52 protein-coding genes, 1 other RNA gene and 1 riboswitch (2 of these 54 running past the window's edge) are annotated in these 57,671 nt (G+C 30.9%); of the genes, 47 read left to right on the forward strand and 6 right to left on the reverse strand.

Annotated elements, in window-relative coordinates; genetic code table 11:
* A protein-coding gene (locus ACSYT2_RS00615; protein WP_438382784.1) for a histidinol phosphate phosphatase crosses the window boundary here: on the reverse strand, window positions 1–232 show its 5' end (the start). Its footprint begins 539 nt before the window's first position; 232 of the gene's 771 nt are visible here — the first part of the coding sequence; it begins with the start codon at window positions 230–232; its stop codon lies beyond the left edge, outside the window.
* A 212-nt stretch (window positions 233–444) separates the two neighbouring features.
* On the opposite strand from ACSYT2_RS00615, the gene ACSYT2_RS00620 reads away from it, so the two are divergent.
* The 14 genes from ACSYT2_RS00620 to ACSYT2_RS00685 all read left to right on the forward strand — a co-directional run bounded on the left by ACSYT2_RS00620 (window position 445) and on the right by ACSYT2_RS00685 (window position 15,353).
* Window positions 445–786 (forward strand): hypothetical protein, encoded by a 342-nt coding sequence (locus ACSYT2_RS00620; protein WP_438382786.1) that lies wholly within the window; start codon window positions 445–447, stop codon window positions 784–786.
* A gap of 107 nt (window positions 787–893) precedes the next feature.
* Window positions 894–2,159: a TcaA 3rd/4th domain-containing protein gene (locus tag ACSYT2_RS00625; protein ID WP_438382788.1), complete on the forward strand. Its 1,266-nt coding sequence runs from the start codon at window positions 894–896 to the stop codon at window positions 2,157–2,159.
* 54 nt (window positions 2,160–2,213) lie between these two features.
* Window positions 2,214–3,491, forward strand: coding sequence for a murein hydrolase activator EnvC family protein (locus ACSYT2_RS00630; protein ID WP_430857474.1), 1,278 nt, complete (start codon window positions 2,214–2,216; stop codon window positions 3,489–3,491).
* A 429-nt stretch (window positions 3,492–3,920) separates the two neighbouring features.
* Window positions 3,921–4,154: a hypothetical protein gene (locus tag ACSYT2_RS00635; RefSeq protein ID WP_430857473.1), complete on the forward strand. Its 234-nt coding sequence runs from the start codon at window positions 3,921–3,923 to the stop codon at window positions 4,152–4,154.
* A 162-nt stretch (window positions 4,155–4,316) separates the two neighbouring features.
* Entirely contained in the window at window positions 4,317–5,102 is a 786-nt protein-coding gene (locus ACSYT2_RS00640) for a hypothetical protein (protein WP_430857472.1), read from the forward strand.
* A 123-nt stretch (window positions 5,103–5,225) separates the two neighbouring features.
* The gene (gene tig / locus ACSYT2_RS00645) at window positions 5,226–6,515 is read left to right on the forward strand and encodes a trigger factor (RefSeq protein WP_430857471.1); all 1,290 of its coding nucleotides are present in this window, start codon (window positions 5,226–5,228) and stop codon (window positions 6,513–6,515) included.
* Between the two features lie 167 nt (window positions 6,516–6,682).
* On the forward strand, window positions 6,683–7,285 hold the full coding sequence (clpP, locus tag ACSYT2_RS00650) for an ATP-dependent Clp endopeptidase proteolytic subunit ClpP (RefSeq protein ID WP_430857470.1): 603 nt from the start codon (window positions 6,683–6,685) through the stop codon (window positions 7,283–7,285).
* 25 nt (window positions 7,286–7,310) lie between these two features.
* Window positions 7,311–8,606 carry an ATP-dependent Clp protease ATP-binding subunit ClpX gene (gene clpX, locus ACSYT2_RS00655; RefSeq protein WP_430857469.1) on the forward strand — a complete coding sequence of 432 codons (1,296 nt, stop codon included), beginning with the start codon at window positions 7,311–7,313 and terminating at the stop codon, window positions 8,604–8,606.
* A 165-nt stretch (window positions 8,607–8,771) separates the two neighbouring features.
* Window positions 8,772–10,442 carry an ATP-dependent protease LonB gene (lonB, locus tag ACSYT2_RS00660; RefSeq protein WP_438382792.1) on the forward strand — a complete coding sequence of 557 codons (1,671 nt, stop codon included), beginning with the start codon at window positions 8,772–8,774 and terminating at the stop codon, window positions 10,440–10,442.
* A gap of 116 nt (window positions 10,443–10,558) precedes the next feature.
* Window positions 10,559–12,886 carry an endopeptidase La gene (gene lon, locus ACSYT2_RS00665; RefSeq protein WP_430857467.1) on the forward strand — a complete coding sequence of 776 codons (2,328 nt, stop codon included), beginning with the start codon at window positions 10,559–10,561 and terminating at the stop codon, window positions 12,884–12,886.
* Window positions 12,876–13,469 carry a ribosome biogenesis GTP-binding protein YihA/YsxC gene (gene yihA / locus ACSYT2_RS00670; RefSeq protein WP_430857466.1) on the forward strand — a complete coding sequence of 198 codons (594 nt, stop codon included), beginning with the start codon at window positions 12,876–12,878 and terminating at the stop codon, window positions 13,467–13,469. Before lon ends, yihA begins: the two co-directional genes overlap by 11 nt.
* A 295-nt stretch (window positions 13,470–13,764) precedes the next feature.
* On the forward strand, window positions 13,765–14,253 hold the full coding sequence (locus ACSYT2_RS00675; protein ID WP_430857465.1) for a hypothetical protein: 489 nt from the start codon (window positions 13,765–13,767) through the stop codon (window positions 14,251–14,253).
* Window positions 14,254–14,292: 39 nt separating this feature from the next.
* Window positions 14,293–14,577: a hypothetical protein gene (locus ACSYT2_RS00680; protein ID WP_438382793.1), complete on the forward strand. Its 285-nt coding sequence runs from the start codon at window positions 14,293–14,295 to the stop codon at window positions 14,575–14,577.
* Window positions 14,578–14,690: 113 nt separating this feature from the next.
* Window positions 14,691–15,353 carry a hypothetical protein gene (locus ACSYT2_RS00685; RefSeq protein WP_438382794.1) on the forward strand — a complete coding sequence of 221 codons (663 nt, stop codon included), beginning with the start codon at window positions 14,691–14,693 and terminating at the stop codon, window positions 15,351–15,353.
* A gap of 147 nt (window positions 15,354–15,500) precedes the next feature.
* Here ACSYT2_RS00685 and ACSYT2_RS00690 read toward each other — a convergent pair whose 3' ends face one another.
* A complete protein-coding gene (locus ACSYT2_RS00690) occupies window positions 15,501–16,424 on the reverse strand; it encodes a hypothetical protein (protein ID WP_430857462.1) in 924 nt (307 codons plus the stop codon).
* 90 nt (window positions 16,425–16,514) lie between these two features.
* A complete protein-coding gene (gene perR, locus ACSYT2_RS00695; protein ID WP_430857461.1) occupies window positions 16,515–16,925 on the reverse strand; it encodes a transcriptional regulator PerR in 411 nt (136 codons plus the stop codon).
* 453 nt (window positions 16,926–17,378) lie between these two features.
* Between perR and ACSYT2_RS00700 the strand changes: the two genes are divergently transcribed.
* The 3 genes from ACSYT2_RS00700 (at window position 17,379) to ACSYT2_RS00710 (ending at window position 19,387) form a co-directional block, all read left to right on the forward strand.
* Complete coding sequence (locus ACSYT2_RS00700; RefSeq protein ID WP_430857460.1) at window positions 17,379–17,708, forward strand: hypothetical protein; 330 nt, start codon at window positions 17,379–17,381, stop codon at window positions 17,706–17,708.
* Between the two features lie 142 nt (window positions 17,709–17,850).
* Window positions 17,851–19,068, forward strand: a complete 1,218-nt coding sequence (locus ACSYT2_RS00705) for an EAL and HDOD domain-containing protein (protein WP_430857459.1) — start codon at window positions 17,851–17,853, stop codon at window positions 19,066–19,068.
* A gap of 100 nt (window positions 19,069–19,168) precedes the next feature.
* On the forward strand, window positions 19,169–19,387 hold the full coding sequence (locus ACSYT2_RS00710) for a hypothetical protein (RefSeq protein ID WP_430857458.1): 219 nt from the start codon (window positions 19,169–19,171) through the stop codon (window positions 19,385–19,387).
* 40 nt (window positions 19,388–19,427) lie between these two features.
* Here ACSYT2_RS00710 and ACSYT2_RS00715 read toward each other — a convergent pair whose 3' ends face one another.
* A complete protein-coding gene (locus ACSYT2_RS00715) occupies window positions 19,428–20,903 on the reverse strand; it encodes a nicotinate phosphoribosyltransferase (RefSeq protein WP_438382797.1) in 1,476 nt (491 codons plus the stop codon).
* A 121-nt stretch (window positions 20,904–21,024) separates the two neighbouring features.
* On the opposite strand from ACSYT2_RS00715, the gene ACSYT2_RS00720 reads away from it, so the two are divergent.
* From ACSYT2_RS00720 to ACSYT2_RS00740, 5 genes are all read left to right on the forward strand, one after another.
* Window positions 21,025–23,031, forward strand: coding sequence for an ATP-dependent helicase (locus tag ACSYT2_RS00720; protein WP_438382799.1), 2,007 nt, complete (start codon window positions 21,025–21,027; stop codon window positions 23,029–23,031).
* A 667-nt stretch (window positions 23,032–23,698) separates the two neighbouring features.
* A complete protein-coding gene (locus tag ACSYT2_RS00725; protein ID WP_438382801.1) occupies window positions 23,699–25,672 on the forward strand; it encodes a cell division protein FtsA in 1,974 nt (657 codons plus the stop codon).
* Window positions 25,673–25,696: 24 nt separating this feature from the next.
* A complete protein-coding gene (locus tag ACSYT2_RS00730; RefSeq protein ID WP_438382803.1) occupies window positions 25,697–26,884 on the forward strand; it encodes a M20 metallopeptidase family protein in 1,188 nt (395 codons plus the stop codon).
* Between the two features lie 67 nt (window positions 26,885–26,951).
* Window positions 26,952–27,917 carry an RluA family pseudouridine synthase gene (locus ACSYT2_RS00735; RefSeq protein WP_430857454.1) on the forward strand — a complete coding sequence of 322 codons (966 nt, stop codon included), beginning with the start codon at window positions 26,952–26,954 and terminating at the stop codon, window positions 27,915–27,917.
* A gap of 14 nt (window positions 27,918–27,931) precedes the next feature.
* Window positions 27,932–29,542, forward strand: coding sequence for a putative polysaccharide biosynthesis protein (locus ACSYT2_RS00740; protein WP_430857453.1), 1,611 nt, complete (start codon window positions 27,932–27,934; stop codon window positions 29,540–29,542).
* Between the two features lie 65 nt (window positions 29,543–29,607).
* Here the strand turns inward: ACSYT2_RS00740 and spoVB are convergent, their stop codons facing one another.
* Window positions 29,608–31,107 carry a stage V sporulation protein B gene (gene spoVB / locus ACSYT2_RS00745; protein ID WP_430857452.1) on the reverse strand — a complete coding sequence of 500 codons (1,500 nt, stop codon included), beginning with the start codon at window positions 31,105–31,107 and terminating at the stop codon, window positions 29,608–29,610.
* 348 nt (window positions 31,108–31,455) lie between these two features.
* Window positions 31,456–32,571 carry an aminopeptidase gene (locus ACSYT2_RS00750; RefSeq protein ID WP_438382804.1) on the reverse strand — a complete coding sequence of 372 codons (1,116 nt, stop codon included), beginning with the start codon at window positions 32,569–32,571 and terminating at the stop codon, window positions 31,456–31,458.
* A gap of 123 nt (window positions 32,572–32,694) precedes the next feature.
* Here ACSYT2_RS00750 and ACSYT2_RS00755 point away from each other — a divergent pair, with 123 nt between their 5' ends.
* The 25 genes from ACSYT2_RS00755 to ACSYT2_RS00875 all read left to right on the forward strand — a co-directional run.
* Complete coding sequence (locus tag ACSYT2_RS00755) at window positions 32,695–33,975, forward strand: PQQ-dependent sugar dehydrogenase family protein (protein ID WP_438382805.1); 1,281 nt, start codon at window positions 32,695–32,697, stop codon at window positions 33,973–33,975.
* 123 nt (window positions 33,976–34,098) lie between these two features.
* Entirely contained in the window at window positions 34,099–34,599 is a 501-nt protein-coding gene (locus ACSYT2_RS00760; RefSeq protein ID WP_430857449.1) for a hypothetical protein, read from the forward strand.
* A 29-nt stretch (window positions 34,600–34,628) separates the two neighbouring features.
* Window positions 34,629–36,293, forward strand: a complete 1,665-nt coding sequence (locus tag ACSYT2_RS00765; protein WP_430857448.1) for a B12-binding domain-containing radical SAM protein — start codon at window positions 34,629–34,631, stop codon at window positions 36,291–36,293.
* Window positions 36,294–36,523: 230 nt separating this feature from the next.
* A complete protein-coding gene (locus tag ACSYT2_RS00770; RefSeq protein ID WP_430857447.1) occupies window positions 36,524–36,835 on the forward strand; it encodes an ATPase in 312 nt (103 codons plus the stop codon).
* Complete coding sequence (locus tag ACSYT2_RS00775; RefSeq protein WP_430857446.1) at window positions 36,836–38,785, forward strand: V-type ATP synthase subunit I; 1,950 nt, start codon at window positions 36,836–36,838, stop codon at window positions 38,783–38,785. It abuts the gene before it with no gap.
* Window positions 38,786–38,797: 12 nt separating this feature from the next.
* A complete protein-coding gene (locus ACSYT2_RS00780; RefSeq protein ID WP_430857445.1) occupies window positions 38,798–39,283 on the forward strand; it encodes a V-type ATP synthase subunit K in 486 nt (161 codons plus the stop codon).
* An 18-nt stretch (window positions 39,284–39,301) separates the two neighbouring features.
* Window positions 39,302–39,901, forward strand: a complete 600-nt coding sequence (locus ACSYT2_RS00785; RefSeq protein WP_430857444.1) for a V-type ATP synthase subunit E — start codon at window positions 39,302–39,304, stop codon at window positions 39,899–39,901.
* A 12-nt stretch (window positions 39,902–39,913) separates the two neighbouring features.
* Window positions 39,914–40,915 (forward strand): V-type ATP synthase subunit C, encoded by a 1,002-nt coding sequence (locus tag ACSYT2_RS00790; protein WP_430857443.1) that lies wholly within the window; start codon window positions 39,914–39,916, stop codon window positions 40,913–40,915.
* Complete coding sequence (locus ACSYT2_RS00795) at window positions 40,908–41,219, forward strand: V-type ATP synthase subunit F (RefSeq protein WP_430857442.1); 312 nt, start codon at window positions 40,908–40,910, stop codon at window positions 41,217–41,219. The genes ACSYT2_RS00790 and ACSYT2_RS00795 overlap by 8 nt, the downstream gene beginning before the upstream one ends.
* 17 nt (window positions 41,220–41,236) lie before the next feature.
* Window positions 41,237–43,015, forward strand: coding sequence for a V-type ATP synthase subunit A (locus tag ACSYT2_RS00800; protein ID WP_430857441.1), 1,779 nt, complete (start codon window positions 41,237–41,239; stop codon window positions 43,013–43,015).
* Window positions 43,008–44,387 carry a V-type ATP synthase subunit B gene (locus tag ACSYT2_RS00805; protein ID WP_430857440.1) on the forward strand — a complete coding sequence of 460 codons (1,380 nt, stop codon included), beginning with the start codon at window positions 43,008–43,010 and terminating at the stop codon, window positions 44,385–44,387. Before ACSYT2_RS00800 ends, ACSYT2_RS00805 begins: the two co-directional genes overlap by 8 nt.
* A 3-nt stretch (window positions 44,388–44,390) precedes the next feature.
* Window positions 44,391–45,032 (forward strand): V-type ATP synthase subunit D, encoded by a 642-nt coding sequence (locus ACSYT2_RS00810; protein WP_430857439.1) that lies wholly within the window; start codon window positions 44,391–44,393, stop codon window positions 45,030–45,032.
* Between the two features lie 210 nt (window positions 45,033–45,242).
* On the forward strand, window positions 45,243–46,199 hold the full coding sequence (locus ACSYT2_RS00815) for an MraY family glycosyltransferase (protein WP_430857438.1): 957 nt from the start codon (window positions 45,243–45,245) through the stop codon (window positions 46,197–46,199).
* Window positions 46,200–46,286: 87 nt separating this feature from the next.
* Window positions 46,287–46,393, forward strand: a riboswitch (SAM riboswitch).
* Between the two features lie 82 nt (window positions 46,394–46,475).
* Window positions 46,476–47,363, forward strand: a complete 888-nt coding sequence (metF, locus tag ACSYT2_RS00820) for a methylenetetrahydrofolate reductase [NAD(P)H] (RefSeq protein WP_438382810.1) — start codon at window positions 46,476–46,478, stop codon at window positions 47,361–47,363.
* Window positions 47,364–47,374: 11 nt separating this feature from the next.
* Window positions 47,375–47,830: an S-ribosylhomocysteine lyase gene (locus tag ACSYT2_RS00825; RefSeq protein ID WP_430857596.1), complete on the forward strand. Its 456-nt coding sequence runs from the start codon at window positions 47,375–47,377 to the stop codon at window positions 47,828–47,830.
* 3 nt (window positions 47,831–47,833) lie between these two features.
* On the forward strand, window positions 47,834–48,712 hold the full coding sequence (locus ACSYT2_RS00830; RefSeq protein ID WP_430857436.1) for a homocysteine S-methyltransferase family protein: 879 nt from the start codon (window positions 47,834–47,836) through the stop codon (window positions 48,710–48,712).
* Window positions 48,713–48,859: 147 nt separating this feature from the next.
* Window positions 48,860–49,387, forward strand: a complete 528-nt coding sequence (locus ACSYT2_RS00835) for an ECF transporter S component (protein ID WP_430857435.1) — start codon at window positions 48,860–48,862, stop codon at window positions 49,385–49,387.
* A 180-nt stretch (window positions 49,388–49,567) separates the two neighbouring features.
* Window positions 49,568–51,856 (forward strand): RNA polymerase recycling motor HelD, encoded by a 2,289-nt coding sequence (gene helD, locus ACSYT2_RS00840; protein ID WP_430857434.1) that lies wholly within the window; start codon window positions 49,568–49,570, stop codon window positions 51,854–51,856.
* A 119-nt stretch (window positions 51,857–51,975) separates the two neighbouring features.
* Window positions 51,976–53,154: an FprA family A-type flavoprotein gene (locus tag ACSYT2_RS00845; protein ID WP_430857433.1), complete on the forward strand. Its 1,179-nt coding sequence runs from the start codon at window positions 51,976–51,978 to the stop codon at window positions 53,152–53,154.
* 249 nt (window positions 53,155–53,403) lie between these two features.
* On the forward strand, window positions 53,404–53,649 hold the full coding sequence (locus tag ACSYT2_RS00850; RefSeq protein WP_430857432.1) for a DUF1292 domain-containing protein: 246 nt from the start codon (window positions 53,404–53,406) through the stop codon (window positions 53,647–53,649).
* 12 nt (window positions 53,650–53,661) lie between these two features.
* The gene (locus ACSYT2_RS00855) at window positions 53,662–54,057 is read left to right on the forward strand and encodes a hypothetical protein (protein WP_430857431.1); all 396 of its coding nucleotides are present in this window, start codon (window positions 53,662–53,664) and stop codon (window positions 54,055–54,057) included.
* 50 nt (window positions 54,058–54,107) lie between these two features.
* Window positions 54,108–54,295, forward strand: a non-coding RNA gene (gene ssrS, locus ACSYT2_RS00860) — 6S RNA.
* A gap of 599 nt (window positions 54,296–54,894) precedes the next feature.
* Window positions 54,895–55,086 (forward strand): DUF896 domain-containing protein, encoded by a 192-nt coding sequence (locus ACSYT2_RS00865; protein ID WP_430857430.1) that lies wholly within the window; start codon window positions 54,895–54,897, stop codon window positions 55,084–55,086.
* A 13-nt stretch (window positions 55,087–55,099) separates the two neighbouring features.
* Window positions 55,100–56,011, forward strand: a complete 912-nt coding sequence (gene hprK / locus ACSYT2_RS00870; RefSeq protein WP_430857429.1) for an HPr(Ser) kinase/phosphatase — start codon at window positions 55,100–55,102, stop codon at window positions 56,009–56,011.
* A 286-nt stretch (window positions 56,012–56,297) separates the two neighbouring features.
* Window positions 56,298–57,671: the 5' portion of an aminopeptidase gene (locus ACSYT2_RS00875; RefSeq protein ID WP_430857428.1), read on the forward strand. The gene runs 12 nt beyond the window's last position; 1,374 of the gene's 1,386 nt are visible here — the first part of the coding sequence; the start codon lies at window positions 56,298–56,300; its stop codon lies off the right edge, out of view.

The raw sequence follows: 57,671 nt of genomic DNA on the forward strand, positions 1-57,671 counted from the left end.
GGCTTAAACCAATTTCAATACCAAGTAATAGCTTATTATTTCTATATTTATTATAGGCAGTAAAGTAATCTTTTGGATTTACTCTAAACTCATCCTTCTCTGGGTATGCTAAATCTAAATGTTCAGTTAATACAACACCAATATTTAGATTATTTGCTTTTTCAATTACTTCTTGAATTTTCATTCTACTATCGCTAGAAAATTCAGTATGCATATGTGAATCAAAAATCATAATATCCTCCATAAATAGTAATTTGTTTATAATTATATCATAGTGGATTATAGTGTACAAAAGAGTGAATAGAATATAGGGTTAAATATAAGTTAATATTCAATGAAAAGAAGCTTTATAGACTAATAATAATAAAGAGTAATAAATAATATAGAAATTTCTTAGATAAATATGTATACTAGTATCGATATGTATAGGAAGGAGTTAATATAATGAAAGAATTATTTAAAGTTAAGGATATAAGTTTTTATGAGGAAGATTTCCTAGATGATATAAATGAATATGAGGATATCATTCCCATAATAAAGGATTTAGAGCATGAGCTAAATTATGAGAAGATAACTTGTGCAAATGAAAATGATTGTTGCGAGAAGAGCAAGGATAATTATTTTGTACAAATTCATGGATTCCTTAATAAGGATGACGAGTTTATAACAAAAGAAGAGTTAGATACATTTGAGACTCAAATTAATAAAGATGAGCTAAGCTTATTTGTAATAAGAGTGTATAAGTGTTTAGATTGTGGTAAGTGGATAATTGATATATTAGAGTAAAATATGGGCAACTGATTTTTATATCAGTTGCCTATTTTCCTTAAATACCTTGAGATTTGTCAGATTTATAATTAAAATAGTAGTAATATGACATTAAGGAGTATGTAATGAAGGAGAAGATTATAGGTACATTAGTGGAATTTAAAAAGAATTTAAAGGATTATATAGTTAAATTAATAAGGGATATTAAAGAAATTAGAAAAGAAAATGCTATAGATTTCATTAAGGATAGAGGCAAGTTATTAATTACTATTATCTTACTTATATTTTTATCTTTAGGATATATAGTTGGAAGTACAAATTCATCAAAAAATAAGGTTTTATCAAAATTGGAAGTTGCATTAAGGGATGGAAGTGAAAGAAAGCTAAATGCTTTAGTCAGATTAGATGGAAAAAAGGTTAAGAAAGAACAATTAGAACCATTGATAAACTATTATAAGAGTGATGAAAGCAAAGGCCATTCAACTATTAGAAGATTAGAAGAGGCAGGAGAGACAGAGGATTTCATATTAAAAGAAGAGAATAAAATATTTGGGACAAGCTATTACATAGATTTAAAGACTTATAATCTTAAGGTTAATAGTAATTTTATAGATGGTGAATTCACCATTGATGGTAATAACTTTATATCGGGTGGTAATTCATTTATAGGGGTAATCCCAGGGTTATATAAAGTGGATGGAAAGCTTAATAGTGAGTATGGTAGTATAAATTCCTCAGAAGAAATATTATTGATGAAGGATGAGATAATTAATTTGGACTTTCAAGCTGTATCATTAAGTATAACATCTGTTTTTGTAGATGCTGAGGTTTATATTAATGATAAAAATACAGAGATTAAGGTGAGTGATGCAAAGGATATTGGGCCTATTCCTACTGATGGGTCAGTTAGAATATATATAGAAAATGAATTTCCCTGGGGAAAAATCAAAAGTGAAGAAGTAGTTGTAAGAGACATTCCAAGTATAAACTTAGGTATTAATATGGAAAATGAAACTATGAAATCAGAAATAATGAAGAATGTTAATAGTTTCTATAGTAGTGTATTTGAAGCTTTAAACAAGGAAGATAAGGAAGAAATTAAAGGAGCTACAGAAGGAACTAAGGATAAGATATTTGATATATTAGAAAGAAAGTATATACTATTAAAGAACAAGTATACAATTAACGATATAAATATTATGGAAGATAAAAGCCAGTATAGTTATGATGATAAAGAATATAGAGCTACAATAGTAGTCGAAGTTAACTATGATGTAAGTAAGAGCTTTTTGGGGTTAAATAAGGAAAGGAAATCAAAGAAATTCTTTACAAAGGTTTTATATAAAAATAATAATTGGATTATAGAAGATGTAGAGAATTTTAGTTTGTAAAATCTTATTTACTTTTGGGTTTTATTTTAAATAAATATTACTAGGAGGAAACTTATGAAGAGAAGAGCGATTAGATTGATAGCTTTATTAGTTATAGGAGCATTAACATTTAATGGACAAGTAGTCTTAGCAACTGGAAGTTCTAATTTGCAAGATAAGATAAATGGTAATAAGCAAGAGATTGAAAAATTAGAGAAAGAAAAAAATCAAGTAAATGAGCAAAGTAAGAGTGCTAATGCAGATTTAGAGACTATCTTAAAGAAAGTAGAAGCTAAGAATGTAGAGCTAATGGCATCTAATAAAAAGGTGGATTCATTCCAAAAAAATATAGATGAATTACAATCTCAGATAGACAAAGTCCAAGCAGATATTAATAGAATGGACGATGAGATAAAGAGTAAGGAAGAGCAGATAGTTAAAAAGGAAAAGGAATCTGTTGAAAGAGAAGAAATTTTAGGGGAAAGGTTAAGAAATTATTATAAGAATGATATGATAAGCCAAATTATGGCTATGTTAATTAACAGTGATGGATTAGGTTCTTTAATTAGTAATATCTATAATATATCTAAATTAATTAATATGGATAACAATCTATTAAAAGAAATTAAAAATATTCAAGAGCAATTAGATAAAGATAAGATTTCTTTAAAAGAACAAATAGACAAGCTTGACGAAGAAAAAGAAGGTATAAAAGTAAAACAGGCGGAATTAATAGAAGTGCAAAAGGGCTTTATAGCAGAAAAGAATGCTGTTGAAGCACAAATGAATGAACTTAAGTCACTTGAAAATGAAAAGCAAAGAATTGCAAATTCACTTACTCAAAAGGAGAGGGATATCCAGGAAAAGATAGGAGATCTTAATTCCTATAATCAGACTTTACAAAATCAAATGGATCAAATATTTAACGATATAAATAATGGCAGTAATGTAGATAGCGGAGCTTCAAGTGGTGAAGGCTTTATATGGCCAGCTTCAGGGCCTATATCAAGTAAGTATGGAAAAAGGGTACATCCTATAACTGGAGCAAATGGTTTCCATACAGGTATTGATATTGCAGCAGGAAGTGGAGCTCCTATAGTAGCTTCTAAAAGTGGGACAGTAGCATTTTCAGGTGTTCAAAGTGGATATGGAAATGTTGTTATTATAGATCATGGTGGAGGAGTACAAACTTTATATGCACATGCTAGCGCACTATTTGTATCTAAAGGTCAAAAGGTATCAAGAGGGCAAAAGATTGCAGCAGTTGGATCAACAGGTAATAGTACAGGACCTCATTTACACTTTGAAGTAAGAATAAATGGTAAACATACTGATCCTATGGGATACTTATAGGTAATACATATATTCAATAAAAAAAGTACAGATATATTCTAGAGAAAACTTTAGATAATATCTGTACTTTTTAGTATAAAAATATTTAAAAAATCAAAAACCTGTACTATAAAAAGTACAGGTTAAAGGGTTATGTTCACTTAAGAAAGGGAATAAATGAACATATTTGTGGGGTTTATTTTAACTCAAGCTAACCTGTTTGTTAGCTGAGTGGTATGGGCTTATTAATAACTATATTTTCATTATAAAACAAATTTAAATAAAATCAACCGATTTTTCTATGTTTTTCTCAAAAATAGATAAAGTTTTCGACAATATAACTGTGTTTTAATTATTTTTAAAAAAAATATGGAATTATGGATAAAATATACTTTTGTTTATTATAATAACAGTGTTATTATATAGAAAACATTTAGGAGGTTTTAAGATATGAAAGATGTGACAAAAGATCTTACAAAGATCAATGATATAAATAAAGAAGAAAAGGAAGGGGATTTACTAAAGGATGCTCCAGATTATGAGGATTACACTGATAATGTAGTTCAATCCAAGGGTTGTGGTGGATGTAGTAAAACTAAATCAAGTGCTTCAAATAGTACTGGAGGGTGCTGCTCTACTGGGGGTGGATGTTGCTCAAGTGGAGGAGGTTGTTGTAAAAAGTAATAGATATGGCAATAATAAATATTAGTGAATTTTTAAGAATTTATTAAATTAAAAAAAAATAACAAAAATAATATATAATACGCTATAATGTTATATAGAATAACAAGAAAATAGGATACTTTGTACTTGTTTCTAGTAGAAAAGATGTAGGAGGTAGGAAACTTGGCAAAACCAAGCATATTTAGTAGAGATTACGAAAAGAAAATGAAGCGAAGGAAGAGAAGAATAGTTATTTCCATATTAGTAGCACTAGTATTAATATTTGCACTATTTTTTAAGTTTAAAGTGCAAGATATGGATTTTACTAATATGAAGGATAAAATTCAAGCTTGGGTAGACAGTGGTAAGCCAGAAGAAGAGTTGGTTGATGAGGAAGAAGAGGTAATTGAAGAACCAGAGAAAGAAGTAGTACCTGAAAAAACATTTATTGATTTAAATGTAGAAGAAGGTGTTATTCTTAAAGCTGAGTATATGGATGATGCTGGGGTTAAGAAGTTTGTTGGAATAGATCCAATTGAAGGATTTACATATAATATAAGCCCTTCGGGAGAACAAATTCTAATTGAAGACAAAAATCAAAATCTTAAGGTGTTTAAAATAGATGGTACTGTAAAAGATATAACAAAACAGTCATATACATCTCAATCAGGAGGCCTATTTCCAAAGAACGAGATTCTAGCTGGAACACCAGAGTATATTTGGCACTCACAAGCTAAATTTATAAATGAAACTAGAGTGTTGTATATTAGCCAGTTACCATACTTTGGAGCATCTGCAACTAATAAGTATATTTGGATTTATGATATTGAAAACGCATCAGAAAATGTACTTTGGAACTTAAAGGGACCGGATACAACGGTAGGAGAGCTAGATCCTGAAAAAGGATTAAGTGTAACAGTTAATGGTGTAGCTTATTATATTAATGCTGATGGTGGCATTTCGCAATAGGTTATAATCCTAGCAAAATAACATAAAACCTACAAATAATTTGATAATAATTAGAAAGATGTGATATAATATCCTAGTCTATTAATGAAGATGTTAATAACTATTTTAGGAGGAATATAAAAAATGGAAGCTAAAATGGAAAAAATAGAAGCTAACGCAGTTAAGATTGAGGTAAAGGTTGAAGCTGCTAAGTTTGATGAAGCTCTAAAGAAAGCATATAACAAAAACAAAGGTAAATTCAATGTTCAAGGATTTAGAAAGGGTAAAGTTCCAATGGCAATGGTTAAAAAGTTCTACGGAATAGAAGTACTTTTTGATGATGCTATAAACTTTGTAATAGAAGAAACTTATCCAGTTGCTTTAGATGAAAACAATATAAGACCAGTTGACTATCCACAAATCAACATTGTTGAAGTTGGAGAAGGAAAAGACTTAGTTTATACTGCAGAAGTTACAGTATATCCAGAAGTTAAGCTTGGAGAATATAAAGGTTTAGAAGTTAAGAAGCCAGTTTACGAAGTAGAAGATGCTGAAATAGAAAAGCAATTAGCTTCAATGCAAGAAAAAAATGCAAGAGTTGAAACTAAGACAGAAGGAACTGTTGTAAATGGTGATATCGCTGTTATAGATTTCAAGGGATTTGTAGATGGAGTTGCATTTGAAGGTGGAGAAGGACATGATTACTCATTAGAAATCGGTTCAGGTTCATTCATCGACAATTTCGAAGAACAATTAATCGGTGCTAATGTTGGTGAAAAGAGAGAAGTTAAAGTTAAATTCCCTGAAAACTACGGTAAAGAGGATTTAAATGCTAAGGATGCTACTTTCGAAGTAACAGTTAATGAAATAAAGGTTAAAGAACTTCCAGAATTAGATGATGAGTTCGCTAAAGAGGTTTCAGAATTCGATACATTAGCAGAGCTTAAAGAAGATATAAAGAAGAAGATTAAAGAAAATAACGATGCTAAGGCAGAAAAAGAATTCGAAGATGCAGTTATTGGTGCAGCAATAGAAACTACAACAATAGATTTACCAGAAGTAATGGTAGAAAAAGAAATCGATGCTATGGTTAAAGACCTTGAAAGCAGATTAAAGTACCAAGGTTTAACTTTAGAACAATACATGGAATTCACTGGTAACACAGTTGAAAAGATGAGAGATTACATGAAGGCTAACGCTGATAGAAAAGTAAGAGCAGACTTAGTTCTTGAAGAAATAGCTAAAGCTGAAAAGATAGAAGCTACTGAAGAAGAACTTAAGGAAAAGGCTTTAGAAGTTGCTAAAATGTACTCAGCATCAGAACATGAAAAAATGGCTGAAATGTTAATTAACTCACAAAAGGCTATGTTAGAAAATGACATAGTTGTTGGTAAAACAATTAAGTTCTTAATAGACAACTGTAAAGCTGTTTAAATTTAATATTTTGATATATGATAATTGCCAGAAATAAATTTCTGGCAATTATTTCAAATTAAATGTTAACAAATACAGGGAAATCCTGTATACTTTAAATAGGATTATAATATAATTGTATCTTACTCTATATGTAGTATTGGGTATATTAATTAGGAGGTAGTATTATGGCATTAGTCCCTATGGTAGTAGAACAAACTGGTAGGGGAGAAAGATCCTACGATATATTTTCTAGATTATTAAAAGACAGAATTATCATGTTAAGTGGGGAAGTGAATGATGATTCTGCCAATCTTATAATCGCTCAACTTTTATTTCTAGAAAGTGAAGATCCTGATAAGGATATTTATTTATATATAAATAGCCCAGGTGGTTCAGTAACAGCAGGAATGGCTATATATGACACAATGAATTACATTAAAGCAGATGTATCTACGATTTGTATAGGTATGGCAGCTTCAATGGGTGCATTCTTATTATCATCAGGAGCAAAAGGAAAGAGAATAGCTCTTCCAAATGCTGAGATAATGATACATCAACCTTTAGGTGGATTCAAAGGTCAAGCAACAGATATAGAAATTCATGCAAATAGAATGTTGAAGATTAAACAAAGACTTAATAAAATATTAAGTGAAAACACTAATCAACCATTAGAAAAACTTTCTCAAGACGTTGAAAGAGATCACTTCTTAGATAGTGATGAAGCTTGTGCATATGGATTAATTGACAAGGTTATAACATCAAGCGAAATTGGGAAAGATAAAAAATAATACGGAATCTAAGTGAGGTGAATTTATGGCTAAGTATGATGACAAAAAGCAGTTGAAGTGTTCATTCTGCGGTAAAAATCAAGATCAAGTAAAAAGATTAATTGCTGGTCCTGGTGTTTATATTTGTGATGAATGTATTGATTTATGTTCTGAAATAATTGCAGATGAGTTTGAGGAAACTGTGGAATTTGACACTAAAACACTTCCAAAACCACAAGAAATCAAAAACTACTTAGATGCTTATGTAGTTGGTCAAGAAAGAGCAAAAAAATCTCTTTCTGTAGCAGTTTATAATCATTACAAGAGAATTAATGCAAATGATGATAATGATGATATAGAGCTACAAAAAAGTAATATTTTATTACTAGGACCTACAGGATCAGGAAAAACATTTTTAGCACAAACATTAGCTAAGTACTTAAATGTACCATTTGCAATAGCTGATGCTACAACGCTAACAGAAGCAGGATATGTTGGAGAAGATGTAGAAAATATTCTTTTAAGATTAATTCAAAATGCTGATTATGATGTTGAGAGAGCTGAAAAGGGAATTATTTATATAGATGAAATAGATAAGATTGCAAGAAAATCTGAAAATCCATCTATTACAAGAGATGTTTCGGGAGAAGGTGTTCAACAAGCCTTACTAAAAATATTAGAAGGAACAGTTGCATCAGTACCTCCACAAGGTGGAAGAAAACATCCACATCAAGAATTTATTCAAATAAACACTGCTAATATTCTATTTATTTGTGGTGGAGCATTTGATGGAGTTGATAAGATAATTGAAAAGAGAACTAGACAAAGTTCTATAGGATTTGGAGCGAATATCCAATCAAAATCTGAGAAGGATATTGGGAACTTATTAAAGGAGATCGTTCCTAGCGATTTATTAAAATTTGGATTAATTCCAGAATTCGTAGGAAGATTACCTATAGTTGTAACCCTAGATTCATTAGATAGAGAGGCTCTTGTAAATATCTTAAGTAAGCCTAAAAATGCATTAGTTAAGCAATATAAGAAGTTATTCGAAATGGATAATGTTGAACTTGATTTTACAGATAAAGCTTTAAATGCAATAGCAACTAAAGCAATTGAAAGAAAAACAGGTGCAAGAGGTTTAAGATCAATTATTGAGGAAGTTATGACAGAGATAATGTTTGAGATTCCTTCTGATGATAGAATTTCAAAGGTAGTTATTAACGAACCAACAATTATTGAAAAAGAGAAACCAGAGATTCATATGTTACCAGAAGGTGAATCTAGACCTCTATTAAAGCCTAAAAAGGCAAAAAAGAAAAAAGGCATGGAAACTGCTTAATTTAAAAGTGCGATAATTAATATTATCGCACTTTTTATTTTTGGAAAAATTAAATGAGGCTATATGATAAATATAGGAATATTTAATATATGAACTGAATAGGACTACCTTCAATAGTTAATAATTATAAACAGATAAAAATCACAACATTTGGAGGGAATGGTTATGGCAGAATTATTAGTTGTATTACAGGTAGTATTAATGGGGTTATTAATCTATTACATCTATACTAGTAATAAAAGTATAAATAGTAGGAAGGTAGTAATAGACAAAGAAAATAGAAAAGAAATGGATAAGTTATGTAAAATGAGAAGTATAAATTTAACTATTCCATTAACAGAAAAAAGTAGACCTATTAATTTTAATGAAGTAATAGGACAAGAGAAAGGAATAATGGCATTAAAAGCAGCTTTGTGTGGACCTAATCCACAACATGTTATAATATATGGTCCTCCAGGGGTAGGGAAGACAGCAGCAGCTAGATTAGTTTTAGAGGAGGCAAAGAAAAATAACAGATCCCCATTTAATAAAGAAGCAAAGTTTATTGAAATTGATGCAACAACATTAAGATTTGATGAAAGAGGAATTGCTGATCCATTGATTGGGTCTGTTCATGACCCAATATATCAAGGAGCAGGGGCTCTAGGAGTTGCAGGTATACCTCAACCTAAAGCAGGGGCAGTAACAAAGGCCCATGGAGGGATTCTATTTATAGATGAGATTGGAGAGTTACATCCAATACAATTAAATAAGTTATTAAAGGTATTAGAGGATAGGAAGGTATTTTTGGACAGTTCGTACTATAGTTCTGAGGATCCTAATATGCCGGATTACATAAAGGAGATTTTTGATAATGGTTTACCTGCAGATTTTAGGTTGATAGGAGCTACTACAAGAAGTCCAGAGGAGATTTTGCCTGCTATAAGATCTAGATGTGTTGAGATATTCTTTAGAGCACTATTACCAGATGAAATAATTCAAATAGGTAAAGATGCTGCATGTAAGGTAGACTTAGTAATAGATAGAGAGGGAGAACAGCTTTTAGGGGATTTTTGTAATAATGGTAGAGAAGTTGTTAATTTAATACAATTATGTGCGGGAATTGCGGTAAATGATAAGAGAAATAATATAACAGTTAAGGATATAGAATGGGTAATAGAAAATGGCCAATATACAAAGAGGATGGAGGATAAGATTCCTAGTATTCCTCAAGTAGGGGTTGTTAATGGGCTAGCAGTATATGGAGCTAATCTTGGGATAACAATGCAGATAGAGACATCGGTAAAAAGGGTTTTTAATAGACCTGGGAAATTAAGAGTTTCTGGGATAGTAGAAGAGGAGAGTATATCCAACAATAATAGGGAGATAAAAAGAAAGAGTACGGCAAGTGCATCAGTAGAAAATGTAATAACTGTATTAAACAATATATATGACCTTGAGTGTAACAAGTATGATATACATGTAAATATACCAGGGGGAATCCCAGTAGATGGTCCCTCAGCAGGGATAGCAATAGCTACGGTAATATATAGTGCTATAAAAAAATGCAAAATAGATAATCATATTGCAATGACAGGAGAGATAGGACTGCTAGGTGGAGTTAAGGCAATTGGTGGGGTTAAAGCAAAGATACTAGGTGCTAAGAAGGCTGGAGTTAGAAAAGTTATTATTCCAAAGGATAATTGGAGTGATAGTTTATTAGATATTAATGATATAGAGATATGTGCTGTAGAAAGTATAAGCCAAGTATTTAATATTATATTTAATAATGATGAAACAGTAGTTAATATAAGTGAGGAAGATTATAATATATTATCAGCAAGTGGAGAAAACTAGGGAAAAGGTGTTTGCTAGGTAAGCAAACACCTTTTCCATGTTAATTATTGAAAAAAATATCTATTATGTGTATACTAAATAGGTCTAAATAATTTTATGTGGAGGGAGGACAAAATATGAGTAAATATATTACACTTCCTTTGATTCCTTTAAGAGGGTTAACTATTTTCCCTAATATGGTATTACATTTTGATGCAGGAAGAGAAAAATCTATTGCGGCAATAGAGAAAGCAATGTTAAATAATGAAGAAATTTTCTTGGTATCACAAAAAGATCCTGAAACTGAGGTACCAGAGAACTCTGATATATGCAATATAGGTACAATTTGTAAGATAAAACAAATAATAAAGTTGCCTGGAGATACGATGAGGGTATTGGTAGAAGGGCAAACTAGAGGGAGAGTAAAGGAATATCTTGAGAATGATAGATATTTTGAAGCTTCAGTAGAGGAAATTGAAGAAGAAGAAAATGAAAGTGAAGAAATTGATGGTTACTTTGCAACATTAAAGAAGACTTTTCTTAAGTTTATAAAGCAAGCTGGAGAAAGTACTCCGGAAATGGTAGATAGCGTGAAAAGGGAAGAAGATGTAACTGTATTTGTAGATATGGTTTCCAGTTATATCCCTATATCTGAGGAGAAAAAGCAAGAGCTTCTTGAAACTTTAAATATAAAGAAGAGAATTGAAATACTTATAATAAGTATAGAAAAAGAGATAAAGGTAATAAAAGTTCAAAAGAAACTTGCTACAAAAATAAAGAAGAGCGTGGACGATTCACAAAAGGAATTCTATTTAAGAGAGCAACTTAAGTTCATCCAAGAGGAACTTGGTGAAGACGACGAAGAAAAGAAAGTAATTAAGAACTTTGAAGAAAAAATTAATACAACAAAATTACCTAAGGAAGTAAAAGAAAAAGCTTTATATGAATTAGGTAGATTAAAAAGTATGAGTATATCATCAAGTGAAGGAAATACTGTACAAACCTACTTAGACTGGTTACTTGATATTCCTTGGGGAAAGAATACTAAGGAAAGATTAGATATTACTAAGGCAGAATTAGTACTTAATGAAGAACACTATGGCTTAGAAGATGTTAAGGAAAGAATTCTTGAGTATCTTGCTGTAAAGAAAATGAGTGGAACATTAAAGGGACCAATTCTTTGTCTTGTAGGACCTCCTGGAGTAGGGAAGACATCTATAGCTAAGTCTATAGCAAAGGCTATAAATAGAAAGTATGTAAGAATGTCTTTAGGTGGAGTTAGAGATGAAGCAGAAATAAGGGGACATAGAAGAACTTATGTAGCTGCTATACCAGGAAGACTAGTTTATGGATTAAAGGAAGCTAAATCTATGAATCCATTAATACTATTAGATGAAATAGATAAGTTAAGTTCAGATTATAAAGGTAATCCAGCTGATGCTTTACTTGAGGTTCTAGATAGTGAACAAAATAAAAGCTTTAGAGATAATTTCATTGAGTTACCAATAGACCTTTCAAAGGTATTATTCTTAACGACTGCAAATAGTTTAGATACTATACCTAGACCTCTTTTAGATAGAATGGAGATTGTTGAGGTATCTGGATATACTTATGAAGAAAAGTTCAATATAGCTAAGAATCATCTGATTCCTAAGTTGTATAAAGAGTATAACCTAAAAGATAATAAGATAGAAATTAGTGATGAGGCTATTAATGAAGTAATAGATGGGTATACTAGAGAATCTGGTGTTAGAACACTTGAGAGAACTTTAGGAAAACTAATTAGAAAAGCTATTGCAGATATGCTTAAAAAAGATAAAGAAAATAAGTCAATTAGTGAAGAAACAGTACAAGAACTACTAGGACATAGAAAGTATACTTTTGATAAAATCAAAAATGAGGACAAGATAGGAGTAGTAACTGGAATGGCTTGGACTGCTTATGGTGGAGATACTCTACCAGTGGAAGCTATGGTTATGAAGGGTACAGGGAAACTACAGTTGACGGGACAATTAGGGGATGTAATGCAAGAATCAGCAAAGGCAGCTTATACTTATGTAAGAGCTAATGCAAGTAAGTATGGAATAAAAGATGACTTTTATAAAAATAAAGATATTCATATTCATGTACCAGAAGGAGCAGTACCTAAGGATGGCCCTTCAGCAGGGGTTACTATGGTAACAGCCTTAGTTTCAGCTTTATCAAATAGAAAAGTCAGAGGAAATGTTGCTATGACAGGAGAAGTTACTTTAACTGGTAGGGTGCTACCTATAGGAGGGCTTAAAGAAAAGTCACTAGCAGCACATAGAGCAGGTGTTGATACAATAATAATACCTAAAGAAAATGAGAAAGATATAGAAGATATACCAACTTCCATTAGAAGCAAGCTAAATATTATAATTGCTGAAGAGGTAGGTACCGTATTAAATAATGCGATAATTGGAGATGATACTAATGATAATTAAACAAAGTGAATTTATTATATCAGCAGTTAAGAAATCACAGTATCCAGTTGATAATAGAGTTGAAATTGCCTTCGTAGGAAGATCTAATGTAGGTAAGAGTTCTATTATAAATGCAATAACTAATAGAAAAGCCTTAGCAAAGGTGAGTCAAACACCAGGGAAGACAAGACTTATAAATTTCTTTTTAATAAATAATGATTTTCATCTTGTAGACTTACCAGGTTATGGATATGCAAAGGTTTCTAAGAAGGAGCAAGAAAGCTGGGGTAAAACTATAGAAACTTATCTAACAGATAGAGAAGAGCTTAAAAGGGTAGTACTTCTTGTAGATTCAAGACATAAACCTACTGCTGATGACATCACAATGCATGAATGGATTAAACATTATGGATATGATGTTATTGTAGTAGCGACAAAAAGCGATAAATTATCAAATAATGAGCTAAGAAAGAGCGAAAAGTTAATTAAAGATACTCTTAAATTGACATCAGATGATAAATTGTATTTCTTCTCATCACTTAATAAAAAAGGAAGAGATCAATTAATAGATAATTTATTTGGTGATTTAACATCAGAAGAATAGATTGCATATAAAGGTATATCAAAATAGTTTTATTTTGATATACCTTTTTTATTTTATAAGGAATTTTTTATAAAGAATTTTGATTAAATAGTCAATATATAAGGTAACTAGTTCAGCTTGGGAATCATATATTAGGATTATAAAGCTGTATATCTACTGAATTCTCTAAATTTATTTGTAATAAGATTTTATCTGCAAGGATTTCACTAAAAAATCAAATATTAGTGTCAAATAAATAGGGAAGGAATAGTATATAGTATAAAAATCAAATATAAATCCTAAGGGAGGAAACAATATGGAAATCAATGATATTATTAATGGGTTAAACTGTAATAATGATGATAGCCGCAACAATAGTAATAATTGTGGTTGTAACAATAATTGCAGTGGAATCGGTAATTGTGGTGGATTCGGTAACTGTGGCGGATTCGGCGGATTCGGTGGATCATGGATATGGATAATACTACTATTCTTCTTCTTCGGATTTGGCGGTAACGGTGGTTGCGGCGGATTCGGTGGATTTGGTGGCGGCAGAGGAAACATGGGTAATAATTGCTGTTGCTGTTGTAGTGGTGGAAAGAAGAAAAAGAAGATGAGCTGTTGCTGTGAACCTTGTTGTGAACCTTGCTGCTGCGGAGGAAATAACAATGGAGGAAACAATTCATTCTTTGGTGGATCATGGTGGTTATTCTTATTAGTACTTCTATTTATTTGCTCAGGTGATGGTTTTGGAAACTGCGGTGGAAATTGTGGCGGTTTTGGTAATGGAATCTGTGGCTGTTAGTAGGAATGCTAGCTGACTAATCAGAAGGGAGCGATAGGTATGTCAAAGAGAAAGAAGCGTAGAGACAATTGTTGTTCATGCTGTGATAGTTGCTGCTGCAATGATTGCTGCTGCAATGATTGCTGCTGCTTTAGTGGTGGAAATAACAACGGTGGATTATTTGGTGGAGGCGGCTTTTGTGGAGGCTGGGAAGCTATAATATTCTGGTTAATAGCATGTGGTGCAGGATTGTTAAACACTAATTCAATATTAATAATATTACTATTCTTACTTTATGGCTGGAGCAGCGATGGAAATAATTGCGGCAATAGTTGTGGTTGGTAGTAAAGTTGAATGGAGGGCAGATATGCCCTCCAAAAATTTTGTTTAAAAAAGATAACCAAATATATAATTAATACATATAATATCATAAACAAGCTCGATTAGGAGGATTAATTGTGTCAAAACGTAGACGTAGAGATAGATCGGATGAAAATAGAAATATGAGAAGAAACCAAGGCCCTGGACATATGAATAATAATCCTTTCGGCATAAATCCTCAGCAACTCTTAGCAATGTTAGGTGGCAATATGGATATGGGCGGATTAGGCAATATGTTACAGTCTATGAATAGAGATGGTTTTGATTTAAATTCAATGAATCAGCATATGAACCAACAAATGAATCAACAAATGAATGGAAATAATGCTGGAAATAATGGTTTCAATTTTAATAATATAATGGGAGCTATGAATAATATTAGAAACAATATGAATAATAATCCTATAAATATGAATGGTGGTATGAATGATATTAATTCTGGTCAAGGGAATATGAATACAAATGTAAATGATATGAACACTAATCTAAATGACTTTAATTTTGATTTAGGGAAATATAATGAAAATGATGATAGTAAGATTGAAGAAAATAATGAAATACGCACTAGTAAAAGTCATAAGAGTAAGAAGAAAGAGGCTAAGATCAGTGATAAAGATAATATAGATGATGAGAACATACAAATGCTAAGATCTTTAAGGAACATAGTTGACCCTACAAAAGTAGATTTTGTAGATAAAATGATAGAAGTATACATGAATGGCGGATTTAAAGATATTTAACTTTAACTGTATAATTTATTTTTAAATGGTCAATAATATTACTGTACCGGAGAAAGTATTCTCCTATAGCAAAATGAAGATATTCTTCATTAAAGCTAAAACCCCCCATCCCCCTTTTAGGCCGCATTTTAATGCGGCCTTTTCATTTTAATTCATATATAGGGATGAAATCTTATATGACATATCTGAAGTCCGCTCAGTAGTAATATAAAAGACAACCTCTGATTTTGAAGAATCGTCTTTATCTTTAATATATTTTTCAAAGGTTAGTCTCCATTTCAAGGAGGTTATATTACCTTCATTATCGATACTATCATCATAAAAAAATCCATCTTGAAAGCTATAAACGTTAAATTCTTTGTCTAGGTTCCAAAGTAAACCTAGTTCAGCCTCTGAAATCCCTTCTTTAAATATATTAGGTACTTCTTGCACCTCATAATCCTTTTGAATTATATCGATTAACTGAATAATATTGATTATATCTGGAATTGGTTTAGAATCATTTGTTATATTAAGATATTCCCTATCAATAAACATAAAGGATTCAACTGAAGATATTCCAGAGGAAGAATTAAGGGAGTAGCATTGAGGTGTTTTATTGTTATTGAAATCTAAAATTCCAAAAATATTTTTATTACTTGAGAAACCCTTAATGAAATTACCATTATCCCATCTAAATATGTATTGAAGAGGAGTTTTATTTTTAGTTCCTTGAATAATGATTTCAGGAACTTTATTTCTTGATAAATTCCTAATAAAAACTTTTATTGGCCAAGAAGAAGTACTTGATAAAAGAATATTATCTTCACATAGAGTACTTAGGGAATAATTACGATTATTACTTGTTATTTGTATATCTATATTGTTATTTTTATTAATAACTTTTAATGTATCATCAATTCCATCACCAGTAAGATCTATTGAAGTTATTTTAGAATTATCTATAGGAGTGAATGTTTCTGTAGTTTGAGTAGTCTTAAAATGTATAAATAAAGGATAGCATATAAGTAAAGTTAGTATAATTAATGCGAAATAAATTATATTTTTCTTCTTTATAAAAAGTACTTTCATTTATTAATCACCTCATAGTATATATATGTAGGCAAATGGTGATTTATAATTTTATATAGAGTAAAAAAATAAGACCACTATAAAGTAGTCTTATTTATTGCAATCTGCGCATATTCCGTAGAAATATACTTTGTTTGATAAAACTTTGAAGTTTGTGTGTTTACTTACTTCTGAGTTTAGATGATCTAATGAGAAAGATTCTAAGTCTTCTACTTTACTACAATTAACACATTGAATATGTGGGTGGGTTGTTGTAGATCCATCATATCTGAAGTTACCCTCACCAACATTTATTTCTTGAACAAGACCTACTTCAACAAGAGTTTTAAGAGCTTTATATACTGTAGCCAAGCTCATTGTAGGGTATTCAGGTTGTATTGCCTTATATATTAGTTCAGCAGAAGGATGTTCTTTTGTTGTCATTAGATATTTATAAACCGCTAATCTTTGAGGAGTAAGTTTTAATTTTTTCTCTCTAAAAATGGTTGTAATAGTATCCATATTATATATCCTCTCTATCATATTTTAATTAATTATATAAAATTACTTAGCTAATGTCAATCGTTATTTATGGAATATAATATCTAAGTAATAATAGTTATTAGAAAAAATGATTATATACTGGTTAAATAGGCAATATATAAGGTTTAAGTAATGATTTAAAATACAGAGAGAATAAAGTGATTAAAAATATATAGAGAATAAATGGATTAATTTGAAAAAAGTATTGTATTAAAAATCAAAGTATGTTAAAGTATAAACAAGGTTGTTAATTAATTAACAACATCCATGTTCATTCATTTTAATTTATTTTAAGAGCAGTATTACTGTTCTTATATTTTTTTTTGGTATTATACAATTATATAACAAGGTGGCATAATATTGCATTTATTTATAAGTAATGTTAAACTTAAATCAACAACAATCTTTGAAAAAGGGTAAGGAGGAAGAGTCATGGCAAAATATAAAGTTGGCGAAGAACTAATAATAGTAAATGATCCTAGTGAAGAAAATGAAAAGTTAAAGGAACTAACTCACTTAACTATTGAGGATGATTACGCACAGTTATCTTGGGGTGTTAAAATACTAAATGTAGAGTATGATAAGCCTAATGTTACATTGACATATAGAAATTTTAAGGGTGAAAAGAATAAAGTTTTTGCAGTGTGTAAGGATATAGAAAACTTTGATCAAGAAATGGTTCTTGAAAAAGCATTGTTAAAAGCCTTCCAAAATGAAATTATTGATATTTCAGTTGTTAAGAATACAGGATTCATCAAATAAAGAGTATTTTACTCTTTATTTTTTTATTTTGTTATTTTGTTATGATGTTCTACCAAATTATATTAAAAATACCTAAAAATGCTTTATTAATAATGTTTTTTATTATATAATAAGGGAAATAGTAGATTAGAGAGGCTTTATTATGGATATTTTTTTAGCAAGACAAGCAATATATAATAAAAAGCATAAAGTTATAGGATATGAATTATTATTTAGAAATTCTAATGCTAACTGTTTTAACACGGATATAGATGAAGATAAGGCAACAATGAAATTAATTTCTAATTGCTATACAATAGGTTTAAATCAATTAACTAATAATAAAAAAGCTTTTATAAACTTTTCACAAGGTGTTTTACTTAAAGATATTGCAAGTTTATTAGCTAAAGAAACTATAGTAATTGAAATATTAGAAAATGTTAATCCAACTAAAGAGGTTAAGGCTAATCTTACTGAGTTAAAACAAAAGGGCTATACTATTGCATTAGATGATGTGATTTATAATTATAAGTATAGAGAATATGGGGATTTAATAGACTTATATAAAGTTGATTTTATGAATACAACTAAGGAAGAGAGATCTTCGATTATTAGGGACATTAGAGAAATCAATCCTAATGGATTTTTACTTGCTGAGAAAATTGAAGATGAGGATAATTATAAAGAAGCTTTAGATAATGGATATTCATACTTCCAAGGATTTTATTTCAGTAAGCCTATAATGATTTTAGGAAAAGATATACCTATAAGAAATACTAGTTGCCTAAATATAATGATTGAATTATTAAATGATGAATTTGATATGGATAAAATTGAGGCAATAATAAAATCAGATGTATCAATAAGCTACAAACTTATGAAATTTTTAAATTCTGCTGTCTTTAGCTTTGTTCAGAAGATAACTTCAATAAGGCAAGGAATAATGCTTTTAGGCCAAAGAGAACTTAAGAAGTGGTTATCTGTAGTTGTTATTAGTGAAATGCAAAGTGATAATGATGAAGAAGTGACAAGTAGCACTATAATTAGGGGAAGATTTTGCGAATTAATAGGATCAAAGGTGAATGAAGGAAAGCAATCATTAGCCTTTATGGTTGGATTATTTTCTGACTTAGATAAATTCATACAAAGAAGCATGAAAGATATATTGTTAGATATACCAGTAGATGAAGAAGTAAAGCAAGCTTTATTAGGAAATGAAAACGAGCTTTCGTATATATTAAGATTAGTGCAAGATTATGAATCCATGAATCTTGAAGGAATCGAATATTATTCAGAAAAACTAGATATAGATAAGCGTTTATTAATGGACATGTATTTAGATTCAATTGGGTGGGCAAACAAGTTAATAGGAGATATTTAATTAATTATTGAAGATATATACAAAAATCCTTTCATTTTCCGAAGAGTTGTAATATAATAGTGGCATATTAATGTGTTGTCGTTTACAGAGGTGAGATTATATGAGTAAATGTCCGTTTTGGTCAACAACTAAATCAAAAGTAGAGTGTTATAGCGAATGTCCAATGAACAGGATGGATCTAAAGGAAGATAATTGCCCTTTTAAAGAGTATCTGTCAGAGAGTAAGATTAAGTTTAAAGATATTGTAAGTGAGGATTTTGCATATTCGCAAGATAAAGTCTTTGAATTAGAATTCGCTGAAGAAACATCAAATTTTTAAGAAATTATTAAAAGGATTAGCCTAGGCTAATCCTTTTTCACTATTTGTAGCTACTACTATATTTATGAAGAAGATCTTGTTTTAATGACCATAATCTATCTGAAAGATCTACATAGTAATTGTGAGGATTTTCAAATCTTAATACCTCAGGCCATAATTTTTCAGTTTCTTTTTGTGCAAATTCCTTTATTTCCAATACTGTAGGACTTTCATATACTTGTTGTCCTTTTTCAAATATAGGAATTAATAAATCCCTAGTATAGTAATTTGTAATCTTCTTCTTCTTCCAAGTGTGGACAGGATCAAATAATTCCAATACTTGATTTTCATCTATTTCTTCATCATGAAGAGTTAGTAAATCAGCAATGGCCATATGTGAGTCCTTGTCAAATATTCTAACTACCTTCTTAAAGCCTGGATTAGTTATCTTTTCGTCATTTTCACTAATTTTAATCTTTGGAATAATACGTCCATTATCTTCTATAGCAGAAAGCTTATAGACACCACCAAAAACAGGTTCAGATTTAGCTGTAATTAGTCTTTCGCCAACACCAAAGGAATCAATTGCAGCACCTTGCTCTAATACGTCTCTTATAATATATTCATCTAAGGAATTTGAGATGATAATCTTACAATCAGGATATCCAGCTTCATCTAACATCTTTCTGCAACGCTTTGTTAAATAAGTTATGTCTCCTGAGTCAATTCTTACACCAGATGGTCTTTTACCCATTGGCCTCAGTATTTCATCAAAGACCTTTATAGCATTTGGTATACCAGATTTGATAACATTATATGTATCTATTAATAAAACGCAATTATCTGGATATATTTCAGTCCAAGTTTTAAAGGCATCATATTCAGTGTCAAATAATTGAACCCAACTGTGAGCCATTGTACCTATAGCAGGAATGTCAAACATTTGATCTGATATAGTACAAGCGGTAGAGCTACAACCACCTACAATGGCTGCTCTGGCACCGTATATTGCACCATCATATCCTTGGGCACGTCTTGAACCAAATTCCATTACTGATCTTCCATTTGCAGCTCTACAAATTCTATTAGCTTTAGTAGCTATTAGAGTTTGGTGGTTTATTGTTAAAAGAATCATAGTTTCTATAAACTGTGCCTGAACTACAGGTCCTCTTACAGTAACTAATGGTTCATTTGGAAATACAGGATTTCCTTCTGGAACAGCCCATACGTCACAGCAGAACTCAAAATTCTTTAGATAATCTAAAAAGTCTTCTGAGAATATTTCTTTTTGTCTTAGGTAATTTATATCATTTTCAGTGAATTTCAAAGTTCTTAAATATTCAATGAGTTGTTCTACTCCAGACATTATACAGTATCCACCGCCATCTGGGACTCTTCTAAAGAACATATCAAAATAGGCAATCTTATTTTCTAATCCTTTATTAAAATATCCATTGCCCATAGTCAATTCATAAAAGTCTACTAGCATTGTTAAATTTCTATCACTTCTTACATCAAATGAGTTATTTTCTTTCATTGTAATCTCCTTTTTAAAAAAAATGCCTTGTCCCTATTGTACCTCTAGCAGATAATTATTACAATATAGATATTTGTTAGTACTTTTTGTCAAGAATAAGTATCTGAGGGGAGGAATAGTAATGAAGTTAGATAAATATCAAATAAAAGCAGTAGAAGCTAAAGAGAGAAATGTGCTTGTAGTTGCAGCCCCTGGATCAGGAAAAACAACTGTTATTATAAATAGGATAAAGTATTTAGTTGAAAAACTTAAAGTGAGAGAAAGTAATATAATTGTACTGACATTTACGAAGGCTGCAGCAGGAAATATGAAAAATAGATATATTGATACTTTTAATAAAAATAGAGCTCCCTTTTTTGGTACATTCCACGGATTATTTTATAAGATACTTTTAAGAGAAGGTAAAGCAATTAATATTATTGATGGTTTTATTACTAATAAAATAATAGAAGGGGTATTAAGGAAATATTTTGATGAGATAAATGAAGATAAGGTTAAGGAAGCAATAACTAATATTTCCTTATTTAAAACATCAAGAATGAGTTTAAATGAATTTACACCATCTTTTTCAAAGGATATTTTTATAGAGTGTTATGAGCATTATTCTAAGTACAAGGAAGAAAAGGCTCTTTGGGATTTTGATGATTTAGCCTTACAGGTACTAGAATTATTTACTGAAAATCCTAGGGTTAGAGAAGGATATAGGAATTTATTTAGATATATTTTAGTAGATGAGTTTCAAGACTGTGATCAATTGCAGGTAGATTTCTTAAGGATGATGAATATTGAGGGGGATAACTCTTTATTTGCAGTTGGTGATGAAGATCAATGCATTTATTCATTTAGAGGATCTAAGCCGGAGTATATGGTTATATTTGATAAGATATATAAAGGTGGGAAGAAGTATTATCTATCTAAAAATTATAGAAGTAATAAAAATATTATTGAAGCATCTAAAAAAGTTATTTCATTTAATACAGAGAGAAATAAAAAGGAGATTTTATGGAATAAGAATAAGGATGGAATTATATATTGTTCATCACCTTATGATGAGAGACTGCAAGGGGATGAAATAGTTAAATATATTAAGGATTTAGAGAAAAGTGGAGAGTATTCTTATAGAGATAATATAGTTCTGTATAGAACTAATATGGAGTCAATGAGTATTGTAGACACATTTATAAGAAATAAGATACCTTTTACAATGCTAGATAAAGAATACAATTTCTTTAATCATTTTATATGTAGAGATCTTTTGGCATATTTATCATTAGCCCAGTACCCTCATGATAGGGAAGCTTTTATTAATATAATAAATAAGCCTTTTAGATATATAAGTAAGAGCAATATAGCATATTTACGTGAATATAGAGAGGATATAAATCCTTTTGATATATTGATTAACAAAAGTGATACGCCACCATTTCAAAAGAAGAAGCTAGATGAGCTTAAGAAGGACTTTAATTTCTTAAGTAAATCTTCTTTAAGTAGCGCAGTACAGTACATAATTATGGATTTAGGATATATTGATTATTTAAAGTCCTATGCTGAGAAGTTTAATAGTAGCATAGAAGACTTAGGGGAAATATTAGAAGAATTTAAATCTTCAGCATCAGTATTTAAGAGTATTCCAATGTTTTTTGAACATGTAGATGATGTTGGTAAGAAAATGGAAGAGAGTAAAAAGGGTAAAGGGGAAGATAGAGTTTTATTAAGTACAATACATGGTGTTAAGGGAATGGAATTTAAAAATGTATTTTTGATAAACTGTAATGAAGACACTATTCCACATTCATCAAGTAAGGAAGAGAATCTAGAAGAGGAAAGAAGACTATTCTATGTTGGGATAACTAGAGCTATAGATAACTTATATCTCTTTGTACCTAGAACTAGAAAAGGAAAGTTTAAGGATCCTTCAAGGTTTATAATAGAGGGTGGCTTTAGGGAAGAAAATAAGGTATCCCATGGACTTTTATTAGATACAGAAGTTCACCATAGAGCCTTTGGAGATGGAAAAATTACTAGTGTAAATGGTGATGAAGTTAGAATTAAATTTGATGATAAAATTACAAGAAAGTTTTCAGCCAAGGTTCTATTAGAGAATAATCTATTAATAGTATTAAAATAGTAAAAAGTAGAATATTTTAGAGTCTCAAAAAAATTCTAATTAAAATATTTAATGTTGCTAATATAATTACAATAGGAAGAATTTTCTTATACTTTTTTATTGCTATTTCTTCAGCCTTAGTGTATTTTTTTTTACTTAGACTAAAATAAATAAGTGGATAGGCCGAGAGAATTATTATTATTGTAGAACAAATATAAGGGATACTTGAATAAAAATTAGTCACGATTAACACTCATTTTGTATTTATAATGAAATATAGTAATATTATACCATAAAATACGCTTTACAATAAATAATATAGGGTTAATTTGATATAATTGTAAGGATATACAATTATATGGGGATAAATATTATTAATTTTAATTATAGAGAATTTGGGAGGGATAGGTTATGAGTATTAATTGGAATGAAGTTATAATAAAATATGATGATAAAATTACAAGAAAATTATAAGCGAAGGTGTTATTAGACAATAATCTATTAATAGTATTAAAATAGGACTTTTGTTGAATGTTAATTGGTAATATTATATAATTTATATTAGGCTTATATTCTTTTGAATATAATGTATATTTGAGAAAAATAATGAACCAGTGAAAGAAAAGTTGGTCCATTATTTTCTTTTATATATAGCCTTTAAACAGAATTTATAGAGGATGAGGTTAGTATGGAAATCAATACTTTTAATCCAAAGGATATGATATTTTCTTTAGATATAGGAACACGTTCAATAATTGGAACTGTCGGTGTAGTTAGAGAAAAGAAGTTTGAAGTTATATGTGAAAAGTATAAAGAACATGAAGAAAGGGCTATGATAGATGGTCAAATTCATGATATTAATTTAGTAGCTAAAGTAGTAGCAGATATAAAAAAAGATTTAGAAGCGGAAATAGGCCTTCAATTAAAGGAGGTATCTATTGCAGCAGCAGGTAGATTTCTAAGGACTAGTGAAGCAAGAAGCGATATAGAGCTTAACGGAGATCAGGAAGTAGATAAGGAAATTCTTAGAACTCTTGAGTTAAGTGCAGTTAAAAAAGCTGAAAGTGAAATTAATAAGAGTACAGATGGAAAACTTTATTGTGTTGGGTATTCTGTTAAGGGATACTATTTGAATTCTTATATAATATCTAATTTACTAGGTCACAAAGGAGAAAAGATTGGAGCGGATGTTATAGCAACTTTTTTACCAAGATCAGTAATAGATTCATTGTATTCAGTGATGAATAAGGTAAATTTAAAGGTTATCAATTTAACATTAGAGCCTATAGCAGCTATTGAAGCAGCTGTGCCACAAAATTTAAGATTATTAAATATAGCTCTTGTTGATATTGGAGCAGGAACATCTGATATCGCGATAAGTTCAAAGGAAACAATATCATCCTATGGAATGGTACCTATGGCTGGGGATGAGGTTACAGAGCTTATAGCCCAGGAATATTTGGTGGATTTTAATTCTGCTGAAAGTATAAAGCGTCAAGTATCAACTTGTGAAGAAATTACATATACAGATGTATTAGCGTTAGAAAATACTATTTCATCTGGAAATATAAAAAAACTTATAAAGCCAATAGTAAGTAAAATTGCAGAAGCAATATCTAATAAAATTATTGAAATAAATGGTGGTAAGTCACCTTCAGCTGTATTTTTAGTTGGGGGAGGAGCACATACACCAGGTATTTTAGAGGAAATAGCAGATAGATTAAATATACCTGCTCAAAGAATAGCAATAAAAGATAGAAAATCTGTTCCTGAATGTATCTCTGATAATGGATTAGGTTCAGCAGGGGTAACGGTACTTGGAATAGCTTTAAGTGCTATAAAAAAGTTAGGTAATGATTTTATTGATGTAAAGTTAAATGATGAACCAATAAGTTTATTTAATTCACATAAACATACAGTAATGGATGTACTACTTCAAGCTGGAATAAATCCTGCACTTCTTATGGGGAAAAATGGGAAGAGTATACGATTCACCATTAATGGAAATAAGAGGTTGGTATTTGGTGAATTAGGAAAGAATGCAAGAATAAGTATAAATAAAAAGAAGTCTGATATTGAAACAGAAGTTAAGGCCGGAGATGAAATTAAAGTTACTTATGCACAAAATGGTAAGGATGCATCACCTAAATTAAGTGAGATAATAAAAGATGTAAATTCCATAAGTATTTTTGTAGACGATGAAATAGTTAATTTAGAACCTATATGTATCATAAATGGAAAAGAAAAAAAGATAACCAGTAATATAAAAAATGGTGATGATATTGAGGTATTTATACCAAATGATATACTAAGGTTCAAGAAATATATAATGGAAGAAAAAGTAGTTTTATTTAAGGATAATATTAAATTATCTGATGATTATATACTATTAGAAGGAGATAAACTCTATACTAAATATATAGAAGAAATAAAAGTTGAAGAAACTAAAGAAGAAAGTGGAATCACAATAAATGTAGTAGTAAATAAAGAAAAGGTACAATTACATGGCAAATCTTCTTATATGTTTGTTGATATTTTTAACTATATAGATTTTGACTTAACCTCAGCAAAGGGGAATATACGAACATTATTAAATGGTAAAGAAGTAGCCTACACAGATAAATTAAATGAGGGAGACCAAATAGAGGTATTTTGGAATTAATTTAATTTTAGTTGGAGGTATTTAATGATTACTTTTCTTAAAGAGGCAGAAAATATTAAGGATGAACTTATTGCAATAAGGCGAGATATACATGAACATCCAGAGCTTGGCTTTGAAGAAAAGAGAACATCAGAGATAATAAAGAGATTTTTAACAAAAGAAGGTATACCATATGTTTCAGTAGCAGGTACTGGTGTATATGGAATGATAAAAGGCGAAGGAAATGGAAATACTCAAAGAACAATAGCCCTTAGAGCTGATATGGATGCTTTACCAATACAAGAGAAAAATCTATGCTCATATTCTTCTAAGGTTCCAGGTAAGATGCATGCCTGTGGTCACGATGCACATACAACAATACTGCTAGGGGTAGCTAGAATATTAAACGATAATAGAAAGTTATTTAGTGGAAATGTAAAATTACTATTTGAACCAGCAGAAGAAACTACAGGTGGTGCTCCGATAATGATAAAGGAAGGAGTTCTTGATAGTCCAAGAGTTGATGTGGTAGCAGGGTTACATGTTACAGAGGATTTGGAGTGTGGGAAAATCAGAATTAAAAAAGGAATGGTAAATGCAGCATCTAATCCATTTAAGGTGAAAATAAAAGGTGTAGGTGGACATGGGGCAGCACCAAGTACAACAGTAGATCCAATAGTTATGTCTGCTAATTTAATAATGGCATTACAAACTATTGTTAGTAGAGAAGTACCATCCCTTAATCCAGCAGTTATAACAGTAGGAAGTATTCATGGTGGTACAGCTCAAAATATAATACCAGAAGAAGTTAATATATCAGGGATTATAAGAACAACTACAAAGGAAGATCGTGAGTATGTTGTAAAGAGAGTAGTGGAAATATCAAAGGGAACTTGTGAGACTTTAAGGGGAAAGGCAGAAGTTTTTATAGAAGAAAGCTATCCTTGTCTTTTTAATGATGACGAAATGGTTGATAGAATGAAAAGAGTTGGAAAAGATATATTAGGAGAAAAAAATGTAGTAGAACAAAAAAATCCTAGTATGGGAGTAGAGAGTTTTGCATATTTCGCTAATGAAAGACCATCTGTATTTTATTTTTTAGGAACAGGTAATAAGGCAAAGAATACAGATAAACAGGCACATAGTAGTTATTTTAATATAGATGAGGATGCTATACCATTAGGAGTGGCCCTACAATGTGGCATAGTTTTTGATTATTTGACAATATTGTGATTTAATATTAATCTAATATAATGGGGATTTAGTAAACAATAGGATAAGACTAGGAGTTGATTATATTTTGAAGATAGAAATAGGATCTAATGAAGCAGGGCAAAGACTTGATAAATTTTTAAGAAAGCTTCTAAAAGATGTACCATTAAGCGCTATATTTAAGGCCTTAAGAAAAGGTGATGTTAGAGTTAATGGTAAGAAACAAAAAGAAAAGTACTCACTACAAGAGGGAGACGTAGTTGAAATAAGATATATTAGTAGTAAAACAGAGAAAAAAGAAAACTTTATCAAAGTTGATACAAGTGGACTTAAGATATGTTTTGAAGATGAAAATATGGTTGTAGTTGAAAAATGGCCAGGGGTATTAGTTCATCCTGATAGCAATAAAAAAGAAGCTACACTAACAGATTATGTATTATCATATTTAAATGCAAAAGGGGATTATGTTCCTGAAAATGAAGTTACTTTTACACCAGCCTCATGTAACAGATTAGATAGAAATACATCTGGTATGGTTATTTTTGGAAAGAACTTCGAGGCTCTAAAGATGTTAAACGAAGCAATTAGAGAAAATGAAGTTGAAAAGTACTATAACACATTGGTAAAAGGAAAAATTAAAGATGGTTTATATGAAGGGTATATCTTAAAGAATGAAGATGCAAATATATCTAAAATTTATGATACACCAGTACCTAATTCAAAGAAAATATCAATGAAGGTTAAGAATATTCAAAGTAACGGAGCTTTTTCTTTTTTAGAAATAGATCTAATTACAGGAAGAAGCCATCAAATAAGAGCTCATTTAGCACATTTAGGTAATCCAGTAATAGGTGATACTAAGTATGGTGATAATAAGCTTAATTCATTCTTTAATAGTAAGTTTGGCTTAGAATATCAATATTTATATGCGTATAAACTTGTATTTAGAGCAGTAGGAGGAAAGCTAGATTATCTTAAGAATAAGACAATAGCACAAGCTCTACCACCAATATTTAAAAAGATAAAGCAGGATGTTTTTAAATTTTCAATATAAGATAGGGGATTAATATGAGAGAAGAGTCTTCAGCAGTAAGAGGAATGTTTATCCTTTCTATAGCTGGTATTATAGCAAAGGTATTATCTGTCTTCTATGTTCCTATGCTAATAGGAATTTTAGGAGATGAAGGCTATGGGATATATCAACAAAGCACAGAAGTCTTTGTATTTGTATATGCAATAACTTGTATGGGAGCACAACCTGCTGTTGCAAAGGTTGTAACTGAACTTACAGCATTAGAAAATCCAAAAGGAGCTATTAGAGCCCTTCAATTATCAAGAAAGTTCTATATGATAATGGGAGGTGTGCTAGGCTTATTAATGATGCTATTAGCATTTCCAATAGGTAATATTTCAGGTCATACTAGTATGGCATACGGTATTATAGCCTTAGGACCATGCGTATTAATAACATCCATACTAGCTACTTATAGAGGATATATGCAGGGTAAGGGTAATATGACTTCAATAGCTATATCTCAAATTTTAGAGCAAATTTTAAATGTTGTGATTAGCTTACTATTTGCATTTATTCTTAGACAAATTAGTTTGCCCTTAGGTAGTGCTGGAGGTCAAATAGGTACATCAGTAGGGGCAATGTTTGCATGTTTCTATCTTATTTATTCTTATGATAAAAAGAGATATATGGAAGAGGCTATGGAGCATCCTTCAGCTAGAAGGAAAGCAAGTGATAAGAAGATATTAAGGAAGATTATAATGTATTCAGTACCAATCACAATCAGTGCAGGTTTACAAAACTTTGGTGGATTAGTTGATATGGTAAATGTTATGAGCAGACTAACCTTTGCAGGATTCTCTGAAACAGAAGGGAATATTCTATATAGTTTTTTAGGTAGATATAAGACGTTATATGGAGTACCTCTTATAATTATTACAGCAATTGGAACCACTGTGTTACCAGCAATATCAAGATCTGTTGTACTAAACGAAAAAAAAGAAGTTAAGAAGAAGATTAGTTATGCTTTTAGGCTAACTTTCGCAATAGCAATACCAGCAGCAGTAGGGCTAGGTATGCTTAGTAACTTAGTTTACTTCAGTATTTATGGTAATGATAACGGTGCGCGGATAATGACTTTAGGATCGTTTATTCTAGTACTTATGGCTATGACTCAAATACAAAGTGTAGTCTTACAGAGTATTAATAAGTTATATTATATTTTAGGTACATTTTGCATTGGAATATTATTTAAGATAGTATTGAATTATATATTTGTAGGTATTGCTGATATTAATGTTTACGGAGTTTTAATTGGAAATTGCTTCTGGCATTTAATACCTGCAGTATTGAATCATAGGAAAATTTGTTCTACAATGAAGATGAGGTTATCAGTGTTTAAGCTAATTATTAAGCCAGTACTAGCTTCATCAGCTATGGGAATTGTAATTTATTTATTAAAGTTACCTCTAGAGTTCTTATATAGGTTTGTAGAGCCATCCAGATTAACATCTATTCCATTAACAATAATTATGGTCTCAGTAGGTAGTTTTGTATACCTATATTTAATGATAGTAATGGGTGGAATAAGAAAGAGAGATATTGAGACTATTTCCCCTAAAATCATGAGGGTAATGCCTAGATTTATGAGGAAGAAACTCAAATAATAAAAGAGCCTGTATCAAAATAATGTTTTTTGATACAGGCTCTTTTTATTGTAATTAGATACTAATTAATCTTCTACCTCGCCAAGAGTACCCCAGAATATAAAAATTCCGAAAGTAATAATTATAATGATTAAACTAGTAAAAAAGTTTAGTGGAGATAGAACTTTTTGAATAAATATGTTTAAAGCTAAATAAGTTAAAACTCCAAGTAAAATATAGATAAAAATATTTGTAGTAGAAATATTTAAATCCATATGTTTATTGACCTCATAAAGATTTAGCACAACGCTTACCACTGAAGTAAGGAAAAGGGTGATTACATAACCATATATATTTATACTTGGTATTGATGTAAATATATATAGTCCGATTAATTCTAGTATAGCAATAATAATTGAATTCCTTAAGATTATACCTTGTTTATTAATTCCATTTAATATACCAAACATTGTGACAGAAGTAAAAAATACTGGGGCAGATAAGCCAGCATATTTAATGTAGTCCCCTAAATCTGTTCTTTTATAGAACATTTCTCCAAGGGCATCTGGAATTAGTAAACAAATAGTTGTAGTGGCCAACCCAAGAACAAAAGCAATTTTAATAACTTTCCGTATACGAACTGCAGCATCGTAATAATTACCTTTACTCATACTTTGAGATAAATCTGGAATTAGTAGGGTATTTATTGAGCTAATGACAATCAAAGGCATACCGATAATCATCATTGCCATTCCTGTAAACTTACCTATCATTCCTAAGGCCTCTATATGAGAAAAGCCAGCAGACACTAAACAACGTGGGATAACTAAGGTGGATAAAGTATTAAATATGTTACTTAAAAATCCATTCATTGTTAATGGTAGGCATATAATTAGTACATTGAAAAGTAATTGAGATCTTCGTTCTGTTTTTTCATATGTCTTCGGCATCTTATTTAGGCAACGCCTATAATAAATATATAGTAGAACTAGACTTTGTAGTTCTCCTAAGCATAAGGCGATATAACATAGGGTAACTAGTCCTGTCAATTCTTTTGTAGCGAACAAATAAATTAATAGAGCTACTATAACCACTCTTAAAGCCTTTTCAAAAATATCTATTACAGAAGGTACTGTTATTTTTGATGTTCCCCAAAAGTATCCTTTAAGGATATTAGATAGAGCAATAAAGATCATCGCAGGACAAGTTATCCTTATAGCATCTACAGTTCTCATATCATTAATTCCATACTGACCTATAGCAGGTGCAAATATAAATACAAGGACTCCTATTAGTACCGCCCATGCAATATTAAATATGGCAACTGTATTAATGGTTTTAATGAGGTTTCCATTTTCATTTTTCTCAGCGTATACGGCAGATAATTTTGAAATTGAGGCAGATATTCCAGCTGACATCATGCAAATAAAAAGATTATATATTGGCATAACTAAGTTGTATAATCCCATGCCTTCAGGTCCAAGTACGTGAGAAAGGTATATGGAAAAGATAAATCCTAATATTCCTGTAGTAATATTTGAGGCTGTTAGTAAAAATGAATTTCTAAAAAAATTGTCTTTCTCCAAAGCTTATTCACTCCTTTAAATATCAATAAATCATATTCAAAAAAGTCATCAAATATAACAGTTTTAAAATAAGTAAAATAAATATTAGGTTACAGTATCTTTAGAGGAAATACTAATCCCTTATCAAAAGGCCAGGCTCCATTCAATTAATCCAAGATATTTTTTCAGTTATATTATCATAGTTTATAATAACTATTAAGAGATTTATAAAATAAGAACAAGGACTCTCATATTTCTTGGAAGGCTACATCTCGAAGAGCTAGTAGACCTGACAAGACATATGAGAGTCCTTGTTTTAGTTTAAATAACATATATAGTTAGTTCGTCAGTGATAAAAGTATGGTTGCTTTATATAAGGTTGTCAGGGTTTAAGCACTTAAGTTCATCAAGTACAAAAATTCCATCTTTTCTTATTAAAACATCATCAAAGTATATTTCTCCACCGCCGTATTCTGGTCTTTGGATAAGTACTAAGTCCCAGTGTAGTGCAGATTTATTTCCATTGAAGGCATCATCGTATGATGCACCGGGAGTGAAGTGGATTGAACCAGTAATTTTTTCGTCAAATAGAGTGTCTTTCATAGGTTCTAATATGTAAGGGTTAACTCCAATTGCAAATTCACCGACGTATCTTGCACCTTCATCTATATCAAATACTTTATTTATTCTTTCTGTATCATTAGCAGTAGCCTCGATTATTTTTCCATCTTTAAATGTAAGCCTAATATTTTCATAAGTGAAGCCTTCACGAAGGGATGGTGTATTATATGTAATTGTACCATTTACAGAATTTTTAATAGGGGCTGAGTAAACTTCTCCATCTGGAATATTTGCTTCCCCAGCACATTTAATTGCAGGAATATCCTTTATAGAGAAAGTTAAATCTGTACCTTCAGCTGTAAGCCTTACCTTATCAGTTCTATTCATTAGATCTACTAAGTTATCCATTGCTTTAGACATCTTTGAGTAGTCTAGGTTACATACGTTGAAGTAGTAATCTTCAAAAGCTTCAGTACTCATATTAGCAGATTGAGCCATTGAGTGGTTAGGGTATCTTAATACAACCCATCTAGTTTTAGGAACTCTAATTTCTCCATGGACAGGATTTGCAAAATATTTGCTATAAAGCGAAAGTTGTTCTGATGGAACATCAGAGGTTTCAGCTGAATTTTCACCAGCTCTAATTCCTATATAGGCATCCATATCATTCATTCTATCGGATTCATATTTTGCCATTAATTCTAATTGTTCTTGAGTAGCGTGCATTAACAGCTCTCTATCAACTTCTTTATTTTTTAAAGTAACAAGAGGGATAGCCTTTGTTTTATATGCCTCTTTTACCAATTCTTTTACTAGAGGAACGCAATCACCTATTCCTTCGATTAGTACCTTTTCGCCTTCTTTTAAGTTACAAGAATAGTTTATTAAATTTTTTGCTAATTGAGAAAATCTTATGTCTTTCATTATTTTCCTCCTTTAATAATAATTATCTATTAGTATAGCACTACTAATAGATTTTTCAAGTTGGGGTTATATTTTGGCTACATTAAAATATAAATTTAATGAAGGAATATATTGGGGGAAATTATGAAGAAGTTTCTTAGATTTACTATTGTGTCAATATTGATAGTTACTTCAGCTTTTGCTGTTTTTAAGATATCAAATAAATATAGAGTAAGTATATTAAAGGATGACATAGATTGCACAATAATTGCTAAGGGATGTGAAGATGCTAAAGCAATTACAGTTGATGAGGATGGATCTATATACATAGCCTATAAGGAGTCAATTAAAAAGATAGATAGGGAAGGTAAGGAGAAATTATTATATAAGGAAAAAGATTTAAATATAGAAGATTTAACTTATATAAATAATAACTTATATTTTATTTCTGATGATAAAGTAGAAAGTTATTCATTAGTAAATGGAGTTATTGATATAGTTATATCTAATATTCCTAGTGGGGGAAATGAAATTGATAGGAGACTATTATCAAAGGAGGGGGAGTTATTTATATCAATAGGAGCAGCAACGAATTCTGGGATTTCAGAGTCGGGAAGAGGGGATATTTCTCCAGTAGAAATAACCTTAGCTGGAATTAACTTCGGAGAGGAAAAAACAGGAGCATTTAAAGATAAAGGAGTATCTTCAGAGATTGGAGAAAAAATTAAAAAAGCTGAATTAGGTAATGGAGCAGTTTATAAAATAGATTTGGAAAAGAATAGTGTCAGTTTATTTGTAAGTGGAATTAGAGGAATTACTGGATTAGATTATGATAATGAAGGAAATATAGTAGCAGTATTTAGCGGGATGAAAAATGAGGGATTAAGAGCAGTTAATAGAGATAGGGATTATATTTATAAATTAGTAAAGGGAGAGTGGTATGGCTGGCCTGATTTTAGTGGTGGAGATCCAATAAGCTCTCCAAGGTTTAAGGGGGAAGAATTAATAAAGCCATTATTACAAAATCCACCTAAAAGAGTGGTTGCAGGACCATTTTATCAGAGTTCATCAGTTGATGTTCTAAAAGAATTATCAATAGATAGGGGGGGAGATCTTCTTCAAAAGGATAGTTTATTACTATGGGACAAAGGAGAAAATGCAATTTCCACAATAAATAAAGAGGGAGTGTATTATAGAGTACTTAAGGTTAGTAATGATAGTTATATTAAAGATATTGTTTATAATAATGAAGAATTTTTAATTTTGGATAGTGGAATTGGAGCTATATATAGTTTACATGAGAAGGAAGGCTTACTTGGATTTAAATTACCTACAATAGTGTGGGCATTCATATTTTTATTAACCTTCTTATTATTGGTTGTAGCTGTCTTGAAATTTACTAATTTAAAAAAAGATATTAAGTAGGACGTAGGCTAAATATGTTGAGGAACTTATTTAGCCTATTTTTAATTATATATTTAAGGGTTATATGTTGATATTTATAATTATGTAAAAATATGGTAGAATCATAAAAGGTAGGAGGGATATATGATGGGTAAAACTTTAATTATAAATATGAATGATGTGCATATAGAAGGGGATATATTAGATCTATCTGGAGAAAATACAGGAGTTATATATAATATGTCTAAAGAAGTGGAGGAAGAAGTAGCTATTGATTATGTAAGTGAGGAAAGTAAATATGAATTAAAGGAAAGAAAATATGATGCATGTACCTTTTTCTTTAATCTTAATAATATTTGGGGAGGCAGAAGGAAGGAAAGTATAATAAGAGAAGTATCCTCTTATCTAAAGGAGGAGGGGAGTATATATATTTGGGATGTTAATAAAGAAAGAGGAAAAATAATAGATAATAAGGTCAAAGTATTGCTTCCAAATGAGAAAGTTAAGGAAGTGGAGTTTAAAAATTATAACCCACTAATAACTTGTACTTTTGAAGAAGTGAAAAAAATCCTTGAAAAATACTATAAAATAGAAGAAACTAAAGTTTGGGAAGATATATTCTTCATCAAGGGAGTAAGAATATAAGGATTAACATAAGAGAGGAAGAGTAAATTATGAAGATTTTACTTACAGCTGTAAACTCAAAGTATGTACACAGCAATTTAGCAGTTAGATATTTAAAGGCATTTACAAAGGATATGCCTTATGAAGGGGTAATTAGGGAATTCTCTATTAATGATAGAGAAGAACATGTTTTAAAAGAGATTATTGAAGAAAAGCCAGATGTTGTAGCTATATCAACTTATATATGGAATGTTGAAATGGTATCTCGTTTAGCAAATCTAATAAAGATGGTTGATTCAAATATTGAAATATTATATGGAGGCCCAGAGGTTTCTTACGATAGTAGGGTATTCCTTAAAGAGAATGTTGGAGAGTATGTTATAGAAGGTGAAGGAGAGAAAACATATAGAGAGTTTGTTGAGTATAAGTTAGGTTTAAGAGATATAGAGGATATAAGGGGATTACATTACAAAAAGGATGGGGAGGTTTTATCCAATCCTAGCAGACCATTGATGACAATGGATGAATTAGTATTTCCTTATGAAAAAGATGAAGATTTAAGTAATAAGATTGTTTATTATGAAGGAAGTAGAGGGTGTCCTTTTAATTGTAAATATTGTTTATCATCAACTACTCATGGAGTAAGGTTCCATAATATTGAGAGAGTACTAGATGAATTACAATTTTTCATTGATAAGGAAGTAAGGCTTGTTAAGTTTGTAGATAGAACCTTCAATTGTAATCATAAATATTCAATGGCTATATGGGACTTTTTAATAAAGTCTGATACAAAAACCCAATTTCATTTTGAGATATCAGCAGATATCTTAAAGAAAGAAGAACTAGACCTATTAAGAGAGGCGCCAGAGGGAAGATTCCAATTCGAAGTTGGAGTACAGACTACTAATGATGATGTATTAAGGAATATAAATAGATTTGTTAACTTTAGTGATATAAAAGAAAAGGTTGTAGAGTTATTATCTATTAGAAATATAAAACAACATCTTGATTTAATAGCAGGCCTTCCTGGAGAAGATTATGATTCTTTTGTAAGGTCTTTTAATGATGTCCATAGTATAAGACCAGAAGAGATTCAGTTAGGTTTCTTAAAGTTACTTAAAGGCTCATCTATGAGAGAGGAAAGTGATAAATATGGCATGGCTTTCTCACCATATCCACCATATGAAATATTAAAAACTGATAAAATTTCATATTTTGAGCTTCAAAAGCTTAAAAAAGTGGAAGAAATGGTCGATAAGTACTATAATAGCCAAAAATTTAATAATATACTGAATTTCTTTTACTCAAAATATGATAAACCCTTTGATTTTTTCTATGATTTAGGTGAATTCTTTGAAAGTAAAGGATACTTTAATAGAAATATTGGAAACTCTGAATATTATAAGGTATTTTTAGATTTTAATATGGAAATATTAAAAGGTGATGAAGGGTACTTAAAAGATATTATTAAATATGATTACTTATCTTTTAATAAGAAAAGAGGGATGCCGGATTATATGAAAGGAGAGATTGCCAAGGAAATAGAGATAAAGATAAAAGATAAGTATAGGGATACATATTCTTTTAAAGAATATAATGTTGAAATATTTTCAATAGATATGGATGCTTATGTAAGGCAAGGGATAATTTCAAAAGAGGAGACCTATTATCTTGTGGGTAATTCTGGTGAAAAAATTAAAGTGGTTAATGAATAATTATAAGTTTGTAAATTTTTTAACAATAAATATGGCTTGAAAGCAGGGTAGAAAATGTTTACATATGTAAAATTTATGAATTATATAAACATATATGAACATAAAATTGTTGAAAAAAATGCAAAACAGTGTATAATAGAATAGAGTAAAAAGTAATTAATACTATATAAAGTATTAATTCATATATTATTAATAATTATTACAGATAATGGCATGAAGGTGGTGATATTTTGGCATTAGATGCAATTAAAGAAATAAAAAGTGCAGAAGCAGAAGCAGATAAGATGATTAAAGATGCTACAGCTAAAGCAAAAGAGATTGTTCAAAAAGCTACTGAAGAAGCTGAAGATACATATAAATCAGTGATAGATGGTGCTAAGAGCAAAAGTAATGAAATTTTAGAAAAAGCATTAGAGGAAGGTAATAAGAAGGCTGAGCCTATATTATCTAAAGGTAATGAAGATTCAAAGAGTATTTACAATATCTCTGAAGAAAAGAAAAATAGTGCTGTTAAATTAGTGGTTGAGAGGATAGTGAAGTAAATGGCAATAGTTAAGATGAATAAGTTCACTTTGCTTGCTTTTGAATCTCAAAGAGCTAGGCTTTTAGAAAAGCTTCAAGGGCTTGCTGAAGTAGAGTTTATAAATTTACAGGATGAAGATGTAGTTGAAAAACATGAAGAACTTGCAGATTTATATAAAGATAGCGCCACTTCAGATTATGCAGAGTGCGAAGATAAATTATCTATGGCTAAGTTTGCCCTCCAATTTTTAATGGCGTATGTTCCTCAAAAATCAGGCTTAAAGGAAATGAAGGAAGGAAAAAGAGAGTTAACCTTCAAGGAGCTTGAAGATGCAATAGGCAAAAGTGAATGGGAAGAAGTTTACCATAATCTTAAGGTTAAGGAGAAGAAAATTTCAGATTTAGAAAATGAGCAAACTAAGCTACAAACTGTAATTGATTCTTTAGAACCATGGGAAGGTCTTGATACCTCTTTTGAGTTATTAAATTCTTTAAAAACTCCACACTTCTTAGGAAGTATTCCAAAGCAATATGAAGAAACACTAGTTTCTGAATTACAAGATTGTTATTTAGAGATTATCTCAAGTAATAATCAGGATTTATTCTTTTTATTAATATGTGACAATGATAAAGAAGAGGAAATAAGTGAAAAATTAAGAGGGTTTGGATTTAGTCAATTCAAAACAGATATTAATGAAGTGCCTATAAAGGTAATTCATGATTATAAAGACAAGATTGCTAAACTTGATTCAAATAAATTCTTCGTAATTGAAGAATTAGCAGGTTTAGAGGAAGAAGTTACAACATTTAAATTGGTTTGTGAGTACTATGAAAATATCCGTGTTAGAAAAGATGCTATTAATAATTTCTTAAAAACAGAAAATGTTATGATCATTCAAGGATGGATTCCAGAGGAGGAAAATAACAAACTAGTTGAAGTGGCTAAGGAAGTTCTAGGAGATACTCATTATTTAAACTTTGAAGATGTTAAAGAAGATGAAATTTCAGATGTTCCTGTAAAGTTAAAAAATAATGAAATTAATAGTGCATTTGAAAATATTGTTCAAATGTATAGTACACCAAGGTATGACGAAATCGATCCAACGCCACTGATGGCACCATTCTATTTATTATTCTTTGGGATGATGGTTGCTGATATTGGTTATGGAATAATACAATTAATAGTTACATTATTTGTACTAAAGAAATTTAAATTAGATGAGGAAAAAGAAAAGTTTGCTAAGTTCTTCTTCTACTTAAGTTTCCCTATTATAGGATTTGGAGCTATATACGGCTCATTCTTTGGTGGAATAATAGATTTACCAAAGTTAGTAGATCCAAATAAAGATGTTACTACAGTGTTAATTGCTTCTGTTGTATTTGGAGCAATTCAAATATTCTTTGGACTTGGTGTTAAGGCTTATATGCTTATTAAGGCAGGAAAACCAAAGGATGCATTTTATGATGTAGGAGCATGGGTAATCACTCTTGTTTCAGTAGGATTAGTTCTAGGCGCAGGTGCTTTAGGATTACCTCCAGTTGTTAAAACTATTTCTATTGTAGCCATGATATTCGGTATGGTTGTAATAGTATTAACTGGTGGAAGAGAAGAGGCGAGTACAGGTGCTAGATTAGGGCAAGGAGCTTATGCACTATATGGAATAACAGGCTATGTAGGAGATCTTGTATCTTATACAAGACTAATGGCTCTTGGACTTGCAGGAGGATCTCTTGCTGGAGCATTCAATCTTATGATGGGTATGATTCCAGGAGCGGCCGCTATTCTATTTGCGCCTATGATATTTATACTTGGGCATGTATTTAACCTTGGATTAGGCTTGCTAGGAGCATATGTTCATACTTGTAGATTACAATACGTTGAATATTTTGGTAAGTTTTATGAAGGAGGGGGAAAATCATTTTCTCCATTCAAAACAAAAAATGAATATATTAATTTAAAGAAAAATTAGGAGGATTATATAATGGAAATGACTTGGGTTCAATTTTTAACAGAAAATAATGGTGGATTTATATTAGGTGCACTAGGTGTAGCATTAGCAGTAGGATTAGCAGGGATTGGTTCAGCAAAGGGTGTTGGTATAGCAGGTCAAGCAGCAGCAGGATTACTTACAGAGCAACCAGAAAAGTTTGGTAAGGCTTTAATACTTCAATTACTTCCAGGTACACAAGGTCTTTATGGATTCGTTGTAGGATTAATGGTTTTATTACAATTATCAAGTACAACTACATTACAACAAGGTGCTTATCTTTTATTTGCATGTATGCCAGTTGCTATAGCAGGTTTATTCTCAGGGATTGCACAAGGTAAAACAGCTGCTTCAGCAGTTCAAATCTTAGCTAAGAAGCCAGAACATAACACAAAGGGTATCGTTTTAACAGCAATGGTTGAAACTTATGCACTTTTAGGATTCGTTATTTCAATAATGTTAATTGTTAATTTATTCTAAGATTGGGGTTGTGAAACTATGTCAAATATAAGTAATCTGACTTCCAAGATTCTTAAAGATGCGGAAGAAAGAAAGGATAGTATTTTAGCAGCAGCTGAAGATGAAAAGGCAAAAATTATTGAAAAGAAGATTAATGCAGCCAAATCATTAGAAGCTACAATGTTAGAAAAGGCTGAAATAGAGGCTCAAACAAGAAAAGAAAGAGTTATCTCTGGAGCAGAACTTACAGCAAGAAATGAAAAGCTTAAGGCTAAGCAAGCAATCATTCAAGATGTATTTGTTAAAAGTGTTGAGGAGCTTTGTAAGTTAGGCAAGGATAAATATGTATCTTTTATAAAAGACAGTATTCTTAAGTTAGATATAGCTGGAGATGAAAAGCTAATCTTAAATGAAGAAGGAAAGAAAATTGTAGATGGAGCTTTAATAAGTGAAATAAATAGAGAACTTGTTTCAAAAGGCAAGAAGGGTGAAATAACTTTAAGCACTGAGATAGGAAACTTTAAGGGTGGATTCATCTTAGAAAAAGCAGGTATAGAAATAAACAATACCTTTGAAGCTTTAGTTGACTCATTAAAAGAAGAATTGGAGTTCGAAGTAGCAAGAGAGTTATTTAATTAAGGAGGAGAATTAATGGATGTAATGCAATTTACTCAGGTTATTCCAAGACTTAGAGTATTAGAAACCAGACTCCTTGATAAGGCCAAAATAGACAGAATGATAGATTCAAATTCTGCTGAAGAGGCATTAAAGGTGCTTCAGGAAACAGAGTATGCCAATGTAATGACAAATGTTAAGAGAGCAGCGGACTATGAAGATATGCTAAGTGCTGAACTTAAGAGAGTTTATCATGAAGTATATGATATGTCCCCATCAAAAGCTCTTGTGGATATAATGAGTATTAAGTATGATTACCATAATATAAAGGTAATATTAAAGGGAATGTTCCTTGAAAAAGATTTTTCTCATATGTTTATTCCAGTAGGAATGATTGAAGTATCAAAGTTAAAGGTTTCAATAGATACTAATACTTTGTCAGATTTTAACCCTATTATGAGAAGAGGAATTGAAGAGGCAATAGAAGACTTTAATACTAAAAAGGATCCTCAAAGAATCGATATCATCTTAGATAAATATATGTTTGAAGAGATGATAGATATTGCTAAGAAATTAGATGATGCATTTACTGAAAGGTATATTAAGGCTTTAATAGATCTAACCAATGTAAAGAGTCTATTAAGAATTAAGAAACAAAACAAGGGTAGAGAATTCTTACTTTCTGTAGTAATAGATGGTGGTTCAATTGATAATGATAGATTATTAGCACTACTTAATGATGCACCAGAAAACATAGTAAGTAAGTTAAGTTATACTAACTATGAAGATGTACTAAAAAATGGTGTAGATGATTATAACAAGAGTGGTTCTGCTGGACTTCTAGAGAAATTAGTAGATAACTACATAATGGATATGATGAAGGAAGCAAAAATGATTCCATTTGGTGGAGAACCTTTATTAGCATACATATATGCTAAAGAAACTGAAATAAAGGTTATTAGAATTATTATGGTTGGTAAGCTCAACAATATTACTGGGGAAGTAATAAGAGAAAGGCTGCGTGATATTTATGTTTAAGAAAATAGGTGTTGTAGGAGATAAGGATTCTGTTTTAGCTTTTAAAGCACTAGGAATAGATGTATTTCCAGTAGTAGAATCAGATGAAGCTAGAAAAACTATTGATAGATTAGCAATGAATAATTACGCAGTAATCTTTGTAACTGAGCAAGTTGCAAAGGATATTGAGGAAACTATTGAGAGATACAATAGAGAGGTACTTCCTGCTGTAATATTAATTCCAAGCAATCAAGGAACATTAAATATAGGTATGCAAAGAATTAGCGATAACGTAGAAAAAGCTGTAGGCGTTAATATTTTATAGGAAGGTAGGTTAGTGATTTGAAGACCGGAAAGATAATCAAAGTTTCTGGACCTTTAGTTGTAGCTGAAGGTATGGATGAAGCTAATATATATGACGTATGTAAGGTTGGAGAGAAAGGTCTTATCGGCGAAATTATAGAAATGAGAGGCGATAAGGCATCAATCCAAGTTTATGAAGAAACATCAGGAATAGGACCTGGAGATCCAGTAGTTACTACTGGAGAACCACTAAGTGTTGAACTTGGACCAGGGCTAATAGAATCAATGTTTGATGGAATACAAAGACCACTAGATGCATTTATGGAAGCAGCACAGTCAAACTTCCTAACAAAGGGGATATCAGTTCCATCATTAAACAGAACAAAGAAATGGAATTTTGTTGCTACAGCTAAGGTTGGCGATAAAGTTTCAGCAGGAGATGTTATAGGAACAGTTCAAGAAACACCTGTTGTTAAGCAAAGTATAATGGTTCCTAATGGAGTAGAAGGTACAATAAAATCTATTACTCCAGGTGAATTTACAGTTACTGATACAGTTTGTATTCTAGAAACAGAAAAAGGAGATAAGGAACTTACTTTAATGCAAAAGTGGCCTGTAAGAAAAGGTAGACCATATGCATCAAAGATTAATCCAGCAGCTCCTATGACTACAGGACAAAGAGTTATAGATACGTTCTTCCCAGTTGCAAAGGGTGGAGCAGCAGCAGTACCAGGTCCTTTCGGAGCAGGTAAGACTGTTGTTCAACATCAGATTGCTAAATGGGGAGATGCTGAAATAGTTGTTTATGTTGGTTGTGGAGAACGTGGAAATGAAATGACTGACGTTTTAAATGAGTTCCCAGAACTTTTAGACCCTAAAACTGGGGAAAGCTTAATGAAGAGAACAGTACTTATAGCAAATACTTCAAATATGCCTGTTGCAGCTAGAGAAGCATCTATATACACAGGTATAACAATTGCTGAGTACTTTAGAGATATGGGTTATTCAGTATCGATAATGGCTGACTCAACTTCAAGATGGGCAGAGGCTCTTAGAGAAATGTCTGGTAGACTTGAAGAAATGCCTGGTGACGAAGGTTACCCAGCTTACCTAGGATCAAGACTTGCTGACTACTATGAAAGAGCTGGTAAAGTTAAATGTCTAGGTAATGATGGAAGAGAAGGAGCAATTACTGCAATCGGAGCTGTATCGCCTCCAGGAGGAGATATCTCAGAACCAGTTACACAATCTACACTTAGAATTGTTAAAGTATTCTGGGGACTTGATGCACAACTTGCTTATCAAAGACATTTCCCATCAATTCATTGGTTAAATTCATATTCATTATATGCTGAAAGCGTAGATAATTGGATGGACCAAAATGTTGCTGGCGATTGGTCAGAATTAAGAAAAGAATGTATGGCTTTACTTCAAGATGAAGCTAACTTACAAGAAATCGTAAGACTTGTTGGTATAGATGCATTATCTGAAAAGGATAGATTAAAGCTAGAAGTTGCTAAGTCAATAAGAGAAGATTATCTACAACAAAATGGTTTCCATGAAGTTGATACATATACTTCACTTGACAAGCAATATAAGATGTTAAAGCTTATAATTGATTTTAAGAGAGAGTCTGAAAAAGCACTTGCTGCTGGAGTTTACTTAAATAAGATTTTAGGCCTTGGAGAAATAAGAGATAGAATTGCAAGAAGTAAGTATGTTCACGAAGATGATTTAGTTAAGATTGATGAAACTAGTGCTGACTTAAAGGCTGCAATTAATGAATTAATCAACGAAGGAGGGGTACAAGATGCTTAAGGAATACAGAACAGTTACTGAAGTTGTTGGACCTTTGATGGTTGTTGAAGGTGTTGAAGGCGTTAAGTACGACGAACTAGTTGAAATAGAACTTCAAACTGGAGAAAAAAGAAGAGGTAAAGTTCTAGAAGTTAATGGAACTAAAGCCATGGTGCAAGTTTTCGAAGGTTCTTCAGGTATTAATCTAAAGGGAACTAAGGCTAAGTTCTTAGGTAGACCACTTGAAATAGGTGTATCTGAAGATATGTTAGGTAGAGTATTTGATGGTATGGGAAGACCTAATGACGATGGTCCAAACATAATACCTGAACAAAGATTAGATATAAATGGTGAAGCTATTAATCCAATGGCAAGAGATTTCCCATCAGAATTTATTCAAACTGGTATCTCTGCTATAGATGGACTTAATACACTAGTTAGAGGACAAAAGTTACCTGTGTTCTCTGCATCAGGGCTTCCACATAAGGAGCTTGCAGCACAAATCGCAAGACAAGCGAGAGTTCTTAATTCAGACTCTAAGTTTGCTATAGTATTTGCTGCTATAGGTATCACATTTGAAGAAGCACAATTCTTCGTAGATGAGTTTAAGGCAACAGGAGCTATAGATAGATCAGTTCTATTTATGAACCTTGCATCAGACCCAGCAATTGAAAGAATAGCTACTCCAAGAATGGCACTAACTACAGCTGAGTTTTTAGCTTATGAAAAAGGAATGCAAGTTCTTGTTATTATGACTGATATTACAAATTATGCAGAAGCATTAAGAGAAATATCAGCAGCTAGAAAAGAAGTTCCAGGAAGAAGAGGATATCCTGGTTACCTATATACTGACCTTTCTACATTATATGAAAGAGCAGGAAGATTAAGAGGAAAAGAAGGTTCCATTACTCAAATTCCTATGTTAACAATGCCTGAAGAGGATAAGACTCATCCAATTCCAGATTTAACTGGATATATCACTGAAGGTCAAATAATTCTTTCAAGAGAATTATATAAGAAAGGTATAATGCCACCAATAGACGTTCTACCTTCACTTTCAAGACTTAAGGATAAAGGTATTGGAAAAGGAAAGACTAGAGAAGATCATGCAGATACAATGAATCAATTATTTTCTGCATATGCTCAAGGTAAGCAAGCAAAGGAATTATCAGCAATCCTTGGTGAATCAGCTTTATCAGATACTGATAAGAAGCTTGCTAAGTTTGCAGAAGCATTTGAAGCGGAATATGTTTCACAAGGCTTTACTACAAATAGAACTATCGAAGAGACTCTAAACTTAGGATGGAAGTTATTAAAGATGATTCCTAGAAATGAGCTTAAGAGAATTAGAGATGAGTATCTTGAAAAGTATATGCCAAGAGAAGAGGAGTAAACTATGGCAAGGTTAAATGTCAATCCTACAAGAATGGAACTTTCTAAGCTGAAGAAAAGATTAGCTACATCTACAAGAAGTCATAAACTTTTAAAAGATAAGCAAGATGAGTTAATGAGACAATTCATTAATCTTGTTAAATATAACAATACTCTAAGAAAAGAAGTTGAAGGACAACTAGAAGGTTCTTTAAAGGATTTCGTTATGGCTAGAGCAGTAATGAGTTCTGAATTCCTAGAGGAGGCTATAGCTTATCCAAAGGAGCATATTTCAGTTGAAGTAGGCGAAAAGAATGTTATGAGTGTATCCGTTCCTGTAATGAACTTCAAGAGAGAACTTGAGGGGGATGAGGGAAGTATTTTCCCTTATGGATTTGCAAATACTTCTTCAGAACTTGATGATGCAATATCAAAGCTTTATGGGATACTTCCAAAGTTACTTGAACTTGCAGAAGTAGAAAAGTCATGTCAACTTATGGCTGATGAAATTGAAAAGACTAGAAGAAGAGTTAATGCTCTTGAATATATGACAATTCCTCAACTTCAAGAAACTATTAAGTATATAAGAATGAAACTTGATGAAAATGAAAGATCTGCTATTACTAGATTAATGAAAGTTAAGAGTATGATAGAGCAGAGAGGATAGTAGAAAAGCTTCCCTAATATTTGGGAAGCTTTTCTTGTATATAAGTTAAATATCTTTAAAGTATGGTGGAAATAAAGGCAGATAATTCAAATTTAATATTTTTGTAATTGATTAAAAAAGTCGATAATAGTATAATTCAAATTATAAGCGTAAAAAAATATGCTTAAAGCTAGAATAGTTTAGACATAAAATATTTAAGGAGTAGAGTTTATGAGGAATTACATATTAGCATTAGGAGTAACTTTTTTGATTGTTTACATAATTACACCACAGTTAATGAAGTTAGCAAAGAAAATTGGTTTCACTGATAAGCCTACTGAAAGAAAGAAGCATAGAGGGCCCATTCCCCTTTGCGGTGGAGTAGGAATATATATTGGATTCTTCCTCATGTATTTTTTATTAGTTCATGATAATAAAACAGAGCAATTTTGGATTTTTATAGCATCTACCTTAATATTGATAATAGGGCTAATTGATGATCATTATAAGGCAGTAGGAAAAGAATTTCCTATATATCCAAGATTAATAGTTCAAATATTTGCAGCAATATTAGTATATAGATCAGGGATAGTTTTTGGGGGATTTGCAAATCCTTTTGTAAATGGTGAATATATAAATTTACCTCCAGAGTTACAGTTTATATTAACTATAACATGGATATTTGGTGTTACAACAGTTATTAATTGGTCCGATGGAATGGATGGTTTAGCTGGAGGTATTTCAGTTGTATCAGCAGTAACATTTTTCTTTGCAGCAGTTATCCTTGGGCAAACTGAGTCTGCAACAACTGCATTAATATTAGGTGCAGCTATATTTGGATTTTTAATGTACAATAGATACCCGGCTAAAGTCTTTATGGGAGATTCAGGGGCAAATTTAATTGGATTTTTATTAAGTATAATTGCTATAGATGGTGCTTTTAAACAAGCAACAGTAATGAGTCTATTTATACCTATATTAGCCTTAGCAGTACCTATATTTGATAATATATTTGTTATATTTAAAAGATTTAGTGAAGGTAAACCGGTATATCAAGCAGATAGAAGTCAAATGCATTATAGATTAGAAGAAAAAGGATTAACTACGAAGCAAATAGTTAATTATATCGTAGTTATAAGTTTAGTTTGTAGTATAATCTCAATTCTATTATTATTAATTAAACATTAAGGAGATCTTTCAAGGTCTTCTTTTTATTTAGAAAAAACCCCCTTTACAAATTAAGTAATAAAGGGTATAATATACAAAAATGAATAGTTCTTATCTAGAGAGGTGGAGGGACTGGCCCTATGAAACCCAGCAACCGGTATATGTCATAATTATACATGGTGCTAAATCCTGCAGCAGAAGCTGAAAGATAAGGGGAATTTTTATAGCGTAGTATTTTATTATGCCTAGAGGATAACCCTTTAGGCATTTTTTTATTGCAAAGAGGGGGCAAAAGAAATGAATATAAAGAATTTATTCCAAGAAAAGAAAGTGGTATTTTCCTTTGAAATATTTCCACCAAAGGCAACATCATCAATTGAAACAATATACAATACCTTAGATGAATTAAAAGGATTAAGTCCAGATTATATAAGTGTTACTTATGGGGCTGGTGGTAGCATTAGGGATAATAAGACTACAGAATTATCATCTTTAGTAAAAAACAAATATGGGATTGAGGCAGTAGCACATTTAACATGTATTAGCTCAACTAAAGAAGAGATAAAGTATTATTTGAAGGAATTAGAAGCAAATAATATTCAAAATATCCTTGCATTAAGAGGAGATTTACCTCTTGGAGGTGGAATCAAAGGTGACCTTAATTATGCAACTGATTTAATCAAGTATATACAAAGTAAGGGGAATTTCAATATAGCAGCAGCTTGCTATCCAGAAGGGCATACTGAAGTTAAAGGATTGGTGGCAGAAATCGAAAATATGAAGAGGAAAGAAGAAGCAGGGGCATCTTATTTCATATCTCAGCTATTTTTCGATAACAATTTATACTATGATTTTCAAGATAAGGTTTGTGCTGCAAATATTAAAGCACCAATTGAAGCAGGTATTATGCCAGTAACTAATAAAAAGCAAATAGAGAGAATGGTGGCATTAAGTGGAGCATCCCTTCCAGAGAAATTTAAGAGAATAATGGAAAGATACGAACATAATCCAGAGGCACTAAGAGATGCAGGAATAGCTTACGCAGTAGAGCAAATAGTTGACCTTATTTCAACAGGAGTTGATGGAATACATTTATATGTAATGAATAATCCATATTTAGCAAGAAAGATAAGTGGAAGTATTGAGAGTATTATTACCTCAGTAAATAAAATTGAACTAGTTTAGGAGGAGTTATGATGGAAAAAGTAGAAAGTTTTGAATTAGATCATAGAAAAGTAAAGGCGCCATATATAAGAAAATGTTGTTTATTAGATGGAAAAAATGGAGATCAAGTAACTAAATTTGATATAAGATTTCTTCAACCTAATAAAGAGGCATTTGGTACTGCAGCAATGCATGGATTAGAACATTTACTAGCTCATACATTAAGAGATAGCCTAGAAGGGATAATAGACTTATCACCAATGGGATGTAGAACAGGATTCTATTTAAGTATATGGGGAGATAGGGATCCTTCTGAAATAAAGGAGGCCTTAGAGGAGGCTTTAGCAGAGGTTTTAAAGGCAACCGAAATACCAGCAGCAAATGAGATACAATGTGGAAACTATAGAGACTTATCTTTATTTGGTGCTAAGGAATATGCTAAAGAAGCATTAGATAGAGGATTTTCTTTAAATATATTTGGAGAATAATTTATGAATGATATAGAATTTACAAAAGATAATATACTCATTTTCGATGGGGCTATGGGGACAATGCTACTTAAGAATGGATTAAGTTGGAGTGAAGGTTTAGAAAGATTTAATATAGAAAAACCTCATATCATTAGGGAAATTCATGAAGAGTATATAAAAAGTGGTGCTATGGTAATAACCACTAATACTTTTGGAGCAAATGAATTAAATATTAAGGATATAGGATACAGCGTAGAAGAAATAATTGATACAGCTTTAAATATTGCTAAGGATGCAATAGGCCATAGGAGTATTCATATAGCTCTTGATATTGGGCCTATAAGGGAGTTATTAGAACCGAAGGGGAATTTAAGTATTTATAGAGCATACGAAATATTTAAGAGGCAAGTTATTCAAGGAGAAAAATCAGGAGCAGGTTTAATACTTATAGAAACAATGACGGACCTTAATGAAGCAAAAGTAGCTTTAAAGGCAGCAAAAGAAAACACAAAGTTACCTGTGTTTTGTACGATGCATTTTGATAAAACTGGAAATACTTTGGCAGGAGATACACCTGAAAGGATGGCAAAAGAACTAGGGGAACTAGGTGCAGATGCAATAGGTATAAACTGCGTTTATGGTAAAGAGTATCTACTGCCTATGGTTAAGAGGATAAAAGCAGTCACTAATTTACCAATTATAATTCAGCCTAATGCTGGTATACCAACATTATCAAAAGGAAAAGCAATTTATGAGATAACAGCTAAAGAGTTTTCTTATTTGGCAAATGAATTAGTTGGAGAAGGCGTTAGTATAATAGGTGGTTGCTGTGGAACTACACCAGAATTTATTAAAGAACTTAGAAGAATAGTTGAAAATAATAAATTAAAGACTATATAGATGTGAATTACAAATTTATGAATATAAGCCGAAGCTAACATTTAAAATAAATGTTAGCTTTTTTTTGTTATGTAAATATTATTTTGGGTTTACATACGGAAATGCAGATGATATACTAGTGTATATACAGTAGAAGGGGGCTATAATATGAATAATAAAACTAAACAGATGATTTATGCAGCATTACTTTCTGCATTAGCAATAATAATTCCAATTCAATTTGGATTTTTAAAGGTTTATCTGCCACCATTTAGTGCAACACTAGCATCACATGTACCTATGTTCATGGCTATGCTTATTTCACCAATGGTTGCAATAGTAGTTGGAGTAGGATCAGGAATTGGTTTTTTATTTGCAGGAATGCCTATGCCAATTGTCTTTAGGGCGCTTACTCATATACTAGTAGGATATGTTGGAGCTAAGATAATATTAAAGAGTAGAAATTATAGGAAGGCAGCAATAATTACAGCACCAATACATGGACTAGCTGAGGCAATTGTAGTAATACCTTTTGTGGGATTTGATTTATATCAACTACTTGTAGTAATGTTTATATGTGGGATGATACATCACTTTATAGACAGTGTAATTGCTTATGCAATAACAAAAGCTGTAGCAAAGGCTAAGAGAAATAATATTTATGATACTTTTGGTGAATTTAAAGAAGCAGCATAAAAACAGATTCTTATATCTTTCTGGTTTAATAGGCTAGAAGAATATAAGAATCTATTTTTTTTATTTAAAATATATAAAAATAAAACCTTGTATATAGTATTGATTAATTTGTCTAATCCTTTATATTAAATGATATTAAGTTTATAATAGAAAGATATCAAGAAAACATAGAGGTATAAAATGGAAGTAAAGTTAAAAGAAGAAAGAGAAATTTTACATAAGAAAAGAAAATTAATTAAAGAGGAACTTAAGAATAAGGAAGAAAATATTAATAGTATAGAGAGTAAGGTTAAAGAGCTAAGAAAAGAATCTAAAGGTAGCTATAGCCAGGAAAAAGAAAATGTAGAGAAGATATATGAAGTATTAGCTAAGGATATAGGTGATTATGAAGAAGCTTTAGATGCACCTTACTTTGGAAGAGTGGATTTTAGAGAATATAGAGGTCTAGGAGAAAGTTTATATATTGGGAAAAAGGGAATTAGTAGTACAGAAACTGGAGATGAAGTTGTAGTAGACTGGAGAGCACCTGTAGCAGACCTTTATTATAGTGGTACTGGTGGAGAGGCATATTACAAATCACCTGGTGGAATTATTGAAGGAGAACTTCAACTTAAAAGAAAGTTTCTTTTTAATGATGGTGACATAAAAGAGTTATTTGATGAAGGTATAAATGAATTAATGATAAATGGGGAAGAAGGCCAAGAATTAGTTGATGAATTTTTAAAAGTAAATCTTGAAGAAAATAGAGGAAAGAAATTAAAGGAAGTTGTTGCAACTATTCAAAAAGAACAAAATGAAATTATAAGATGGCCTAAAAATCTACCAATAATAGTTCAAGGATCGGCAGGATCTGGAAAGACAACAATAGCTCTTCATAGGTTAGCGTATTTAATATATAGGTATAGAGAAAATATGAATGGAGAAGAGATTTTAGTGTTAGCACCTAATGAATTATTCCTAGATTATATTTCGGATATTTTACCAAGTTTAGGAGCGGCGGAGGTTAAGCAAAGTACCTTCGAAGAATTAGCTATATCTAAAATAAAAGCTAAAGGGAGGATATACGATAAGGATGAGAAGCTTAAGGAGATAATGGAAGAAAAGGAGGAAGAAAAAAGAAAATTAATAGTAAATTCAAGTAAAATTAAGGGTACTCTTATTTATAAAGTTATGATAGATAGGTATATAGCACTTGTTGAAAGTAGAGCCTTAGATATTAAAGATATTATGGTTGGAAATCAAGTATTATTTAGCAATAAGGAAATAAAAAGATTATACTTAAAGGACTTAAAGTCATATCCTATAAATAAAAGAAAAGATGAAATAAAAAGATATTTAAATTTAAAAATAAAAGAAAAGATAGAGATTATTTTAGCTAAAATAGATAAAGAATGGGATTTGAAAATAAGAGAGATCAAGAATGAACTTGGTGATAGTGATGAAAGAAGAGGGAAACTTATTAAGGTTTATGAAGAAAGAGATGCCATAAAAGAAAATATTAAAAAGAATTCGAAAAAAGAATTCAATGGATATTTTAAGAATTGGAGAGGAATAGATTCAAAGGATGTATATTATAACTTCTTTAATGATGAAGAACTATTTAGTATAGCTACTGATGATAAAATTCCAGAAGAATTAGCAAAGTATATGAAGGAAGAATTTAATAAGAATTTTGAAAATAAGATAATTGATGAAGATGATTTAGCCCCGCTCTTATATATTAGGGTGTTGCTTGAGGGTATAGAGGAAAGTGAAAAATTCCAGCATATTGTAGTAGATGAAGTTCAGGATTACAGTCCTTTTCAGATATATCTTGTAAATAAATTATCCAAGGGAAATTCATTAACATTAGTTGGGGACTTAGCTCAAGGGATTTATTATTATAAGGGAATTAAAAAGTGGGAAGATATAACTGAAGGTTTGTTTAAAGGAGATGCAACTTACATTCAATTAACTCAAAGTTATAGATCAACAGTAGAAATAATTGATTTTGCAGAGGGAGCATTAAAGGCTCAAGAGTTAGGTCTTAAAAATGCTAAGCCGGTATTAAGGCATGGGGATAAACCAGAAATTTTAGAAGTTAATAGTGAGGATGAATATCCAAAAGTTATAGATAATATTATTCACAAGATAAAGGAAAAGGGGAAAAATAGCCTAGCAATAATAACAAGAACAAGTGAGGAAGCTTTGGGGTTATATAAGTTACTTAAAAAGAAAAGTAAATATAACTTTGGATTAATTAAAGGAAAAGAAAAGTCTTTAGGAGAGGAACTAGTAATAATACCATCATATTTAACAAAGGGATTGGAATTTGACTGTACTATAATTTTTAACCCTAGCGAAGAAGTATATGGTGAAAATTTATTAGATAAAAGATTATTATATGTATCATTAACTAGAGCATTACATTATGAATATGTTATTAAAAAAGATAGAATTACATCGTTAATTAAAGATAATACTATATAGATAAGAAATTAATAAAATGTTTATATAATATAGATATTGTTATTCTTGTGTCAATTAGTAAATTGGAGTATAATATGTAATAGTTGCTAAAAGAGAATCATTATCAGGAGGTAGTTATAATGTCAGCTATAAATTTAAAAGACAATATATATTGGATTGGTGTTAAAGACCCTGAATTAAGAGTTTTTGATATAATAATGGAAACAAAAAGAGGGACTACTTATAATTCATATGTAATTAATGATGAAAAAGTAGTTGTTGTGGATATATGTAAGAATGGATTTTATGATGAATTTAAAGAGAGATTAATTGACGTAATAGGAGAAAAATCAGTTGACTACGTAGTAGTACAGCACACAGAATTAGACCACAGTGGGTCTATAAAAATGTTATTAGAGGATTACCCAAATGCAACTGTTGTAGGAACAAAGGCTGCTATAAATTATTTAAAGAATATATTAAATAAGCCTTTTAAAGGACTTGTAGCAGAAGATGAATTATCAATTGGAAAAAATACACTTAAATTTATAAAGGCACCAAATCTACATTGGCCAGATACAATGTTCACTTATGTTAAAGAAAAGAATTTCTTATTTACTTGTGACTTTACTGGGTGCCATTATTGTCCAGAGGGATCAATAAGAGATGTTGGAGCAGATGATTATCTAGCTGAGATGAAATATTATTTTGATTGTATTATGGGGCCATTCAAGCCTTATGTTTTAAAAGGACTAGATAAGATAAAGGATATTAATATAGAAATAATTGCACCAAGTCATGGACCAGTTCATGAAGGTGATAATGTAAAGAAATATCTTGACCTTTATAGAGAGTGGGCTACAGAAGAACCAGTTGATCCTAATAGAGTAGAGGTATTCTATATTTCTGCTTATGGAAATACAGAGGATATGGCTAAATATATTTCAAATAAGTTAGAGGAAAAGGGATATAGTGCAGGAGTTCATGAGATAACATCTATGCCAATAGAAGAAGCAGCAGCTTTAATAGAAATGTCTAATGGATTTATGATTGGATCACCAACAATAAATGCAGATGCAGTTAAGCCAGCTTGGGATTTATTATCTTTAGTAAATCCTATAATTAATAGAGGTAAAGCAGCTATGGCATTTGGTTCATTTGGTTGGAGTGGAGAAGGTGTAAATATGTTAACTGACAGAATGAAGTCTTTAAAATTACATGTAGTTGAGCAAGGTCTTAAGTTTACATTTGTACCTTCACAAGATGATTATAAAAAAGCAGATGAAATGATTCAAAAATTTATTAACTTAATGCAATAAGAAAGATATAAAGGGAAGCCTAGTGCTTCTCTTTATACTTTTAATAAGTAAAGTTAGATAAATTATTATGTGGACATGTTTTTTTCGATATAATATATTATTGTTTGATTTAATATATAGAACTAGATTATAATATTTAGGTAAATAAACATATAGGATTCAATAAGGTGTTTACTTATGTATATTAATGGTTAATAATTAATTATGAAACTTATATGAGATAAATTAAATAAAGATGAGGTGTAGGACATGGAAGAAAAGGAAATAATGTCTTTCAGAGATGAAGATGGAAATAAAGTAGATTTTGAAGCAGTTGCAAGAATATTTTTAGAGAAACAAGAATATTTATTATTAGCACCATTAGATGAAGAAGAAAGTGAAGATATGTTTGCTTTTAGAGTTGATCATGTAGATGGTAAAGAAGAATATAATCTTGTTGAAGATGACAAAGAATTTATAGCCGTTCATAAAGAATATAAAAAGCTTATATATTAAGGAGTGAAAAAGATGAAGGTTGCAGAAGTAATAGAATTTTTAGAGGATAATGGATTATCAGAAATAGAAGAATTAAAAGCAACAGATAATTGTATAATAGTTAAATTTTATTATGATTTCGATAAGGAGGAATTATCTGCGGCTAGAGCTTATGCTAATGAAGAAAGTGACCTAGATGAAGATAGCGATGAGTGGTATAGAGATTGGTATTTATCATATCTTAATGACGTGGCAAAAGATACAGTAGAAGAAGTTATAGAAGAGCTAAGTGAAGAATTTGAAGTAGAAGGAAAGTTTAAAGCAGTAGAAATGGATGCTAACAATTCAGACTATATGAAGTTCGTTGCAATGATAGCTATGGATTCAGAAGATGTAGATTTAGAGGATATATTAAACGATTACTTATAGGGATTAATTTCTATTGCATTGTGATTTTTATGTGATATAATAAAGTCATAAGATTCCTGAGATGTGCGCCAAGCTTACTATATTCAACCTACATAACATAAACGGGATTTGCAACAGCTTCTAGGGATGTCGGGCTTCATTTACACATTGTGGCAGAAGATGGCTGAGATAGAATGAGCTTAACCCACCTGCGAGACGCAGGTCTGAATATATAAGCAAACGGCATGTTGGGAAACAAATTGTATTTAAATACCTCAATTTACATTGAGGTATTTTTTATTTATGCACTAAGTTTCTCGTATTTGTAAACTCGTTGCTTTCGTTCATATCTACGAGATAGATGATGCTGATACTTATATATATGCTTGTCCAAATCTTGGGATAAAGCTACCATAAACTTATTAGTAGGAGGAAGGAAAAGGAGTAAAAAATTAATAAGTCTTTTTCTTCTACGTATTTGTTTTGACAAATCTTTCATGTTCAATTTCATCACCTCATTTTACAAAATAAGTAAATTTTCTCACAAGACTATTATAACATCTCATAATAAAATGTAAAAATATTTCATAACACAAAAAGTGACAATATTTGGTAAAAATGATAAATTACTGTGTGATTAGAAAGGTGAATAACGAAATTTCACAGGGTAAATATACATAAACTAAGGAAAAAAGACGAATAATTTATTCTCTAGTATATATAAGTTAAAAAACAAAATAATATCTATAGGGATGTAAAGGTTGATAATATACCAAAATATATGTAAAATAAATTAAAGATATATAATGACTAATAAAGTAGTAAAATAGACTATAGATAAACAAAGGAGATATTACAATGGATGTAGATGCAATGAAAATAGAAGAAGTAGTAGAACATATAAATATGCTTTATAAAAAAAGCCAAGAAGAGGGCTTATCAGATAAAGAGAAAGAACTTCAACAAAAGTTAAGAAGAAGATATATAGATAATGTTAAGCGTAATTTCAGAGGTCAGTTAGAGGGTATTGAGTTAAAAAATAAGAAATAAAGGGTGATGGGATTTGTCAGTAACAGTTGATAAACTAATAAAGGATTTTGATCTTGAAGTCCTTATGGAAGGAAACCAAGGTGTAAGTATATCTGTTAATGATATTAATAGACCTGGATTACAGCTAGCAGGTTTTTATAATTATTTTACACCTGATCGTCTTCAGGTGATTGGTAAAGCAGAATGGAGCTTTTTAGATGATATGCAAAGTGAGCTTAGAAAAAAGAGGTTAAACAAGTATTTTACATTTGATATGAATTGCATAATTATTGCAAGAGATTTGGAACCTCATGAGGAGTTAATGAATGCTGCTAGGAAGAAAAAGGTTTGGGTTTTAAGAAGTAAGCTAGTAACAACTAAGCTTATAAGTAAAATTACAATGTATCTATCAGACAAGCTAGCACCAGAAACACGTTTGCATGGGGTCTTAGTAGACGTTTACGGTATTGGTATACTTATAACTGGTGAAAGTGGTATAGGTAAGAGTGAAACAGCTCTAGAGCTTATTAAGAGAGGTCATAGGCTAGTGACAGATGATGCTGTAGATATAAAGGAAATAGATGGAGAGCTTATAGGTTCTTCTCCTAATATAACAATAGGTATGTTAGAAGTAAGAGGAATAGGCATAATTGATGTTTCAGCATTATATGGACTAAGTTCAGTTGAACAGCAAAAAAATGTAACACTTGTAATGCATTTTGAGCATTGGAAGGATGATAATGATTATGATAGGTTAGGAATTAACTATGAATATATGAATATATTAGGAGTTGATGTTAGAAAATTAACGGTTCCAGTAAGACCTGGTCGTAATATAGCTGTTATAATTGAAGCAGCAGCAGTTAATTATAGACATTCATTAATGTCTAATGTATCAGCTGTAGATATTATAGAAGGAAGAATAAGTGCAGTAAGCGATAGATAAAGTGATTATTAGCTTCAGGTGGAGTTTTCTTAAAAGGATGATTACTTCATCGGAAGCATAGAAAAACCAATACCCTCAAGGGGCGCCAGTCCAGGCGGGTGGCAGTGATTAGCTCTCACTTGTAGAAGATGGGAGTATTAGCAATGGGTGCCAGGGGATAAAGTAATAGGATAAAATTAGATTTAACCATAACTAATCCCTTCTAATACTGATTTATTGTGAAAGAATGTATTAGAAGGGATTAGCATAGGATAAACTATTTATATACACTAAGGAGGCTATATTTATGAACAAAGAAGATTTTAATGCGTGGGATAAGTATGATGAAGAAGGAATAAAGAAGATTTTTGCTTTTAATGATGGATATAAGAAATTTATGTCTGATTGTAAAACTGAGAGGGAATGTGTAAAGGAAACAATTAGAATAGCTGAGGCTAAAGGATATAGAGATTTAGAGGAAGTTATTAAAAATGGTGAAAGTCTTAATGCTGGAGATAAGGTTTATGCTAACAATATGGATAAAGCTATTGCACTATTCCATATTGGAGAAAAGCCATTAGAAGAAGGGCTTAAGATATTAGGAGCACATATAGATTCACCTAGATTAGATTTAAAGCAAAATCCACTTTATGAAGACACTGATTTAGCTTTATTAGATACTCATTACTATGGTGGAATTAAAAAATATCAATGGGTTACACTTCCACTTGCTATTCATGGTGTAGTAGTTAAGAAGGATGGAACTAAGATTGATGTAGTAATTGGGGAAGATGATAATGATCCTGTAGTTGGAGTATCAGATCTTTTAGTTCACTTAGCACAAACACAACAAGAGAAAAAAGGTAATAAGGTTGTAGAAGGTGAAGATCTTAATGTACTTGTAGGAAGTATGCCTCTTAAAGGTGAAGAAAAGAATAGAGTTAAAGCTAACATACTTAGACTATTAAAAGAAAAGTATGATTTTGAAGAGGATGATTTCATATCAGCAGAGTTAGAAATTGTTCCAGCAGGAAAGGCTAGAGATTACGGAATAGATAGAAGTATGGTTATGGCATATGGACATGATGATAGAGTTTGTTCATATACATCACTTATGGCTTTATTAGATATAGAAAAGATAGATAAGACCTGTGTATGTCTGTTAGTTGATAAAGAAGAAATAGGTAGTGTTGGAGCTACTGGAATGGAATCTAAGTTCTTTGAGAATACTGTTGCAGAAGTTATGGACAGAGTAGGAGATTACTCAGAAATAAAATTAAGAAGAGCCCTTAAGAATTCAAAGATGTTATCATCAGATGTAAGTGCTGCTTTTGATCCAAACTATCCATCAGTTATGGAAAAGAAAAATTCAGCTTACTTTGGTAAGGGGATGGTATTTAATAAGTACACTGGTGCTAGAGGTAAGTCTGGCTGTAATGATGCTAATGCAGAATATATGGCAGAACTTAGAAGAATTATGGAAAAGCATGATGTTACATTCCAAACAGCTGAACTTGGGAAGGTAGATCAAGGAGGCGGTGGAACAATCGCTTATATCCTTGCACAATACAATATGGAAGTAATTGACTGTGGTGTAGCTCTTCATAATATGCATGCTCCATGGGAAATAGCTAGTAAGGTTGATATTTATGAAACTATGAGAGGATATTATGCATTCCTT

This window comes from Clostridium zhoujianii, from assembly GCF_051590805.1.
Classification (GTDB): Bacteria; Bacillota; Clostridia; order Clostridiales; family Clostridiaceae; genus Clostridium.

Bases quoted from the DNA above. Each gene is read 5' to 3' on its own strand.
- ACSYT2_RS00845 (WP_430857433.1), top strand. From the start codon at position 51,976: ATGTCAGCTATAAATTTAAAAGACAATATATATTGGATTGGTGTTAAA.
- ACSYT2_RS00690 (WP_430857462.1), bottom strand. From the start codon at position 16,424: ATGAAAGTACTTTTTATAAAGAAGAAAAATATAATTTATTTCGCATTA.
- ACSYT2_RS00810 (WP_430857439.1), top strand. From the start codon at position 44,391: ATGGCAAGGTTAAATGTCAATCCTACAAGAATGGAACTTTCTAAGCTG.
- ACSYT2_RS00855 (WP_430857431.1), top strand. From the start codon at position 53,662: ATGAAGGTTGCAGAAGTAATAGAATTTTTAGAGGATAATGGATTATCA.
- lon (WP_430857467.1), top strand. From the start codon at position 10,559: ATGAGTAAATATATTACACTTCCTTTGATTCCTTTAAGAGGGTTAACT.
- ACSYT2_RS00825 (WP_430857596.1), top strand. From the start codon at position 47,375: ATGGAAAAAGTAGAAAGTTTTGAATTAGATCATAGAAAAGTAAAGGCG.
- ACSYT2_RS00755 (WP_438382805.1), top strand. From the start codon at position 32,695: ATGAAGAAGTTTCTTAGATTTACTATTGTGTCAATATTGATAGTTACT.
- ACSYT2_RS00725 (WP_438382801.1), top strand. From the start codon at position 23,699: ATGGAAATCAATACTTTTAATCCAAAGGATATGATATTTTCTTTAGAT.
- ACSYT2_RS00760 (WP_430857449.1), top strand. From the start codon at position 34,099: ATGATGGGTAAAACTTTAATTATAAATATGAATGATGTGCATATAGAA.
- ACSYT2_RS00740 (WP_430857453.1), top strand. From the start codon at position 27,932: ATGAGAGAAGAGTCTTCAGCAGTAAGAGGAATGTTTATCCTTTCTATA.
- ACSYT2_RS00705 (WP_430857459.1), top strand. From the start codon at position 17,851: ATGGATATTTTTTTAGCAAGACAAGCAATATATAATAAAAAGCATAAA.
- ACSYT2_RS00730 (WP_438382803.1), top strand. From the start codon at position 25,697: ATGATTACTTTTCTTAAAGAGGCAGAAAATATTAAGGATGAACTTATT.
- ACSYT2_RS00805 (WP_430857440.1), top strand. From the start codon at position 43,008: ATGCTTAAGGAATACAGAACAGTTACTGAAGTTGTTGGACCTTTGATG.
- ACSYT2_RS00710 (WP_430857458.1), top strand. From the start codon at position 19,169: ATGAGTAAATGTCCGTTTTGGTCAACAACTAAATCAAAAGTAGAGTGT.
- clpP (WP_430857470.1), top strand. From the start codon at position 6,683: ATGGCATTAGTCCCTATGGTAGTAGAACAAACTGGTAGGGGAGAAAGA.
- ACSYT2_RS00625 (WP_438382788.1), top strand. From the start codon at position 894: ATGAAGGAGAAGATTATAGGTACATTAGTGGAATTTAAAAAGAATTTA.
- ACSYT2_RS00815 (WP_430857438.1), top strand. From the start codon at position 45,243: ATGAGGAATTACATATTAGCATTAGGAGTAACTTTTTTGATTGTTTAC.
- yihA (WP_430857466.1), top strand. From the start codon at position 12,876: ATGATAATTAAACAAAGTGAATTTATTATATCAGCAGTTAAGAAATCA.
- ACSYT2_RS00630 (WP_430857474.1), top strand. From the start codon at position 2,214: ATGAAGAGAAGAGCGATTAGATTGATAGCTTTATTAGTTATAGGAGCA.
- ACSYT2_RS00680 (WP_438382793.1), top strand. From the start codon at position 14,293: ATGTCAAAGAGAAAGAAGCGTAGAGACAATTGTTGTTCATGCTGTGAT.
- ACSYT2_RS00620 (WP_438382786.1), top strand. From the start codon at position 445: ATGAAAGAATTATTTAAAGTTAAGGATATAAGTTTTTATGAGGAAGAT.
- ACSYT2_RS00835 (WP_430857435.1), top strand. From the start codon at position 48,860: ATGAATAATAAAACTAAACAGATGATTTATGCAGCATTACTTTCTGCA.
- ACSYT2_RS00700 (WP_430857460.1), top strand. From the start codon at position 17,379: ATGGCAAAATATAAAGTTGGCGAAGAACTAATAATAGTAAATGATCCT.
- ACSYT2_RS00790 (WP_430857443.1), top strand. From the start codon at position 39,914: ATGGATGTAATGCAATTTACTCAGGTTATTCCAAGACTTAGAGTATTA.
- perR (WP_430857461.1), bottom strand. From the start codon at position 16,925: ATGGATACTATTACAACCATTTTTAGAGAGAAAAAATTAAAACTTACT.
- ACSYT2_RS00785 (WP_430857444.1), top strand. From the start codon at position 39,302: ATGTCAAATATAAGTAATCTGACTTCCAAGATTCTTAAAGATGCGGAA.
- lonB (WP_438382792.1), top strand. From the start codon at position 8,772: ATGGCAGAATTATTAGTTGTATTACAGGTAGTATTAATGGGGTTATTA.
- ACSYT2_RS00715 (WP_438382797.1), bottom strand. From the start codon at position 20,903: ATGAAAGAAAATAACTCATTTGATGTAAGAAGTGATAGAAATTTAACA.
- ACSYT2_RS00675 (WP_430857465.1), top strand. From the start codon at position 13,765: ATGGAAATCAATGATATTATTAATGGGTTAAACTGTAATAATGATGAT.
- ACSYT2_RS00865 (WP_430857430.1), top strand. From the start codon at position 54,895: ATGGATGTAGATGCAATGAAAATAGAAGAAGTAGTAGAACATATAAAT.
- ACSYT2_RS00635 (WP_430857473.1), top strand. From the start codon at position 3,921: ATGAAAGATGTGACAAAAGATCTTACAAAGATCAATGATATAAATAAA.
- ACSYT2_RS00830 (WP_430857436.1), top strand. From the start codon at position 47,834: ATGAATGATATAGAATTTACAAAAGATAATATACTCATTTTCGATGGG.
- ACSYT2_RS00780 (WP_430857445.1), top strand. From the start codon at position 38,798: ATGGAAATGACTTGGGTTCAATTTTTAACAGAAAATAATGGTGGATTT.
- ACSYT2_RS00720 (WP_438382799.1), top strand. From the start codon at position 21,025: ATGAAGTTAGATAAATATCAAATAAAAGCAGTAGAAGCTAAAGAGAGA.
- ACSYT2_RS00775 (WP_430857446.1), top strand. From the start codon at position 36,836: ATGGCAATAGTTAAGATGAATAAGTTCACTTTGCTTGCTTTTGAATCT.
- clpX (WP_430857469.1), top strand. From the start codon at position 7,311: ATGGCTAAGTATGATGACAAAAAGCAGTTGAAGTGTTCATTCTGCGGT.
- helD (WP_430857434.1), top strand. From the start codon at position 49,568: ATGGAAGTAAAGTTAAAAGAAGAAAGAGAAATTTTACATAAGAAAAGA.
- metF (WP_438382810.1), top strand. From the start codon at position 46,476: ATGAATATAAAGAATTTATTCCAAGAAAAGAAAGTGGTATTTTCCTTT.
- ACSYT2_RS00795 (WP_430857442.1), top strand. From the start codon at position 40,908: ATGTTTAAGAAAATAGGTGTTGTAGGAGATAAGGATTCTGTTTTAGCT.
- ACSYT2_RS00765 (WP_430857448.1), top strand. From the start codon at position 34,629: ATGAAGATTTTACTTACAGCTGTAAACTCAAAGTATGTACACAGCAAT.
- tig (WP_430857471.1), top strand. From the start codon at position 5,226: ATGGAAGCTAAAATGGAAAAAATAGAAGCTAACGCAGTTAAGATTGAG.
- ACSYT2_RS00750 (WP_438382804.1), bottom strand. From the start codon at position 32,571: ATGAAAGACATAAGATTTTCTCAATTAGCAAAAAATTTAATAAACTAT.
- ACSYT2_RS00850 (WP_430857432.1), top strand. From the start codon at position 53,404: ATGGAAGAAAAGGAAATAATGTCTTTCAGAGATGAAGATGGAAATAAA.